This is a genomic window from Planomonospora corallina (genome assembly GCF_042650625.1).
GTDB lineage: Bacteria > Actinomycetota > Actinomycetes > Streptosporangiales > Streptosporangiaceae > Planomonospora_B > Planomonospora_B corallina.
The window spans coordinates 15,517-73,187 of record NZ_JBHSBM010000024.1 but is presented as its reverse complement, the minus strand read 5'-3'; the positions used below and the strand labels follow the sequence as shown (position 1 = coordinate 73,187).

The 57,671-nt window shown below is 73.9% G+C and carries 41 protein-coding genes and 1 pseudogene (1 of these 42 running past the window's edge); 26 read left to right on the top strand and 16 right to left on the bottom strand.

Features of this window, described 5'->3' with window-relative positions:
* Both ccrA and ACFOWE_RS21315 read right to left on the bottom strand, forming a co-directional pair.
* Positions 1-319: the beginning of a crotonyl-CoA carboxylase/reductase gene (gene ccrA / locus ACFOWE_RS21320; RefSeq protein ID WP_377290486.1), read on the bottom strand. 992 nt of this gene lie to the left of the window's left edge; 319 of the gene's 1,311 nt are visible here — the first part of the coding sequence; it begins with the start codon at positions 317-319; its stop codon lies off the left edge, out of view.
* Complete coding sequence (locus ACFOWE_RS21315) at positions 316-6,927, bottom strand: SDR family NAD(P)-dependent oxidoreductase (RefSeq protein WP_377290484.1); 6,612 nt, start codon at positions 6,925-6,927, stop codon at positions 316-318. The genes ccrA and ACFOWE_RS21315 overlap by 4 nt, the downstream gene beginning before the upstream one ends.
* Before the next feature lie 266 nt (positions 6,928-7,193).
* On the opposite strand from ACFOWE_RS21315, the gene ACFOWE_RS21310 reads away from it, so the two are divergent.
* The 3 genes from ACFOWE_RS21310 to ACFOWE_RS21300 all read left to right on the top strand — a co-directional run bounded on the left by ACFOWE_RS21310 (position 7,194) and on the right by ACFOWE_RS21300 (position 11,373).
* On the top strand, positions 7,194-8,588 hold the full coding sequence (locus ACFOWE_RS21310) for an alpha/beta hydrolase (RefSeq protein ID WP_377290482.1): 1,395 nt from the start codon (positions 7,194-7,196) through the stop codon (positions 8,586-8,588).
* A gap of 199 nt (positions 8,589-8,787) precedes the next feature.
* Complete coding sequence (locus tag ACFOWE_RS21305; protein ID WP_377290480.1) at positions 8,788-9,987, top strand: alpha/beta hydrolase; 1,200 nt, start codon at positions 8,788-8,790, stop codon at positions 9,985-9,987.
* A gap of 309 nt (positions 9,988-10,296) precedes the next feature.
* Complete coding sequence (locus tag ACFOWE_RS21300) at positions 10,297-11,373, top strand: hypothetical protein (protein WP_377290478.1); 1,077 nt, start codon at positions 10,297-10,299, stop codon at positions 11,371-11,373.
* Between the two features lie 40 nt (positions 11,374-11,413).
* Here ACFOWE_RS21300 and glpK read toward each other — a convergent pair whose 3' ends face one another.
* Both glpK and ACFOWE_RS21290 read right to left on the bottom strand, forming a co-directional pair.
* Positions 11,414-12,937: a glycerol kinase GlpK gene (gene glpK / locus ACFOWE_RS21295; RefSeq protein ID WP_377290476.1), complete on the bottom strand. Its 1,524-nt coding sequence runs from the start codon at positions 12,935-12,937 to the stop codon at positions 11,414-11,416.
* Between the two features lie 553 nt (positions 12,938-13,490).
* A complete protein-coding gene (locus ACFOWE_RS21290) occupies positions 13,491-14,861 on the bottom strand; it encodes a hypothetical protein (RefSeq protein ID WP_377290474.1) in 1,371 nt (456 codons plus the stop codon).
* Between the two features lie 354 nt (positions 14,862-15,215).
* Here ACFOWE_RS21290 and ACFOWE_RS21285 point away from each other — a divergent pair, with 354 nt between their 5' ends.
* Together ACFOWE_RS21285 and ACFOWE_RS21280 are read left to right on the top strand one after the other, a co-directional pair.
* Positions 15,216-15,827 carry a hypothetical protein gene (locus ACFOWE_RS21285; protein ID WP_377290473.1) on the top strand — a complete coding sequence of 204 codons (612 nt, stop codon included), beginning with the start codon at positions 15,216-15,218 and terminating at the stop codon, positions 15,825-15,827.
* The gene (locus ACFOWE_RS21280; protein ID WP_377290471.1) at positions 15,827-16,048 is read left to right on the top strand and encodes a helix-turn-helix domain-containing protein; all 222 of its coding nucleotides are present in this window, start codon (positions 15,827-15,829) and stop codon (positions 16,046-16,048) included. Before ACFOWE_RS21285 ends, ACFOWE_RS21280 begins: the two co-directional genes overlap by 1 nt.
* A 144-nt stretch (positions 16,049-16,192) precedes the next feature.
* Here ACFOWE_RS21280 and ACFOWE_RS21275 read toward each other — a convergent pair whose 3' ends face one another.
* From ACFOWE_RS21275 to ACFOWE_RS21260, 4 genes are read right to left on the bottom strand one after another with little or no spacing between them, the layout of a single operon-like run.
* Positions 16,193-17,452: a glycosyltransferase gene (locus ACFOWE_RS21275; protein WP_377290469.1), complete on the bottom strand. Its 1,260-nt coding sequence runs from the start codon at positions 17,450-17,452 to the stop codon at positions 16,193-16,195.
* A gap of 49 nt (positions 17,453-17,501) precedes the next feature.
* Positions 17,502-18,977, bottom strand: a complete 1,476-nt coding sequence (locus ACFOWE_RS21270; protein WP_377290467.1) for an MFS transporter — start codon at positions 18,975-18,977, stop codon at positions 17,502-17,504.
* Entirely contained in the window at positions 18,974-22,654 is a 3,681-nt protein-coding gene (locus tag ACFOWE_RS21265; protein ID WP_377290465.1) for an MMPL family transporter, read from the bottom strand. Before ACFOWE_RS21265 ends, ACFOWE_RS21270 begins: the two co-directional genes overlap by 4 nt.
* The gene (locus ACFOWE_RS21260; protein WP_377290463.1) at positions 22,654-24,441 is read right to left on the bottom strand and encodes a fatty acyl-AMP ligase; all 1,788 of its coding nucleotides are present in this window, start codon (positions 24,439-24,441) and stop codon (positions 22,654-22,656) included. Before ACFOWE_RS21260 ends, ACFOWE_RS21265 begins: the two co-directional genes overlap by 1 nt.
* A gap of 207 nt (positions 24,442-24,648) precedes the next feature.
* On the opposite strand from ACFOWE_RS21260, the gene ACFOWE_RS21255 reads away from it, so the two are divergent.
* Positions 24,649-25,278 carry an IclR family transcriptional regulator gene (locus ACFOWE_RS21255; RefSeq protein ID WP_377290461.1) on the top strand — a complete coding sequence of 210 codons (630 nt, stop codon included), beginning with the start codon at positions 24,649-24,651 and terminating at the stop codon, positions 25,276-25,278.
* A 350-nt stretch (positions 25,279-25,628) separates the two neighbouring features.
* On the top strand, positions 25,629-26,942 hold the full coding sequence (locus ACFOWE_RS21250) for a protein kinase domain-containing protein (protein ID WP_377290459.1): 1,314 nt from the start codon (positions 25,629-25,631) through the stop codon (positions 26,940-26,942).
* Positions 26,943-27,121: 179 nt separating this feature from the next.
* On the opposite strand, the gene ACFOWE_RS21245 is transcribed toward ACFOWE_RS21250, so the two are convergent.
* Entirely contained in the window at positions 27,122-28,027 is a 906-nt protein-coding gene (locus tag ACFOWE_RS21245) for a ribosomal RNA small subunit methyltransferase A (protein ID WP_377290764.1), read from the bottom strand.
* A gap of 437 nt (positions 28,028-28,464) precedes the next feature.
* Between ACFOWE_RS21245 and ACFOWE_RS21240 the strand changes: the two genes are divergently transcribed.
* Both ACFOWE_RS21240 and ACFOWE_RS21235 read left to right on the top strand, forming a co-directional pair.
* On the top strand, positions 28,465-29,709 hold the full coding sequence (locus tag ACFOWE_RS21240; protein ID WP_377290457.1) for an ATP-binding protein: 1,245 nt from the start codon (positions 28,465-28,467) through the stop codon (positions 29,707-29,709).
* Between the two features lie 191 nt (positions 29,710-29,900).
* A complete protein-coding gene (locus ACFOWE_RS21235; protein ID WP_377290455.1) occupies positions 29,901-30,623 on the top strand; it encodes a hypothetical protein in 723 nt (240 codons plus the stop codon).
* Positions 30,624-30,667: 44 nt separating this feature from the next.
* Here the strand turns inward: ACFOWE_RS21235 and ACFOWE_RS21230 are convergent, their stop codons facing one another.
* Positions 30,668-32,314, bottom strand: coding sequence for a diguanylate cyclase (locus tag ACFOWE_RS21230; protein ID WP_377290453.1), 1,647 nt, complete (start codon positions 32,312-32,314; stop codon positions 30,668-30,670).
* A 396-nt stretch (positions 32,315-32,710) separates the two neighbouring features.
* Here ACFOWE_RS21230 and ACFOWE_RS21225 point away from each other — a divergent pair, with 396 nt between their 5' ends.
* From ACFOWE_RS21225 to ACFOWE_RS21195, 7 genes are all read left to right on the top strand, one after another.
* Entirely contained in the window at positions 32,711-33,880 is a 1,170-nt protein-coding gene (locus tag ACFOWE_RS21225) for a homogentisate 1,2-dioxygenase (protein ID WP_377290762.1), read from the top strand.
* Positions 33,877-34,665 (top strand): hypothetical protein, encoded by a 789-nt coding sequence (locus tag ACFOWE_RS21220; RefSeq protein WP_377290451.1) that lies wholly within the window; start codon positions 33,877-33,879, stop codon positions 34,663-34,665. Before ACFOWE_RS21225 ends, ACFOWE_RS21220 begins: the two co-directional genes overlap by 4 nt.
* Positions 34,662-35,819, top strand: coding sequence for a fumarylacetoacetase (gene fahA / locus ACFOWE_RS21215; RefSeq protein WP_377290449.1), 1,158 nt, complete (start codon positions 34,662-34,664; stop codon positions 35,817-35,819). Before ACFOWE_RS21220 ends, fahA begins: the two co-directional genes overlap by 4 nt.
* A gap of 119 nt (positions 35,820-35,938) precedes the next feature.
* Positions 35,939-37,168 carry a L,D-transpeptidase gene (locus ACFOWE_RS21210; protein ID WP_377290447.1) on the top strand — a complete coding sequence of 410 codons (1,230 nt, stop codon included), beginning with the start codon at positions 35,939-35,941 and terminating at the stop codon, positions 37,166-37,168.
* A 164-nt stretch (positions 37,169-37,332) separates the two neighbouring features.
* Positions 37,333-37,767, top strand: a complete 435-nt coding sequence (locus ACFOWE_RS21205; RefSeq protein WP_377290445.1) for an NfeD family protein — start codon at positions 37,333-37,335, stop codon at positions 37,765-37,767.
* A 6-nt stretch (positions 37,768-37,773) separates the two neighbouring features.
* Positions 37,774-38,874: an SPFH domain-containing protein gene (locus tag ACFOWE_RS21200; protein WP_377290443.1), complete on the top strand. Its 1,101-nt coding sequence runs from the start codon at positions 37,774-37,776 to the stop codon at positions 38,872-38,874.
* A gap of 469 nt (positions 38,875-39,343) precedes the next feature.
* Positions 39,344-40,948, top strand: coding sequence for a cellulase family glycosylhydrolase (locus ACFOWE_RS21195; RefSeq protein ID WP_377290441.1), 1,605 nt, complete (start codon positions 39,344-39,346; stop codon positions 40,946-40,948).
* Between the two features lie 137 nt (positions 40,949-41,085).
* On the opposite strand, the gene ACFOWE_RS21190 is transcribed toward ACFOWE_RS21195, so the two are convergent.
* On the bottom strand, positions 41,086-41,829 hold the full coding sequence (locus ACFOWE_RS21190) for a TetR/AcrR family transcriptional regulator (protein WP_377290439.1): 744 nt from the start codon (positions 41,827-41,829) through the stop codon (positions 41,086-41,088).
* A gap of 176 nt (positions 41,830-42,005) precedes the next feature.
* Between ACFOWE_RS21190 and ACFOWE_RS21185 the strand changes: the two genes are divergently transcribed.
* From ACFOWE_RS21185 to ACFOWE_RS21170, 4 genes are all read left to right on the top strand, one after another.
* Positions 42,006-42,950 (top strand): ATP-binding cassette domain-containing protein, encoded by a 945-nt coding sequence (locus tag ACFOWE_RS21185; RefSeq protein WP_377290437.1) that lies wholly within the window; start codon positions 42,006-42,008, stop codon positions 42,948-42,950.
* Positions 42,947-43,780, top strand: a complete 834-nt coding sequence (locus ACFOWE_RS21180; protein WP_377290435.1) for an ABC transporter permease — start codon at positions 42,947-42,949, stop codon at positions 43,778-43,780. The genes ACFOWE_RS21185 and ACFOWE_RS21180 overlap by 4 nt, the downstream gene beginning before the upstream one ends.
* 240 nt (positions 43,781-44,020) lie before the next feature.
* Positions 44,021-45,058, top strand: a complete 1,038-nt coding sequence (gene tdh, locus ACFOWE_RS21175) for an L-threonine 3-dehydrogenase (protein WP_377290433.1) — start codon at positions 44,021-44,023, stop codon at positions 45,056-45,058.
* The gene (locus ACFOWE_RS21170) at positions 45,058-46,290 is read left to right on the top strand and encodes a glycine C-acetyltransferase (protein ID WP_377290760.1); all 1,233 of its coding nucleotides are present in this window, start codon (positions 45,058-45,060) and stop codon (positions 46,288-46,290) included. The genes tdh and ACFOWE_RS21170 overlap by 1 nt, the downstream gene beginning before the upstream one ends.
* A gap of 50 nt (positions 46,291-46,340) precedes the next feature.
* On the opposite strand, the gene ACFOWE_RS21165 is transcribed toward ACFOWE_RS21170, so the two are convergent.
* Both ACFOWE_RS21165 and ACFOWE_RS21160 read right to left on the bottom strand, forming a co-directional pair.
* The gene (locus ACFOWE_RS21165; protein WP_377290431.1) at positions 46,341-46,994 is read right to left on the bottom strand and encodes a CatB-related O-acetyltransferase; all 654 of its coding nucleotides are present in this window, start codon (positions 46,992-46,994) and stop codon (positions 46,341-46,343) included.
* 111 nt (positions 46,995-47,105) lie between these two features.
* Positions 47,106-48,068 (bottom strand): sigma-70 family RNA polymerase sigma factor, encoded by a 963-nt coding sequence (locus tag ACFOWE_RS21160; RefSeq protein WP_377290429.1) that lies wholly within the window; start codon positions 48,066-48,068, stop codon positions 47,106-47,108.
* A gap of 117 nt (positions 48,069-48,185) precedes the next feature.
* Here ACFOWE_RS21160 and ACFOWE_RS21155 point away from each other — a divergent pair, with 117 nt between their 5' ends.
* On the top strand, positions 48,186-48,830 hold the full coding sequence (locus ACFOWE_RS21155; protein WP_377290427.1) for a TetR/AcrR family transcriptional regulator: 645 nt from the start codon (positions 48,186-48,188) through the stop codon (positions 48,828-48,830).
* A 28-nt stretch (positions 48,831-48,858) separates the two neighbouring features.
* Here the strand turns inward: ACFOWE_RS21155 and ACFOWE_RS21150 are convergent, their stop codons facing one another.
* Entirely contained in the window at positions 48,859-49,626 is a 768-nt protein-coding gene (locus ACFOWE_RS21150) for a response regulator transcription factor (RefSeq protein WP_377290425.1), read from the bottom strand.
* Between the two features lie 91 nt (positions 49,627-49,717).
* Positions 49,718-51,481 carry a sensor histidine kinase gene (locus tag ACFOWE_RS21145; protein ID WP_377290423.1) on the bottom strand — a complete coding sequence of 588 codons (1,764 nt, stop codon included), beginning with the start codon at positions 51,479-51,481 and terminating at the stop codon, positions 49,718-49,720.
* Positions 51,482-51,667: 186 nt separating this feature from the next.
* On the opposite strand from ACFOWE_RS21145, the gene ACFOWE_RS21140 reads away from it, so the two are divergent.
* The 5 genes from ACFOWE_RS21140 (at position 51,668) to ACFOWE_RS21120 (ending at position 56,946) form a co-directional block, all read left to right on the top strand.
* Positions 51,668-53,050, top strand: a complete 1,383-nt coding sequence (locus ACFOWE_RS21140) for a serine hydrolase (RefSeq protein ID WP_377290421.1) — start codon at positions 51,668-51,670, stop codon at positions 53,048-53,050.
* Positions 53,051-53,247: 197 nt separating this feature from the next.
* Positions 53,248-54,258 (top strand): LysR family transcriptional regulator, encoded by a 1,011-nt coding sequence (locus ACFOWE_RS21135; RefSeq protein ID WP_377290419.1) that lies wholly within the window; start codon positions 53,248-53,250, stop codon positions 54,256-54,258.
* 300 nt (positions 54,259-54,558) lie between these two features.
* Complete coding sequence (locus ACFOWE_RS21130) at positions 54,559-55,092, top strand: sugar O-acetyltransferase (protein WP_377290758.1); 534 nt, start codon at positions 54,559-54,561, stop codon at positions 55,090-55,092.
* A 73-nt stretch (positions 55,093-55,165) separates the two neighbouring features.
* A complete protein-coding gene (locus ACFOWE_RS21125) occupies positions 55,166-55,663 on the top strand; it encodes a SigE family RNA polymerase sigma factor (protein WP_377290418.1) in 498 nt (165 codons plus the stop codon).
* On the top strand, positions 55,663-56,946 hold the full coding sequence (locus ACFOWE_RS21120; RefSeq protein WP_377290416.1) for a hypothetical protein: 1,284 nt from the start codon (positions 55,663-55,665) through the stop codon (positions 56,944-56,946). Before ACFOWE_RS21125 ends, ACFOWE_RS21120 begins: the two co-directional genes overlap by 1 nt.
* Positions 56,947-57,177: 231 nt before the next feature.
* Here ACFOWE_RS21120 and ACFOWE_RS21115 read toward each other — a convergent pair.
* Positions 57,178-57,671: pseudogene (locus ACFOWE_RS21115) on the bottom strand (ABC transporter); the annotation flags it as partial.

The following is a 57,671-nucleotide window of genomic DNA, read 5'->3' as shown; positions in this document are numbered from 1 at the left end:
GGTCGAGGCGGCCGAACCGCTTCAGGAACGCGAAGGTGGGGATCGGCTCGAACATGGCCGTCCACACGGTGTTGAAGTTGATGGCGCTCGCCATGACGGCGATCAGCACCTCGTCGGGGGCGAGCTCCGGCATCGGCACCTCGCCGACGTGGATGGACTGCGTGATGTCCTTGTCCACGCCGTCGGTGCCGTGCGGGGCCGGGCCGAACATGCCGACCTGGTCCTTGCGGGTGTGCGCGGCGCGGAAGGTGGTGGGCACCTCCAGGCGGGCGAGCTCTTCCGGATCGGCACCGTCGACGACGGCCTGTGCGAGGGTCATAGCTGACCTCCAAGGTGAGCGGCGATGACTTCGACGTGGGGCGGGTCGAGCAGGTTGAGGTGGTGCGACCCGGGGACGGTGACGATCTCCAGTCCCGGGCTGTGCGGGCCGAAGCCCCGGGTGGGGTCGTCGGCGTGGGCGTAGCGGACGTCCTCGACCGCCCACGGGGTCGGCTCGGTCGAGCGGTAGAGCACCACCCGGCCGGTGAAGGTCCCCGCCCGGTAGCCCTCGATGGCCCGCGTGTCGGCGTGCGAGGTGATCTGGTGGCGCAGGATCGCCTCGCCCAGCAGGTCCAGCACCCCCGAGGCGGCGACGCGCTCCTCGGTGAGGGCGAGCTGCCCGGCCTCGTCCAGCTCCGCGAGCTCGTCGTAGCCGAGCTCGACCGCGACGCCGTACGTCTCGCGCAGGTAGTCCGCGAAGTCGGCGTACCGGCGGGCGGTGATCCTCAGGCGCTCCTCCCGCGCCGTCTCGTCCGGCAGGCCGGAGTCGATCATCGCCACCAGCTCGACGTCCTCCGCGCCGAGCCGCCGGGCGATCTCGAAGGCGAGGATGCCGCCGAACGACCAGCCGCCCAGCCGGTACGGCCCCTCCGGCTGCACCTTCCTGATCTCCTCCACGTAGCGGGCGGCCCGTTCCTCCACCCCGTGGCCGGCACCGCCCGCCCCTCCCGGCCCGGCCTGCTCCTCCAGCCGTTCCAGGCCGAACACCACCCGGCCCGCGCCGAGCAGCTCCGCCAGCTGCGCGTAGACCCCCGTGGTCCCGCCGGCCGGGTGCGCCAGGAAGAGCGGCCGCTCCGGCGGCCCCTCCGCCCCGGTCGTTCCAGCCGTCCCGGTCTCTCCCGTCGTTCCGGCCGTTCCGGTCCGTCCGGCCGTCCCGGCCCTCCGGGCCAGGTACGCCCGGGCCGCCGGGGTCAGCGGGCGGACCACACCGGCGGCGGCCTCCTCCTCGTCCGCCCGCCGCACCAGGTCGGCCAGGGCCGCGCCGGTCGGCGCGCCGTCCCGCGCGGCGCTCCGCGCCAGGCCGAGCTCGGCGAGCACGGCGGGCAGGGCCTCGGCGGGCACCTCCTCGTCCACCCCGGGCTCGCGGCCCAGGATCCGCGCCAGGACGGCCACCACCCGGCGCTCCGCCGCGTCCCTGGGCCCGACCGGACGCGTCCGGGCCACGGCCGCCCGCTCGGCGGCGCCGCTGACGCCCAGCTCGGCGGCGACGGCCGCGGCGAGGTCGCCGAGCGTCGCCCCCTTCAGCAGCAGCGCCGCCGGGACCGCCACCCCGAAGTCGTGCTCGATCACCCCGCGCACCCGGGTGGCCGCGAGCGAGTCGAGTCCCGCCTCGGTCAGCACCGTGCCCTCCTGGAGCCAGTCCGGCTCGAAGCCCAGCACGACGGCCGTGCGCTCGGCGACCCGGGCGGTGACCACCGCCAGCGCCTCGGCCGGGTCCAGCCCGCCCAGCGCCTCCGCGCCCGGCCACCCCCCGCTCCCGGGAGCCGCCTGCGCGCCGGCCGCCTCGGCCAGCTCGGCGAAGTACGGCATGCGCACGATGCCGGGGAAGGCGGCGACCGCCTCGGCCGCGTTCAGCCGGACCACTCCGGCGGCGGGCACGTCGCGGCGGATCAGGGCCTCCAGCGCCTCCACGCCCTCGCCCGGGGTGATCGGCGCCACGGCGGGCAGTGCCGCCCTGCCCGCCCCGCCGGCCTCGGTCCAGGTGCCCCAGTTGATGGTCGTGCCGGGCAGCCCCTGCGCCCTGCGCAGGTCGCAGAGCGCGTCCAGCCAGGCGTTGGCCGCGGCGTAGGCGGCCTGGCCCGGTGAGCCGAGCAGCGCGGCGGCGGAGGAGAACGCCACCCACCAGTCCAGGTCGCCTCCCCTGGTCGCCTCGTGCAGCGCCAGTCCGCCGTGGACCTTCGCCGACCAGACCCGGTGCAGGTCCCCGGCCCCGACGTCGGTGACCAGGCGGTCGTCCAGCACGCCCGCGGCGTGCACCACGCCGCGCAGCCGCAGACCGCCCGCGACGGCCGCCTCCACCAGCCGCCGCGCCGTCCCGGGCTCGGCCAGGTCGCCGGTGACCACCCGGACGTCCGCGCCGAGGTCGCGCAGCTCCTCGATGACCTCGTCCCCCTCCGGGGTCGGTCCCGAGCGTCCGCCGAGCACGATCCGCCCGGCTCCGCGCTCGGCCAGCCAGCGGGCCACGACCAGGCCCAGCCCGCCGTACCCGCCGGTGATCAGATAGCTTCCGCCGCGCCGGACGGCCGGGGCGCCGACGCCGGGAAGGGGGAGGTCGCCGAGCGGCAGGGCGGCCAGGCGGGCGGCCAGGCGGACGCCGTCCCGCCAGGCGACCTCGTCGTCGAGTGAGCCGCCCGGAGAGCCCACGGGTGAACCGCCCGGGGAACCCACAGGGGAGCCGGAGGCGCCGGCCGGGGTCCCGGTCAGCTCCGTCAGGAGCGCGCCGGGGCCGTCGGCGTCGACGAGGCAGGCGCGCAGGTCGGGGTGCTCGAAGGCCAGCACCCGGACCAGGCCGCGCAGCGCGGCGGCTCCGGGGTCCGGCCGCTCTCCGGGGAGTACGGCCTGCGCCCGCTCGGTGGCCAGGCGCAGCCGCGTCCCGGTCCCGGTGAGGTCGCGGACGAGCCGGGTGACGGCGAGGATCACCGACTCGGCCCCGGCCGGGTCCAACCCGGCCGGGACCAGCACCACGGTCTCGTCGGGGGCCGGCCCGGCGGGGAGGGGCGCGGGACGCGGGGCAGGGACGGGACCGGTCCGGGGCAGGGCGGCGCGCTGCACGGCCTGCCCGGCGGCGGTCAGGGCCTCGGCCAGCCGCTCGGCCCGGCCGTCCCCCTCGCCCGCCACGAGCAGCCAGGACCGGGCCGGGCCGCCGACCGGCGCACTGTGGGAGGAGGCGGAGCCGCCGACCGGCGCACTGTGGGAGGAGGCGGAGCCGCCGACCGGCGCACTGTGGGAGGAGGCGGAGCCGCCGACCGGCGCACTGTGGGAGGAGGCGGAGCCGGTGACCACGGCATGGACGGCCGCGCCCGCGCCCGCGACCGCGACCGGGTGCGGGTACGGGGCAAGCGGGCTCTCCGCCCAGACCCGGCCCACCAGCTTGGCGGTGAGCGGGACCGGCACGGCGGTCGCCGGGATCCTCCGGGTCCGCACCCGCTCGGGCGTGCCGTCCGAGCCGAGGAACCCGATCGAGACCGGCACCGGCACCGGCTCGGTCACCGCCTGCCACCCGTCCGTTCGTCCATCCGTTCGCCCGTCCGGCTGTTCATCCGTTCGCCCGTCCGGCCGGGCCGCCGGGCCTCCGGGCAGCCGCGCGGCCAGCTCCGCCGGGCTCGGGACCGCCGCGGCCGGAGGCGCGTCGGTGACGACCGTCGCGGTGCCGTACCGGATCCAGGTCCCCGCGGCGTCCCTGGCGTCGATCTCCACCTCGCCGGACGGCGTGACGGTGGTGACGACCGTGGCGGGCAGCGGGAGCAGGCCCTCCAGGGTGATGTCGGCCAGTTCGGCCCGGCCCCACGCCTCGAACGCCGCCGCCTGAGCGAGGGCCGCCACCGCCGCCAGCGGCAGCACCGGCAGGCCGTACGGCTTCCAGCAGGCGGGGTCCAGCCGCCAGGGCGCGTCGGACAGGTCCTCCGCGACCGTGGTCCACACGTGCCCGGCGGGGCTCTCGACGTGCGTGCCGAGCAGCGGGTGGGAACCGGTCGGCAGGACGGCGCGCCGGGTGGCGGGGACCCAGTGGCGCCGGTGCCGCCACCTCGGCAGGGGCAGGTCGGCGAGCGTCCCGTACGGGGCGAGGTCCGCCGAGGGGAGCGCGACGGCGACGGCCGCCAGCTGGGCGGCGAACTCCTCGTCGTGGCCCCGGCGGAGCGAGTGCGTGACCGCCGTGCCCGCCGGGAGGGTGTCGCGCAGCGCCGCAGCCAGGACCGGGTGGGGGCCGACCTCGGTGAAGACGGTGTGGCCGTCCTCGGCCGCGGCCTGGAGCGCGGTCATCAGCCGGACCGGGCGGCGGACCCCGGCGGCCCAGTAGGCGGGTTCGAAGGTCGGGACCTCACGGGGGTCGTCGAACACGGTCGAGTAGAACTCGATCTCCGGCTTGCCGCCCTCGATCCCGTCGAGTTCCGCGCGCAGCTTCGGCAGGAGCGGCTTGACCTGGGGCGAGTGCCCGGCGCCCTCGGCGGTCAGCACCCGGGAGAGCAGGCCGCGCGCCTCCACCTCCGCGGCGAAGGCCGCGACCCGGTCCGGGTCGCCGGTGACGACGCACTGCCGGGGCGAGGAGTGCACGGCGACGTGCAGGTCGGCCGGGACCTCCTCGGCCGCCACCTCCAGCACGGCCATGGCACCGCCGCCGCCGAGCGTGCCGAGCAGCCGGGCCCGGCGGCAGATCACCTTGACCGCGTCCGCCAGGCCGAGCCCGCCCGCGACCACCGCGGCGGCGACCTCGCCCATCGAGTGCCCGATCACGGCGGCGGGCCGCACGCCGTGGGAGGTCCAGAGCCGGGCCAGCGCCACCTGGAGCGCGAAGATCAGCGGCTGGGCCGTGGCCACGCCCCCGGGCTCGCCGCCCCCGGTGACGATCTCCCGCAGCGGGATGCCCGCCTCGGCGCGGAAGAGGGCGTCCAGCTCGTCGATCGCGTGGGCGAAGACGGGCTCGTGCGCGTACAGCCGGGCGCCCATCCCGGCCCACTGCGAGCCGTAGCCGCCGAACACCCAGACCGGGCCCCGTCCGCCGGCCGCCGTGCCCGTCGCCACGGCGGCGGCGGGCGTGCCCGCCGGGGCGACGGGCACGGCGGTGGGCCTGCCCTCCTGTACGGCGCGCAGCCCGGCGACCAGCCCGGCGGAGTCCCGCGCCACCACGGCGGCGCCGACCCGGCCCCGGCCCGCGCGCCGGGCGAGTGTGCGGGCGACGTCGTCCAGGTCCCACGGGCCGTCCGCGATCCGGTCCGCGAGCAGCCCGGCGTACTCGCGCACCCGGTCGGCCGTGAGGTCCGTGAGCAGGAAGAGCCGGTCGCCGCGCTCGCCGCGGTCGGCGGGTTCTCCGGCGGCGAGGGCGGTCGCGGGGGCGGGAGCCGCGTCGAGGACGACGTGGGCGTTGGTGCCGCCGAAGCCGAAGGACGAGACGCCCGCACGGGGGCGCCCGCCCGGCCGGTCCGGCGTGTCCGGCGCGCCCGGCCAGGGGGTGGGAGCGGTGACGACCTCCAGGCGCTCCCAGGGGATGTGCGGATTCGGCTTCTCGAAGTGCGCGCTGGGCGGGATCACGCCGTGGTGCAGGGCGAGGACGGTCTTGATCAGGCCGGTGACCCCGGCCGCGGCCTCCAGGTGGCCGAGGTTGCTCTTGGCCGAGCCGAGCAGGACCCGGTGCCCCTCGGGCAGGGCCGCGTCGATCGCCCGCGCCTCGATCGGGTCGCCGAGGAAGGTCCCGGTGCCGTGCGCCTCGATGTAGTCCGGCGGCTCCAGCCCCGCGTAGGCGGCGCGCAGCAGTTCCTCCTGCGCCTCGGGGTTGGGCGCGACCAGGCCGTTGGAGCGGCCGTCCTGGTTCACCGCGGTGGCGCGGACGACGGCGAGCACCCGGTCGCCGTCGCGCAGCGCGTCGGACAGCCGCTTGAGCACCACCACGCCGCAGCCCTCGGCGCGGACCATGCCGTCGGCCGAGGCGTCGAACGCCTTGCACCGGCCGTCGGGCGCGGTCCCGCCGCCCTGGTCGAAGGCCATCGTGACGACCGGCGAGAGCAGCAGGTTCACCCCGGCCGCCAGCGCCAGGTCACTCTCCCCCGCCCGCAGGCTCCGCACCGCCAGGTCCGTCGCCACCAGCGACGACGAGCAGGCCGTGTCCACCGCGAGGCTGGGCCCGCGCAGGTCGAGCACGTAGGAGAGCCGGTTCGCGGCGATGCTGAAGGCCGCCCCGGTCGCCGTCCAGGCGTCCACCGTCGAGGCGTCGGCGGTGGTCAGGTGGGCGTACTCGTTCCCGGAGATGCCGACGAACGCCCCGGTGCGGCTGCCGCGCAGCGAGCGCGGCGCGATCCCGGCGTGCTCCAGCGCCTCCCAGGCCGTCTCCAGCAGCATCCGCTGCTGCGGGTCCATCTTCTCGGCCTCGCCGGGGACGATCCCGAAGAAGTCGGCGTCGAAGGCGGCCACGTCGTCGAGGAAGCCGCCGTGCCGGGTGGTGGCGGCCAGCGCCTCGGCGGTGCGCGCCGAGCCGTCGTCGAAGGCCTCCCACCGGCCCTCGGGGACCTCGCCGACCGCGTCGCCGCCCGCCATGAGCAGCCGCCAGAGGTCCTCGGGCCCGTGGACGGAGCCGGGCAGGCGGCAGCCGACGCCGATCACCGCGACCGGCTCGTCCGCGGCGTGCCGTACGGCCTGCGGGTCGGCCTGCCGTACGGGCCGCGCGGCCAGGCCCCGGGCGAGGCGGTTGATCGTGGGGTACTCCCAGACCAGCGTCGGCCCGAGCTCCCGGCCGAGCAGCGCCTCCAGCTCTCCCGCGACCGCCACCGCGTCACGCGACGAGAGCCCGAACTCCTCCAGGGGACGGTCGGGGTCGACGTGGGCGAGGGGTATGCGGCAGCGGACGGAGAGGCGTTCGGAGAGAAAACGGCGGATGTCGTCTTCACCGAGCAGGTCCACGGGGCGACTCCCAACGACGGCCGAGGTGATCGGCCAACTTACCCACGGGGGCCGGTACGGGGCAGTCCTGGCGGACCACAATCCACCAGGACGTTTTGTCATAGGCGTGACAACGGGTGCGTACGGCGAGTCGGACGCGGACGGGTTTGTCTCCGGAGCGCAAGCGGGGCCGGCATTTCGTTGCGGACGTCCATATCAGCCTCCCGCAGCCCGGCCTAAGGTCGCCTGCCACGGCTCTCACAGCCACGGGACGGTGGAGGATGGACATGCGCCCTGCCCGACGCGGAATCCCGGCCCTGCCGGGCTCACTGCCGGGCTCGCTGCCGAGCCCACCGGCGGGCTCGCTGCCGGGCGCGTCGGCGGGCTCACTGCCGGGCGCGTCGGCGGGCTCACTGCCGGGCGCGTCGGCGGGCTCACTGCCGGGCGCGTCGGCGGGCTCACTGCCGGGCTCGCTGCCGGGCTCACTGCCGGGCTCGCTGCCGGGCTCACTGGCGGTCGTGCTGGCGGTCGTGCTGGCGGCCTCGCTGCTCCTCGGCCTGCCGGTGGGAGCGCCTCCGGTCGCGCACGCCGAGGCCGCTCCGGCCGTGAAGCCGAGCGCCTCCCCCGAGCCGGGCCCGTCCGCGAGCCCCAGCGCCTCCCCGAGCGCCTCCCCCGCGAGGAGGAAGAAGGCGGCCAGGAGCCCGGCGGGTCCCTGGCCCGCCGCGCTGCCCGGCAGGGCGCGCGTGGTGAAGGAGCGCTGGTTCAACCTGCGCATGGTCGACCTCACGGTCTCGTCCCCGGCGGTGAACGCCCAGATCCCGGTCCGGCTGCTGGTCCCCAAGGGCTGGTCGAAGAAGGCGAAGCGCACCTGGCCGGTGCTCTACCTGCTCCACGGCGGCGCGGACGACTACACCTCCTGGACCCGGATGACCGACGTCGCGAAGATCACCGAGGATCTGGACGCGATCGTCGTGATGCCCGAGGCGGGGCGGGCGGGGAACTACAGCGACTGGTACAACGGCGGCAGGGGCGGCCCGCCCCGGTGGGAGACCTTCCACCTGAAGGAGCTCCGCCGCCTGCTGGAGACCGGCTACCGGGCCGGGAGCCGCCGGGCCGTCGCGGGCCTGTCCATGGGCGCCTACGGCGCGATGAAGTACACCGCGAAGAACCGCGGCATGTTCCGCTTCGTCGGCGCCTACAGCGGCCTCATGTCCACCCGGCTGCCGGGCATCCCGGAGCTCGTCATGAACGCCCAGGCCGCCGAGGGCAAGGACCCGAAGGCCCTGTGGGGCGACCCGGTCAGGAACCGGAAGGTCTGGAAGGCCAACGACCCCGCCACGTACGTCAGGAACCTGCGCGGCGTGAGCATCTACATCTCCAGCGGCATGACCAGCCTCCCCGGCGAGCTCGACGCGCCGGGCACCCCCTGGTCGCCGGCGCACCTGAGCGAGCCCGTCTCGGCCTACACCACCAAGGACCTGGTCACCAGGCTCCGCCTGCTCGGCATCAAGCCGGTGGTCCACCTCTACCAGGACGGCACCCACAGCTGGCCGTACTGGAAGCGGGAGTTCCGGCGCTCCTACCCGATGATCCTGGCCGCGCTCGGCCTGTCCTCGGGCGAGCCGGTCCTGTCCGACGAGTCCTCCGGCGGCGGCGAGGAGCTCCTCACGGGCGATCTCTGAGAACGGCCCCGGGTGCGCGCCGGAGCGCATCCGCCGCACGAATCAGGCGGATTCGATGGATTCGCCCGCGCGGATTTGTCCGTGAGGCAAAACGTTCACCGCCGTTTCGTGGCCGATGTGCATGGCGGGCACTCGATGATCGCGTCTAGGGTCGCCTGCCACGGCCCCCGGCCCCGGGGCCATATGGAAGGAATGACCCATGCGATCTGCCCGACACGGACTCCTGGCGCTCGCCGCCGCGGCGGCCGTGACCCTGCCGACGGCGGCGTACGCGGCGCCCCTCCAGGCCTCGGCCCCGGCGGGCCAGGCCACCCGGTACACGCTGGACCCGGGCACGAGCCCGTCCGGCCCCTGGCCCGCCGCGCTGCCCGGTGGCCCGCAGGTCGTCCAGGAGAACTGGCTCGATCCGCGCACGGTCGACCTCACGGTCTCGTCCCCGGCGGTGAACGCCCAGCTCCCGGTCCGGCTGCTGCTGCCCAAGGGATGGTCGAAGCAGGCGAACCGCACCTGGCCGGTGCTCTACCTGTTCCACGGCGGTGCGGACAACTACACCTCCTGGACCCGGCAGACCGGCATCGAGGAGATGACCGCGAACGTCGACGCGATCGTCGTGATGCCCGAGGCCGGCGCCACCGGGAACTACAGCGACTGGTACAACGGCGGCAAGGGCGGCCCGCCCGCCTGGGAGACCTTCCACACCAAGGAGCTGATCGGCCTCCTGGAGTCGGGCTACAAGGCCGGGTCCCGGCGGGCCGTCAGCGGCATCTCCATGGGCGCCCACGGCGCGATGAAGTACGCCGCCAAGAACCCGGGCATGTTCCGCTTCGTCGGCGCGCACAGCGGCATCCTGTCCACCCGGCTGCCGGGCGTGCCCTCCGCCATCATGCGCGCCCAGGAGAAGGGCAGCCAGGACCCGAAGGCGCTCTGGGGCGACCCGATCAGGAACCGGGACGTCTGGAAGGCCAACGACCCCACCGCGTACGCCAAGAACCTGCAGGGCGTGACCATCTACATCTCCGGCAGCAGGACCGGCCTCAAGGGCGAGTTCGACGCTCCCGACGCCGAGTGGCACCCGGCCCACCTGGGCGAGCCGCTCTCGACCTACACGGCCCGGCACCTGATCACCAAGCTCCGCGCGTACGGCGTCAAGCCGACGGTGAACTTCTACAAGAGAGGCACGCACAGCTGGCCGTACTGGGAGCGCGAGTTCAAGACGTCCTTCCCGACGATCCTGAAGTCCCTCGGCCTGGACCAGAACGGCGGCTCACCCGGCACGCCCACGCCCACACCCACTCCCACGCCCACCGTCACTCCCGCTCCCACCGGCAGCCCCGCTCCGACCAAGCCCCCCGCCCCCGGCAACCCCGTGGTCCCCCCGGAGCTGTGGAAGCTCCGCTGACGTCGCCGAAGCGGCCGAGGTCCCGGCCGCACCGGCCGCATCGGCCGCACCGGCACGGGACCCGGACGGAGCCGGCCGGGAAGGGGCGCCCGGGTGCCGTCCTGAGGGCGTCGAGCAGTGCCCCGGCGTCCGTATCCTGGGGATTCACCGCGCTGTGACGCTGTTCGTCCACGTCCGCGGCAGGGGCCCCGACCGTGGAGGCCCCGGTCCACCCGGGCTCGTCCGAGCCGGCTCCGGCGCGTCCCCTCACGGGCTCTACGGCCGGCGCCCTCGCCGGATCGAACCCCCTCATGATCAGGAGCGGTTCACATGAGGAGAGTGCCGGCGCTGCTGGTCTGGGCGATGGTGACCGTCGTCGCGGCACTGGGCGTCCTGCCCGGCCTGGGCTCGGCCGGGTCGGGGAACGACCGGTGGCCGCTGGCCCACCGCGCGGCCTCCCTGGAGTTCCACGCCACCGTCGTCCCGCTCGGCGAGCGGGACGCGTGGGCGTTCGGCACACGGCGGTTCGGCTACTGGCAGCTCGGCCCTACCTCCTACCGCTGGGACGGCGAGCGGTGGCGCGACGGCGGGCTCCCGGCGGGGATCGGCGACTCCCTCGTGTCCGCCGGCGGCTCGTCGCCGGAGAACGTGTGGGCCGTGACGAGCGGTGACGACTCCGACGTGGTGACGCTCCGCTGGGACGGCCGGGAGTGGACGGTGGTGGAGCGCATCCCGGCCCTGTCCGCCTGGCAGCTGACGGTCGTGGACGACGACGACGTCTGGCTGTTCGGCATGGAGAGCTGGCACCACACCCGGGCGGGCTGGGCCAGGGCCGAGGTCCCGATGACCGTCACCCACGCCTCGGCCCGCTCCGCCACCGACATCTGGGCCGTCGGGTCGGCCGGGCAGGACAGCGACCGGCCGCTGATCGGCCACTACGACGGCAGGAGCTGGGAGACCACCCCCCTCGGCGACGTGCTGCCGGTCGAGCCCTCGGCCCACTACGCGCTCAACGGCGTGACCGCCGACGCCTCCGGCGTCCGGATCACCGCCAGCGTCTCCCGCGACACGACGCAGACCACCACGCCGCTGCTGCTCAGCCGTACCGGGGGACGCTGGCAGGCCGAGGAGGTGACCGCGGGCACCGGAACCTGGTCCGAGAACGTCGGCCCCGTCCCCGACGGCCGGGGCGGCCACTGGTTCCTCGCCTTCACCGACGACAACGCCTACGCCTCCGTCCTGGCGCACCGCTCCGCCACCGGAGCCTGGACGGTCAGCCCGGTCGCCGCCGCCCCGGACGGCGCCCATCTCTCCACCCTGGCCGCGTTCCCGGGCACCACCCGGTTCCTGTCCACCGGCCGCGTCGGCGACGCCCGCGGCGTCTTCTTCCACCAGGTGGGCCCGTAGGGCGCGGGCACGCCGCCGGGCGCGCCCCGCGTCCGCGCCGTCACTGCTCGTCGACGTCGACCCAGTCGAGGGTGCGGGTGACGGCCTTCTTCCAGCCGGCGTAGCCTCGGGAGCGCCGCTCGCCGGACCACTGCGGCTCCCAGCGGCGGTCCTGAAGCCAGTTGCTGCGCAGTTCGTCGGTGGACGACCAGAAGCCGACGGCCAGCCCGGCGGCGTAGGCGGCGCCGAGCGCCGTGGTCTCGGCCACCACCGGCTTGGAGACCGGCACGCCGAGGATGTCGGCCTGCAGCTGCATGCACAGGTCGTTGGCGGTCACCCCGCCGTCCACCCGGAGCACGTCGAGCACGACGCCGGAGTCCTGCTGCATCGCCTCGACCACGTCCCGCGTCTGGTAGCAGATCGACTCCAGCGTGGCCCGGGCCAGGTGCGCGTTGGTGTTGTAGCGGGACAGGCCGACGATGGCGCCGCGCGCGTCGGAGCGCCAGTACGGGGCGAACAGGCCGGAGAACGCGGGCACGAAATAGACGCCGCCGTTGTCGTCCACCTGCCGGGCCAGCGCCTCGCTCTGCGCCGCGCCCGAGATGATCCCGAGCTGGTCGCGCAGCCACTGCACGGCCGAGCCGGTGACGGCGATCGAGCCCTCCAGCGCGTACACCGGCTTGTCGTCGCCGAACTGGTAGCAGACGGTGGTCAGCAGGCCGTGCTCGGAGCGGACCGGCTCCTGGCCGGTGTTGAGCAGCAGGAAGTTGCCGGTGCCGTAGGTGTTCTTGGCCTCGCCGGGGGTGAAGCAGACCTGGCCGACGGTCGCGGCCTGCTGGTCGCCGAGGTCACCGGAGAGGGGCACCTCGCCGCCGAGCGGTCCGTCGGCGCGGGTCACGCCGTACAGGCCGGGGCAGGACGAGGGCATGATCCGCGGCAGCATCGCGCGGGGTACACCGAAGAACGACAGCAGCTCGTCGTCCCAGTCCAGCGTCTCCAGGTCCATGAGCATGGTGCGGCTGGCGTTGGTGACGTCGGTGACGTGCACGCCGCCGTGCGGGCCGCCGGTGAGGTTCCACAGCAGCCAGGTGTCGGTGGTGCCGAACAGGGCGTCCCCGGCCTCGGCCGCCGCGCGCACGCCGTCGACGTTCTCCAGGATCCACTGGATCTTCCCGCCGGAGAAGTAGGTCGCCGGGGGCAGTCCCGCCTTCCTCCGGATGACCTCGCCCCGGCCGTCGCGGTCCAGCGCGGCGGCGATCCGGTCGGTCCGGGTGTCCTGCCAGACGATCGCGTTGCCGTACGGCCGGCCGGTCCGGCGGTTCCACACCAGCGTGGTCTCGCGCTGGTTGGTGATGCCCAGCGCGGCCAGGTCGGAGGCGACCAGGTTCGCCCGGTTCAGCGTGGTCTCGATGACCGACCGGGTCCGCTCCCAGATCTCGGTGGGGTTGTGCTCCACCCAGCCCGCCCGCGGGAGGATCTGCTCGTGCTCCAGCTGGTGCCGGGCGATCTCGTTCCCGCCGTGATCGAAGATCATGAAGCGGGTGCTCGTCGTCCCCTGGTCGACGGCGCCGACGAAATCGGGCATGGATCGCACTCCTTGGCGGGTCGGGTCTCGGACGGCTCGCACGCGCCCTCCTGCGGCGCGCACGGCCTGGGATCATCTTCCGGCGGAGGGAACCCGCCGACAAGGACCCGCCAGGCCCGCGCCGGTCGGCGGAACGCGGCGGGGCGCGGTTCCCGCCCTCCGGCGGGCGGCCATCTCCCACGCCGCGTTCAACAGCTCCGCGACGGTGGTCGCCCTCGTCGGTGACGCGCAGGCGTCTTACAACCCGGCGATCGCCGGTATCACCGGCGTGGTCGGCTGGCTGGTCCTCACCGGCGCGGCGGCGGTGCTCCTGCGCCGGTGGCCGGTGGCCGGCGCCACCAAGACGGACCTCGGCGCCCCCGACCCGCTGCGGTTCCAGACGCCGCCCGCGCCGCTCTCCGCGACGGGGTGGGCCCGGTCGCGAGGAGCGGCGCGGGCGGCTCGCGCTTCCGCGCCGATCAGAGCGCGGCCCCGGGAACGGGCGTGCTCAGGACGTGCTGAGGGCGCGCTCAGGGCACGCTCAGGGCACGCTCAGGGCGTGGTCAGGGCGTGGTCAGGGCGTGGTCAGGTAGACCTGGCCGAAGACTCCGGTGATCCTCCTCAGGTCGGCGGCCGGGTCCGTCTCGGGCGTCGCCGGGTCGTAGACCGCGGCCATCCGGCGCTGGAGCGGGCCGAGCCTCTCCAGCGTGTCCCAGGCGGTCAGCCGCTTGACTCCGCCCTGGCCGTCCTGCAGCCGCGTCCAGAGGTTGACCTGCTGGGCGGCGCCGTCCTTCAGCGGTGCGGAGACCCGCTCGGCGACCTCCTCGGCGGTGACGTCACCCACCAGCCCGGTCTCCTCGGCGGCGATCCGGGTCAGCACGTCCCAGGCGCGGGCGCGGACCTGGATCGACTGGTTGCGCTGGGCGGCCCCCGCGTCGATCCCCCAGGCCGTGTAGCCGCCGCGCAGCAGGCCGCCGTCCAGGGTGAGCTGGTCGAGACCGGCGGCGGTCAGGTAGGCCTCGATCCGCTCGGGAGCGAGCAGCGGGTACCGCTTGGCCATCTCCGTCTTGCACGCCTCCACGGCGCCGCAGGCGAACTCCGGCACGACCGTGTGCACGCCGAGCTGCTTGCCGGGAGCCGCCCGGCGCAACGCGGCGGAGGCGGCGGTGACGAAGGCCGAGACCTCCTCGTGGGTGGCGAACGCCGTGTCGTAGCCGAGCCGGGCGGAGAAGCGGATCCCGGCGACCTCCGGCCGCGCGGCCAGCGCGCCGATCCGCTTGACCGCGGCGGTGAACGCCGCCTCGCCCGCCTTCCAGTCGTCGGCCAGCTCGGTGTCGAGCCAGACGCGCAGGCCGGCGCCCTTCGCCGCGGTGACGGCCTGGCCCACGGGGGTCCGCGCGGCCGCCGCGACCTCCTCCGCGGTCACCGGCCCGGTCACGGCCGCGGCGGCCGGCGTGGGCTGCGCGGCCGGGGTGGGCGGGGTGGCCGCCGCCGGCCGCGTGCCGCTGCCCGTCTCGGGGCCGTTCGTACCGTTCCCGCCCTCGTGGTGCCCGCCGACCGCGCACTCCTGGCCGGCCTCGCACTCAGGCGCGCCGCCGTCCTCGGCGCCCTCCGGGAGCGGGGAGTTCTCGTCGCCGTCGGCTCCGCCGTCCTGCGGTTCCGGGCAGGAGGTGCCGGGCGCCGAGCAGTCGATGAACAGCCCGGGGTACGGCTCCGCCGCCCTGAGGTTGGCGCTGTCGTCCGCCCCCCAGAACCGGGCGATGTCCACCGCCTCCTCGGGGGTGGCGAGCCAGAAGCACTGGACGTAGGCCGGGGCGTCCGCCGCGAACTCCTCCCGGCAGCTACGGGGCTCGTCCTGCGCGTGGGCCGCCGCCGCGGGGGCCACGGCACCGATCAGCGCGAGCATCGAACCGGCGGCCACGGCCCGCCGCAGAGTGAGTCGCATGTCGTGGAACTCCCCGGGATAGCCGGACAGAACGATCTCTTCGCACCCTACCTAGATCGATCCTGACCAAACAGATGTTGTCAGGAAACCGTGACAACACACCCGTATCCGTCTGGCCTCCACCGTCTCCGCCCGATCCCCGACCATCGATCCCCGGGCTTCACGTGCCCCCTGCCCGCCCATCGATCCCCGCGCTTCGCCCGGACCCGCGCGTCCCCGGACCCCTCGGCCTCCTGCTCTCCACCCGCCCCTGACCTTCGCCTCCGCTCCGGCACAGGTGGCGGACCGGGGCTTCCCCCTTCCGTTCTTATCGTTTACCGTTTTATCGATAGTCGATATAGAGGAGAGACCGTCATGGCGAAACCTCCCTCGAGCATCCAGACCCTGGAAGGCATCATGTGGCTGGGTGCGGCCGCCTCCGTGCTCGGCCTCGCGCTGGGCCTCCACCGTGTCTTCAGCAGTCCCGGCATCGACTCCCGCCACGTCGGCGTCGGCTACCAGGCCGTCTCCGGGGCCGGGCAGGGGCAGTCCGTGCCGACCGGCCCGCCCGGCACGCCCCACCTGCTCCCCTCCTCCTTCGACCGCACCCTGGTCATCAGCGATCCCGACCTGTCGCAGCGCTTCCTGCTCGCGCTGCCCGACTTGCTGCTCACGGTGGCGCTGGGCGCCATCGCCGTGCTCCTGCTGCTCATGCTCCGCAGCTTCCGGGAGGGCGAGCCCTTCGCCCCGCCGAACGCGTGGAGGCTCGCGGCGGTCGGCATCGCGCTCCTCGGGATCGCCTGCATCCCCCACGTGGAGGCGATCTCCCTGAAGGCGCTGGTCTCCGGAAGCCCGCTGGAGGACATGGGCGTCCACAGCGGCGAGGACTTCGACTGGGCTCTCGTCACCGGATTCGCCGTCCTCGCCCTGGCCGAGTTCTTCCGCCAGGGCAGCAGACTGCGCGCGGACACCGAAGGGCTGGTCTGATGCCGCCCGAGGAGGAGCACCGCATCACCGTCCACCTCGACAAGCTGCTGGCCGACCGCGGGATGACCCTGACCGAGCTGGCCGAACGGGTGGGCGTGACGGTGGTGAACCTGTCGGTCCTGAAGAACGGCCGGGCCCGGGCCATCCGTTTCTCCACGCTCAGCGCGATCTGCCGCGAACTCGGCTGCCGGCCCGGTGACCTGCTGGACTACGAGCTTTGAAGACCACCCGGAGCCTGGCGGCGCGCGGAGCACCGATCGCCTCCGGGTCCGTCCAAACTCCGGGGCCCTCCGAACTCCTGAGCCGCTCAGGCCCGGCCCCGGGACCGCTCAAGGTGACCCGCTCAGGTCCGGCGCCGGAACCGCTCAGGCCCCCAGGATGTCGCAGGTCCGGGCCACCCCGTCCTCCGCGCGCAACCGCTCCCCCAGCCGGGCCGCGGCCTTGCGCATCCCCGCGTCCCGCAGTGCCGCCGCCACCCGCCCGGCCAGCGCGCCCACGGTGAGCCGCCGCACCGGCAGCGGCGCGGGCCCGGCCCCCAGCAGCGCCACCCGGGCGCCCCAGAACGGCTGGTCGGAGAAGAACGGGCAGACCACCGAGGGCACCCCGGCCCGCAGCCCGGCCGCGGTCGTCCCGGCGCCCCCGTGGTGCACCACGGCCGCCATCCGGGGGAACAGCCACCCGTGGTCCGCCTCGCCGACCACGAACATGTCATCCGCCCCGCCGGCCGTACGCGCGCCATCCGCCCCGCCGGCCGTGTGCCCGCCGTACGGCAGGCCCTGGAGCACCCCGCGCGCCCCGGCCGCCCGCAGCGCCGCCACCACCGTCTCCGCCGTCGCGGCCGGGTCGGCGGGGGCCATGCTGCCGAAGCCCACGTACACCGGAGGCGGCCCCGCCTCCAGGAACGCCTCCAGCCCGGGCGGCGGGCTCCAGTCGCGCTCGGCGAACCAGTAACCGGTCAGGTGGACGTTGGCGGGCCAGTCGGCCGGGCGGTCGACGACCGCGCAGCTCACCCCGCACAGCACCGGCACCCGGTCGGTCCTCGCCCGCCGGAACGGGTCGCCCCGCATCGGTTCGAGCCCGAGGACCCTCCCGCGCAACCGGTCGACCATCCGGCCGAGCAGCACCCTGCTCAGCCCCTCGACGAGCGCGTAACTGGCCCGGTTGCCCCAGGGGCCCAGCGTGCGGAGCGGGACCAGCGGATTCGGGAAGTGCCGGGTCGGCTCACCCGGCTGGAAGTGCAGCAGCGCGTACGGCATGCCGTACCGCTCGGACAGGTGCTGCCCGAACCAGCCGAGCGCCGGGGCGAGCACCAGGTCGGCGTGGGCGCAGGCGGCGTCCACCTCGGCGGCGAGCCGCTCGGCGAGCGGTTCCACGACCCGGCGGAAGCCACGGACGAACCCGGCGGGCCCGCTCCGCAGCCACGCCTGCCCCTCCTCGGACTCCACGATCCGCTGCGGGTCCACGCTGAGCGGGCTCATGCCCAGCCCGGCCTCCCCGACCAGAGCGCCGTACCGCCCGGCCGCGACCACCGTCACCCGGTGCCCGCGCGCGGCCAGCCCCGCCCCGAGCGCCACGCACGGCTGGGTGTCGCCCCGCGAGCCGAACGCCAGGATCGCGACCCTCACCCGGGCCTCCGTTCCGTGCGGGAGCGGGCCGGCCCCGGCGGGCGGGGCGTCACCGGAGCGTCACCAGGCTGACGGCGGCACCGGCGGCGACGAGCGCGGCGGCGACGAGCAGGCCGACCGAGTAGCCCGCGGTGAAGCTCGCCGCGCCGTTGACGATCACGCCGATGACCGCGATGCCGAACAGCCCCGACATCTCCCGGGCGACGCTGAACACGCCGCCCGCGACACCCGCCCGCTCCTTGGGCACGGCCCCCAGCACGGCCGAGCCGAGCGGCATGGTCAGCGCCGAGCCGATCCCGATCACGCACACGGCGGGCAGCAGCTCGGCCCAGCCGTCCCCCGGCCGCAGGAACGCCACCGCGACCATGCCGCCCGCCACCAGGACCAGTCCCAGCGCGACCGTGCGGGCCGCACCGATCCGGCGCTCGACGGACGGCACCAGCGGCGTGACCACGGCGACGAGCAGCGCCAGCGGAACGAAGGCGAGTCCCGAGGCGGTGGGGCTGAAGCCCAGCGCCCCCTGCAGGAACAGCGCGGTGAAGAAGAACACCCCGTTGACGCCGAGTCCCCAGAGCACCTGGGCGATCACCCCGCCGGTGAAGGCCCGCTCCCGGAACAGCGCCAGGTCGACCATCGGGTCCCGGCCCAGCCGCTCCACGGTGGCGAAGACCACGGCCGCGACCGCGCTCACCGCGAGGGACGCCACGATCACCGGTGAGGTCCAGCCCAGCTCGGCGGCGAAGGTGAGGCCGAACGTGCCCGCCGAGAGCACGACGACCGAGGCCGCGACCCCCGGCACGTCCACCCGGGCGGCGGCCCCGTCGCGCGACTCCGGTACGGCGAGCGCCGCGAGCGCGACGCAGAGGACGCCGAGGGGCACGTTGATCAGGAAGATCCAGTTCCAGTCCGCGTACTCGGTGAGGAGACCGCCGACGACCGGGCCGAGCGCGAGCGCGCCCGCGCCCGAGGCCATCCAGACGGCGACGCCCGCCGAACGCTCCCGGCCTCCGCCCGCGACCGCGACCACGGCCAGCATCGCGGGCAGGACCAGCGCGGCACCGCAGCCCTGGACGAGACGGGCCGCGACGAGCACGCCGGCCGAGGTGGCCATCCCCGCGGCGAGGGAGGCCGCGGTGAAGATCGCGAGCCCGATGACGAGGATCCGGCGGCGGCCGTAGACGTCGGCCAGCCGGCCGCCCGCGAGCATCAGCCCGGAGAAGGTGAGGACGTAGCCGGTGACGACCCATTCGAGCGTCGCCAGGGAGGCGTTCAGCTCGACCTGGAGGGTGGGCAGGGCGACCGTGACGACCGTGTTGTCCAGTGTCGTCACGAATCCCGCGAGGCCGATGACCAAGAGCAGCAGCCCGTACCGGCCGCTCCCGGCGGGTCCGGCGCTCCCGGCGCTCCCGGCGGGTCCAGGGCTCTCGGCGGGAGGCACGGTCCCGGCGGGTCCGGGAGGACCGGCGGGAGGCACGGTCCCTGCCGTTGCGGCGAGCCCGGCGGGATGCGGGACGGGCTCGCTCATTCGTCCACCTCCACCCATGTCCAGCCCGACCCGTCCGGATCAGGCCGCACCACCCGTGTCACCCGCCGCCCCATGGGCATCCAGCCGCTCCGTTCCCTTGTCCACGTCTGCTCCTCCTGTGGCGCCCGCCGTCCGGACGCGGCCCGGTGCACGGTCTCGGGAACAGACTCGGCAACGGACTCGGGAACAGGCCACGCCCCGTTTCCCGGCCCGGACGTTGGCGCTGACGGCGTCCCGTTCCCCGGCCCGGACGTTGGCGCTGACGGCGTCCCGTTCCCCGGCCCGGACGTTGGCACCGGCGGCGTCCCGTTCCCCGGCCCGGACCGTGGCACCGGCGGCGGCCCGTACGGCGTCGGCGGTGGTCCGGACGGCGCGGGCCGCGGTGCGGGGGCCTCCGTCCCGCCGCCCGGTTCCGGTACGGGCCGCGGGCGGCCGGTGATCGGCACGATCGGCCTGCTGTCCTGCCGCCGCACCGGTGGTTCCAGCCGGTCGATGAGGTGAGGGCTGATGGCCGGAGCGCTCCGTGCGGGAGGCGCCGGCTCCGGGCGGACGGGGGATCCGGACTCCGGGCGGACGGGGGGCCCGGACTCCGGACGGGTGGAAGGCGCCGGCCCCGTAGGAGGCGTCGGCTCCGGCATCGCGGAGGGAACCGGCGGCCGCCCTCCCGGGCCGGTGGGAGGCGTCGGCCGTGCCTGCGGGCCGGGTCGCGGCGGCACGAACGGCGTGACGGTCTCCGGCACCGGCCGGGAAGCCGGAGGGCGCCCCGGGGAGTGCGAGATGGGTCCCGCCATGGGTCCCACCGCGTCCTCGACGGTCAGGAGCGGCTGCGGCGGCGAGGGGGCCGTCCCCTCGTCCGCCCAGTGCCAGCCGGGGCCGTCCGGGTTGGGCTTGACGACCTTCCTCTGCCATTCCACCGGCGTCCCCTCCCCCGGTCGCACCGGGGCGCCCTCCCGCGCCGCGGAAGCGGGTGCGGATGCGGATGCAGGTGTGGACACGGGCGCGGATGCGGATGCAGGTGTGGACACGGGCGCGGATGCGGATGCGGATGTGGACACGGGCGCGGGCGTGATCCGGGACGGCCCGGGCCCGGCCGCGGACCCCGCACGGGACGCGGCGGCGGGCTCGGCCCGGAACCCTGCCACGGGCTCGACGACCGGGGCCCCTGTGACGGGAGATCCTGTGACGGGCGGCCTGGCGACGGGAGCCTCCGCGGGGGGCTCCGTGACCGCCGGGGGCTCGCGCACCGCCTGGAGGGTCACCGGGGGCGCGGTCCGGCGGCCCGGCGGCGGGGCGATCGCCCGGCGCCAGGCCGGCACCTCCCGGTGCCGGGCGGCCAGGGCCCGGCGGGGGACCGCGGCCGGTCCGGTGGCCGGCCCGTCCTCGCGCTCCACCGTCACGTAGGTGGGCATCGGCCTGTACGCACCGTGCGCGCCGTACGCATCGGCCGTGTCGTGCTCGCGGAACTCGATCCGCCGGTGCAGTCCCCGCAGGAAACCAGGGATCCACCAGTTCGCGTCGCCCATCAGCCGCATCGTCGCGGGCACCAGCAGCGCCCGCACCAGGGTCGCGTCCACCACGATGGCCACGAACATGCCGACGCCGAGCATCTTCACGAGCGTGATGCCCGCGGTGGAGAAGGCCCCGATGACCACGAGCAGCAGCAGCGCGGCGCTGGTGATCAGCCCGCCGGTCTTCTCCAGGCCGACCGCCACGGCCCTGGAGTTGTCCCCGGTCCGCAGCCACTCCGCCCGCACCCGGCTGAGCAGGAACAGCTCGTAGTCCATCGAGAGCCCGAACACCACCGCCAGGATCAGCACGGTGATCGTCGCCTCGATGGTCCCGGTCGGGGTGAAGCCGAGGACGTCCGCCAGGTGCCCGTCCTGGAAGGCCCAGACGATCACGCCGAAGGACGCGCCGAGCGACATGACGTTCATCAGGATCGCCTTGACCGGCAGCAGCACCGACCCGAACGCGGCGAACAGCAGCAGGCCCGTCATCAGGCAGACGACGAGCGCGGTCCACGGCAGCGTCTCCGCCAGGCTGGCCTGGAGGTCGAGCTGGGCGGCCGTGGCCCCGCCGACGACCACGTCCCGGAAGTCCGGTTCGGGGGCCATGGCCCGGATCCGCTCCACCAGGGCGCGGGCCTCGTCCGACATGGGGTCCCCGTCGTGGCGGACCGCCAGCCGTACCGCGCCGCCGGCCTGGGAGACGCCCGTGACGTCGACCCCGGTGACGTGGTCGAGCTCCGCGAGCCGGTCGGCGAAGACCTTCACGTCCAGCGGGCCGACCTCGGTGACCGGGATGGGCCCGGAGTTGCCCACCCCGACCGGGCCGGGACGGCCGCCCACCTCCGAGGGGAGCGCCCCGGGCACGGCCGCCGTCATGGGCCCGACCAGGTCGCGCTCGACGAGCACGGTGACCTCGATGGGCGACATGGCGTTGCGGGCGAAGTCCCGGTCGATCCGCTCGGCGACCTGGCGGCTCTCGAACTGCGCGGGCAGCACCCGGTGGTCCACGCTGCCGAAGCGCACGTGCAGGAACGGCGCGGCCAGCGCGAACAGCACCACGCCGACCCCGACCAGGTAGAGGACGGGGCGCCGCATCACGCTGGAGGCGAGCGTGTGCCAGGTCCCGCCGTGCCGGCCGCCGAAGCGCGGCATCACGTTGAGCGCGTCGACCTTCCGCCCGAGCACGGCCAGGAGCGCGGGCAGCACCACCAGCGCGGCCGCCATCGCGACGAGCACCACCGCCGCCGCGCCCAGCCCGATCGAGCGCAGGAACATCTGCGGGAACAGCAGCAGCCCGCACAGGGCGGTGGCCACGGTCAGGCCGGAGAAGGCGACGGTCCGCCCGGCCGTCGCGAGGGTCCGCACCACGGCCGCGTCCACGGCCGCCCCCCGGTGGATCTCCTCCCGGAAGGCGCTGAGCACGAAGAGCGAGTAGTCGATGGCCAGGCCGAGGCCGAGCATCGTGACGACGTTCAGCGAGAAGACCGAGACGTCGGTGACCTCGGTGAGCAGCCGGAGCAGCGCGAGCGCGCCGATCACGGAGAGCACGCCGACGACGAGCGGGAGCCCGGCGGCCACCAGGCTGCCGAAGACCAGGACGAGCAGGACGAGCAGGACCGGCATGGAGATCAGTTCGGCCTGCTGCAGGTCGGCGGCGGTCTGCGTGTTGAGGTCCACCAGGAGCGGGACCGCGCCGCCGATGCGGACGGCGTAGCCGGCGGGGGCCTGCCTGAGCTCTCCCCTGATCTCCGTGTAGCGGCGCTGCTTGTCCTGTTCGTCGCCGCGCAGGCTCACCATCGCGTAGGTGGAGTGCCCGTCGGTGGAGACGAGTTCCTTGGCGCCGGTCTCCCAGTAGGTGGTCACCTCGGCGACGTGCTCGGCGGGCAGCGCGTCCAGCGCGGCCCGCACGTCCCGCTCGAACCGGTCGTCGGCCGCCTCGAGCCGCGGGTTCGTGTAGAGGATGACCACGTCGGGCGCGCTGCCGCCGAACCACTCCTGGCTCCAGCGGGCGGCCGCGGTCGACTCCGCGTCCGGGTCCTCGAACCCGCCGTCCACCATCCGGCCGAACAGGCTCAGCCCGAAGAGCCCGGCCAGGACCGCGAAGACCACGGCGAGCGCCAGGATGGACCAGCGCCCGCGGTAGACGATCCGCCCCAGCGACTCGAACATCAGGCGCCGGCGTCCCCGGAGCTGGACCCGGCGCCGGTGAAGGCGCCCTCCAGGTAGGCCCGGGCGCAGGCGCGGCGGGCGATCTTCCCGCTCGACGTGCGCGGCACGGCTCCCGCCTCCACCAGCACGAACTCGTGCAGTCGCAGCTCGTGGTGGCGCGCGACCGCGGCCCGGGCGTTCGCGGCGATCTCCGCCGGGTCCCGCCCCTCCGCCCTGCGCGACCGCTCGGCGACCACCACCAGCCGCTCGGTCTCCTCGCCCGGCACCGCGAACGCCGCCACGCGGTCCCGGCGCACGGCGGGGTCGGCCTCCTGGACGGTGGCCTCCACATCCTGTGGATAGTGGTTGCGCCCGTCGACGATGATCAGGTCCTTGATCCGCCCGGTGACGTAGAGCTCGCCCTCGTGGATCACGCCCAGGTCGCCGGTGCGCAGCCAGGTCCCGTCCTCGCCCGCCAGCACGCCGCCGAAGACCTCGGCGCTGTGCTCCTCGTTCCGCCAGTAGGCCCGCGCCACGTTCGGCCCCTGGATCCAGATCTCGCCGACCTCGCCGTCGGGCCTGGCCGTGCCGTCCTCGCCGACGATCCTGACGCGCTGCCCGGTCGGCACCCCGCAGGAGACCAGCTCGCCGGCCCCGCCCGGCCCGCCGGCCACCGCGCCGCCGTCCCGGTCCTCGGCCGCCGCGCCGTCCTGGCCCCCGTACGGCGCGGCGACCGGGACCGCCCGGCCGCCGGCCAGCGCCTGGCGGTCGAACGCCGTCGTGCGCGCGGGCAGGTCCCTGTCCATCGCGGTGACGAAGACCGTCGCCTCCGCCAGGCCGTACCCCGGGGTGTGCGCCTCCGGCCGGAGCCCGCAGGAGGCGAACGCCTGCGAGAAGTGGTCGATCGTGCTCGCCCGGAGCGGTTCGGCCCCGTTGAGCATGACCGAGACCCCGGACAGGTCGAGGGTGGCCTTCTCCTCCTCGGTGACGCGGCTCGCGGTGTACTCGTAGGCGAAGTTGGGGCCGCCGGTGAACACGTCGTCGAACTCGCTGAGCATGCGCAGCCACCGGACCGGATGCATGACGAACGCCACCGGGTCCATGAAGACCGCCTGGTTGCCGCCGACGATCGGCGCGGCGAGGGTCGCGATCAGGCCCATGTCGTGGAAGAGCGGCAGCCAGAGCGCCGCCGTCGAGGTCCGGGGCGTGGCGCGGAAGGCCGTCCAGAGCTGCTCGGCGTTGGCGGTGACGTTGCCGTGGGTGATCTCGACACCGGCGGGGGCGCGGGTGGAGCCCGAGGTGTACTGCAGGTAGGCCAGGTCGCCGCTCTGGATCGGCTCCGGCTCCCACTCGTCGGCGAGCAGGTCGGAGACCGTGTCCACGGTGACGATCCGCTTGGGGCGGGGCGCGGAGCCGGCGTCGATGAACGTCCGGACGGAGTCCAGCGCGGGCGTCGTGGTGAGCACGCAGACCGGGTCGGCGTCGGCGTAGGCGCGGACCAGCCGGTCGGCGTGGCCGGGCAGGTCGGGGGCGAACAGCGGCACCGCGATCACCCGGGCGTACAGCGCCCCGAGCATCGCGACCACGTACTCCAGCCCCTGCGGCGCCAGGATCGCCGCCCGTTCCCCGGGCTGCGCGATCTCGCGCAGCCGTACGGCCAGCGCTCTGGCCTTCAGGTCCACCCCGGACCAGGAGAGCGTGTGCCGGATCCCGTCGTGGTCGGCCGAGTAGTCCAGGAAGGTGTACGCCGGGGCGTCCGGGATCTCACTCGCCCACCGTGCGACACGGGCGATCAGCGGCTCACTCATCGAAGGTCCCCTCGCCGAAGTGCAGGGATCTGCAAGCTACGGCAGACATCGCGCGCAATTCTTGCCAAACCACCGCACATTCCAGGGCCCCGCTTGTTACCGGCATGACAACCGGACATCCCCGCCCCGGCGGCGGACCCGCCGTAGGGATCAAGGCCCGCCCACCCCGATAATCGAGGACATGTCTCCTATCCGGCGGGCGGGCTGATGGCCGAGTCCTCGCAGACCCTGGAACGCGGCCTGCGCCTGCTCCGCCTGCTCGCCGGCGAGCTGAGGGGGCGCACCCCGACCGAGATCGCGGCCGAGCTGGAGCTGAGCCGCCCCGCGGTCTACCGCCTGCTGACCAGCCTGCAGCGGGAGGGCTTCGTCCGCCGCGACGGCGACGGCCGCGTCCACCTGGGCTTCGGCGTGCTCGTCCTGGCGCGGGCCGTGCAGCCGCTGCTGCGCGAGGGCGCCCTGCCCACGCTGCGCAGGCTCGCCGAGGAGGTCGGCGCCACCGCCCACCTCACCGTGGCCGAGGGCGACGACGCCCTGGCGGTCGCGGTGGTCGAGCCGTCCTGGACGGACATGCACGTCGCCTACCGGGAGGGCTCCCGGCACCCCCTCGACCGGGGCGCGGCGGGCCGGGCCATCCTGGCGCTGCGCCGGGGCGAGACCGGCTACGTCGCCTCCGAGGGCCAGCTCCAGGAGGGCGCGCACGGGATCGCCGCCCCCGTCCCCGGCCTGCCCTGGCTGGAGGCCTCCGTGGGCGTGATCGCCTTCACCCCGTTCGACCCCGGGGCGGTCGGCCCCCGCGTCGTCACCGCCGCCACCGCCCTGGCACGTTCCCTGGTCTGATCCCGCTTCGCGCGGCCGTTCACGTCCCGGGCTCCGCGACCGGGAAGCGGGCCCGGTCCGTCCCCCGCGGACCTCAGCCGAGCGGTTCGACGAACTCCAGGCGGTTGCCGTGGCAGTCCTCGCTGTGGAATCGGCGCACGCCGGGGACGTCGTCGGCGAAGACGACCGGATGGTCAGCGTCGGTCAGGTGTCGGTCCCAGCCGTCGAGATCTCGAACGAGTAGAGGTCACAGCAGCGGATATCCGGATTGATGGCAATAACGGGAGTCTCCGCCGCTCGATATGACAAGCTGATCGGGTTTTCCCGCCGGTGTCCGATGCCGGCCGAACCCATGAAGGGCGGGCAGAGCAGTGGCCGACCCCATCCAACTGGGTGAGGCGGATCCCGAGCGCATAGGCGTCTACCGGCTGACCGGCGTACTGGGCACCGGCGGCCAGGGCACCGTCTATCTGGGCTACGACCCTTCCGGACGGAAAGTGGCGGTCAAGCTCCTCCATACCCATCTGGCCACCGATTCCGACGTCCGTAAGCGGTTCGACCGCGAGATCGAAGCCGCACTTCGGGTAGCACCCTTCTGTACCGCCCGAATGTTGGATGCCGGTCTCAGCGGTGGCCGACCCTACCTGGTCAGCGAGCACGTGCCCGGCCCATCACTGAAAACTCTGATCACCTCGGAGGGGCCCCTCACCGGGGATGAGCTGAAGCAGTTGTCGATCACCACGTTGAACGCGCTGCGAGCGATCCACGCCGTCGGGATCGTGCACTGCGACTTCAAACCCGCCAATGTGATCATGGGTCCGAAAAGGCCGGTGGTCATCGACTTCGGCATCGCCCGGCTCCTGGAGGCCACCTCGGGCACCTCGGCACTGATCGGAACGCCCGGCTACATGGCGCCCGAACGGATCAACAATGTCCCGGCTGGTCCAGCCTCCGACCTCTTCGCCTGGGCCGCCACCGTGGCTTACACGTCCACCGGCCGTGAGCCCTTCGCCCGAGCGCACCCCGCGGCGGTGATGCATGCGGTCCTCACCGGAGAGCCGGATATGGAAGGCGTCCCCGAGTCTCTGCGCGACCTGCTGACCGCGTGCCTGGCCAAGGACCCACAGCAGCGGCCAACGGTCGAGCAGGTGCTGGCGGCCCTGACCGGCCCCACTTCCACCACCGGCGCTCAGTCGTCCCCCCGGCCGTTCGAACACGACGACTCACAGCAGGACAGACACCATACTTCGCCGTCCGCCGCGCTGTCGGCATTCACGTCCGATGCGCTCACCCCCCCGCCGGTCCCCGACTCCCGCTTAAGGTTCGGACCAGGCGAGGCGGCAGGGAAGCGCTCGTCACGGCGGAAGCGGAGAGGACACAGCGTGTCGATCGCCGCGGCGGCGGTCGTGGTCGCCGTGGCCGCCTGGGCCGGCTGGCCCGGAGACGACCGGCCCGGAACGACACCACAGCCGAGCGACGCCAGCGATGTGCGGCCGACAGACAGCGACGAGGTGAATGCCCTATCAGAGAATCTGCTATCCGACCACACCGCCCAGGTCACCGCAGTGACGGTAGGACAGGTAGACGACCGGCCCGTAGCCGTCACCGGCAGCCTCGACGGCACAGTGCAGCTATGGGATCCGGCGGCTTCCTCGACAGTCCAACTAAAACCCAATGATCATTGAAGGTGGCCGTTCCGCTGGAGGACGACAGCTTCCCGGAGCGAGTGGGGGCGGCCTCACTCACCTCCTCGTCCCCACCTCCCCGGAAGCCGATCCTCCCGTGGCTCCGGCAGGCCGAGTCACCCGGTCCCGTCCGAACCCGACCTCGGCCGGGGCCGTGTGGTGCGGCCCCGGCCGTACGGTCACCCGTGCAGGTGCTCGTAGAGGACCCGCCAGCGGTCGGGGTGGACGTGGGCGACGACCGCGTCCGGATCGACGTCCGCGGTGGCGAAGGCCGCCTCGACCCGGTCCGCCGAGTACCTCAGCCGCAGGGTGGCGTACAGGGAGCCGCCCAGCCCGGTGAAGCCGTACTCGACGAAGTCCCGGTAACCGGGCAGGTCGGCTCCGGTCTCCCAGGGCTCGGCCCGCCCGGACAGCGCCACGCCGGGCACGGCCTTCCCAGGAAGCGCCTCGCCGGGCACGACCCGCCCGGACACCGCCTCGCCGGGCACGGCCCGCCCGGACACCGCCGTACGGCGCTCGATCCGCAGGATCGCGGAGTCGACCGCCGGGACGGGCCGGAACGCCTCGCGGCCGATGCGGCCGACCAGTTCCCAGCGGTACCAGGGCCAGGTCAGCACGGTCAGCATGCTCCAGCGGCCGAAGTCGCCGGTGCGCTTGCGCGCGTACTCCAGCTGGGTCACCAGGGTGGCCGAGGTGAGCGCGGGCGCCCGCAGGCACCAGTCGACGATCTTCGAGGTGATCGCGTACGGGATGTTCCCGGCCACCGCGAACGGCTCGCGCGGCGCGCGGGCGGCCAGGAAGTCCCCTCGGACGACGCGGACGCGCCCGTCGCCCGAGGTCCGGGCGGCCAGTTTCCCGGCGAGCAGCGGGTCGATCTCGTAGCCGACGACCTGGCCGCAGGTGCCGGCGAGCGCCCGGGTCAGCACGCCCTCCCCGGCGCCCGGCTCCAGGACCAGGTCATGACTGCCGGTGGCCGCCACGACCAGGGCGACGGCCTCGGGGTCGGCCAGGAAGTTCTGCGACAGGACGCGCCGGTCCCGGTCGCGGGCCGTACGGCCACCGGTACGGCCGCCGCCGTTACGGATCTTGCGCTGGGTGTGCGAGTGGTTTCCGTGTGCGAAGGACTGCGCCACAGTGATGCCCTTTCGGGGTCCGAGAGGAATGAGGTCTCGGCAGGCCCCGGGGCGCGCGCAGGAAGAAGCGGTCCGCCTCCCTACCGGCCCGGAGCCGGGCTGCGGCGGATGCGGACGGAGAAGATCGGCCCATGGCACGAAGTCGACATGCGGCCCACGCTAGGCATCGGTCCCACCCGCGCACAAACGGTTTTCCGTCCCTCGCCGCCTACGGCAGGAGACGTCCTCCTCCGGCGCGCCCCGACGGCGGAACGACCGTGCGCCCTTCGGCAGATCGCCCACCGACACCCCGGCAGATCGCCCGCAGATCTACGGAAGATCGGAAATCGATCATCGGCAGATTGCACATACAAGATCCGGCAGATTGCAGGTCTACATAGGATGGAGTGATGCGTAAAGCCGTCGACTACCGTCCCCGGAAAGCCTTCGACCTCGTCTCGGAGGCGCTCCTCGACACCCGTGTCGTCGTCGTCAACGGCGCCCGGCAGGTGGGGAAGAGCACGCTCGCGGAACGCGTCATCCGCGAGCATCCCAACGGCATCGCGAAGTTCCTGGACCACCCCCTGACACGCAGCTCCGCTGAAGATGATCCGATCCGGTTCATCGACCACGACGGGCTGATGCTCATCGACGAGGTTCAGCGCGTGCCCGACCTCTGGCTCGCCATCAAGCACCTGGTCGATCGGGATCCCCGCCCCGGGCGGTTCCTACTGACGGGATCCGCGCGGCTGCTCAGCCTGAGCAGCCTGCCGGACAGCCTCCCGGGAAGATCCGAGACGATCGAGCTCTGGCCGCTCTCCCAGGGGGAGATCGACGGCGAGCCGGACGGTTTCATCGACGCGGCGTTCACGCACGGCGCCGACATCCGCGCCGAACCACGCGATCTGCGCCGGAAGGACTATCTCGAACGGGTGATCCGGGGCGGCTTCCCCGAAGCGGTCACGCGGGAGACGTCCCGGCGTCGCCAGCGGTTCTTCCAGAGCTATGTCGACGACCTCGTCTCACGTGACGTCAAACAGGTGGCCGATATCCAGAAGGCCGCCGATATGCGGCGTTTGATCTCCCTGCTCGCCGCGCAGAACGGAGGGCTGCTCAACGTCAGCAGGATCGCCGGTGAGCTCGGTGTCTCCCGTCCGACCGTCCAGCGGTACGTGGAGATCCTGGAGACGGTCTACCTGCTCCGCCTCGTCCCCGCGTGGTCGGCCAACACCACCACCCGCGCGGTGGCGACGCCGAAGGTGACCTTCGTGGACACCGGGCTCGCCGCTCATCTCGCCGGGCCGCTGACCGACGTCTCCATCGGCGGGCTGATGGAGAACTTCGTCCTGGGTGAGATCACCCGACAGCTTTCCTGGTCCGACGCCTACGCGCGGATCCACCACTACCGCGACCGCGACCAGCACGAGGTCGACGGCGTCATCGAGGACAACGCCGGCCGGATCATCGGCATCGAGGTGAAGGCGGCGGAGACCGTGCGGTCCCATGATTTCAAGGGGTTGCGCCTGCTCCGGGACCGCCTCGGGTCGCGTTTCCTCGCGGGCTTCGTCCTGTACTGCGGCTCGCAGTCACTACCCTTCGGGGACGATCTCGCCTGTCTCCCCATCTCCGCCCTGTGGACCACGCCCCGCCCATAGCCTGTGGACCACGCCCCGCCCAGCTCGGCGAGCAGGGCCCGACCGCAACCGAGAAGCGGCCGTCGGACAACGTTCCTCAGTTGCTCTCAGCATCTGGCCGTGGACCCCGTACCCGGTGAGATCCGTCACGCGTACCGGAATCCGGATGATCGGAGCGACCTCGGCGAGCGCTGACCAAGTAGAAAGGGAGCATGACGCCGGAACGGGCGCGCACGCCGTGGCGGGCCGCGGGGCTCGCCGTGCGGGTCGTGCTGCTCGCGCTCCTGCTCTGGGGCGCGCTGGTCGCCGCGCTGAGCGCGTCCCCGGTGGAGCGCACCCTGGAGGAGTTCCGCGCCGCGGCCGGGGCCGGGTGGGTCACCCACGTCGCCTACCGGGAGCAGGACGGTGACGTCTTCCATCTGACGTGGGCGGAGGGGCCGCTGGCCTGGCGCGAGGTCCAGGGCCTGCCGGTGGGCGACGGCCCGGCGGTCTACCCGGTCGCGCAGCTCCGGCGCGATCTCGGCGAGGCCTGGCCCGTGCTCGTCGAGCCGGAGCGGGACCCGGACGGCAACCGCGTCTTCCCCGACTGGCCGTTCGACGTCCCCGAGGACAGTGCCGGCCGGTGGGTCGGCGCGGCGTGGGTGACCGCCTTCCTCGTCATGCTCGGCTCGACGCCCCGGCTGGGCAACCGGTGGGCGTGGTTCTGGCTGTTCACCGTCGGGCAGGTCGGCGCGCTCCTGTTCCTGCTGCTCGAACCCAGGCCGATCTGGTACGGCCCGGAGCGGGAGCCCACGGAGCCCACGGAGCCCACGGAGCCCACGCCGCGCAACCGGTGGGACGGCGGGACGGGCTGCCTGCTCTCGATCGGCCTCGCCCTCGCCGCCGTGGCCGCCTCGGTCACCCTCGGCCACCTGGCGGGCCTCCTCCTCGGCTGACGGCCGACCGGACGCTCAGGCCGCCGCACCTGTGGCGGCGATGCTCAGGCCGCCGCGCCTGCGGCGGGCCCCGCGGACGGCCCGGTGACGGGCCGCTCGGCGGGCGTCGCCATCGCCCGCTCGACCCGGTCGCGGCCGAGCCGCTTGGCCTCGTACAGCGCCGCGTCGGCCATCCGGAGCAGGTCCTCGGTGGTCCCGCCGGGGACGAGTTCGGCGACCCCGGCGCTGAAGGTGACCGCCAGCGGCCGGCCGGCCACGTCGATCACGCTCCGGCCCGACTGCTCGCGCAGCTCCTCGGCCCGCCGCCAGGCGGACTCCTCCGTCGCGCCCGGCATCAGCAGCACGAACTCCTCCCCGCCGTAGCGGGCGACCGTGTCGCCCTGCCGCACGGAGCCGGTGAGCAGCCGGGCGAGGTGGACGAGCACGGTGTCGCCGCCGCCGTGCCCGCAGGTGTCGTTGATCCGCTTGAAGTGGTCGACGTCGATGATCATCAAGCTGAGCGGCGTGCCCTCCGCCGCGGACCGGGCCGCCTCGCGCTCCAGCACCTCCGCCAGGTGGCGGCGGTTGTACAGCCCGGTCAGCGCGTCCCGGACCGCCTGCTCGGCCAGGTCCGCGCGGAGCGCCTCGATCGTGTCCAGCTGCTCGCGCAGCCGCCGGGCGGACTCCTCCGCCTCGCGCCGCCGCCGGTTGATCTCGGTGACGTTGCGGGCGACCAACGCCCAGCCGACGCACTCGCCGTGGCCGTCCCGGAGCGGGCTGATCCGGATCTGCACCTCGATGCCCAGGCCCAGCAGGTCCGTCACGGACTGCTCGGTGGCGGCGTCCTCCCGCAGATCCAGCTCGATGCCGTACTGGAACGCCTGCCCGAACACGTCCTCCGGGAGGCCGGGCATGATGCGGCGCATCTTGGCCTCGGCGGCCGGGTTGAAGTCGAGGATCCTCTGGTCCCGGTCGATCACGACGACCGCGTCGGTGATCGCGTTGAACACCTGCCGGTGCGGCACCTGGATCTGCCGCTGCGGCAGCGACCGCACCAGCAGCCCGTAGGCGATGAGCACCGTGACGCCGAGCCCGAGCGCTGTCAGCTCCATCGTGCGGACGGGCATCGACAGGCCCACGACGTTGGCCGCGATGGGCGGCGCGAAGGCGACCATCGTCCAGCGGTACAGCTCCCGCTGCCCGCGTGGCGCCAGCCGCCACGCCCGGACCACCAGCGCGGCGCTGACCGCGAGCAGGAGGTAGACGTAGGCGGCGCAGGCCCAGAAGAGCGGGCCCGGGACGAGGGCGGGCACGCCCTCCGCTCCCGGTGCGAGGCCGGTGTAGAGGAGGTGGTGCCGGGGGTTGCTCACCGCCAGGACGAGCTCCGCCGCGGGCTGGACCGCCAGCAGCAGCGCCGTCCGGCGGGAGAGCCGCCAGGAGCGGTCCGCCACGGTCATGCACAGGCAGAAGACGCCGGCCACCACGGTGGCCGACACCAGGTGCTCCGCGGACGCGACCGGCCACACGACGGACGGGCGGGGCACCAGGAGGTGGACCAGGCTGAGGAGGGACATCACGGCGACGCCCGCCGCCATGAAGGCGTTCACACCGGAGAGCGGGCTCCGCAGCCTCCCCCACCGCTGGACGGCCGCGAGCACGCCGGAGACGGCGCCCGAGAGCGCGAACGCCGCGACGAGCACAGCCGTCACCATGCCCTCACCGCCCTCACCGCTCTCATCGCCCTTGTCACCCTGATCGCCCTCATCGCCCTCATCGCCCTCATCGCCCTGATCGCCCTGATCGCCCTCACCACCGCCGCCGTGCCGTCACCATGCCGCCGCCGTGCCGCCGCCATGCCGCCGCCATGCCGCCGTCTCGCTTCCCTCTGGTGTCCTCCCGTCCCCATCGGCGGGCCCGCCGCCGAGCTGAGCCGTCCTTCCAGGAAGAGTCACCGGAAGGCGTTCCGGGGAAGACCTGGGACGGGGTCCCGGCGCGGGCGGAAACTGGGTGAGCACCGCGGTGACGTTTGACATCCCCGGCACGGTGACGGAAGGTTGTTCGTATAGAGGACACATCCGTCCGATAATCGGACAAACTTGGAGAAGCGCATGCCGTACTACCGCGTCGTGGGGGAGGTACCCCGCAAACGGCACGTCCAGTTCCGGCGGCCCGACGGCGGGCTGTACGCCGAGGAGTTGATGGGCGAGGAGGGGTTCTCCAGTGACTCCTCGCTCCTCTACCACCGCCACCTCCCCACGGCGATCATCAAGGCCGAGGCCGTCGAGCCGGTCGACGCGGCGGTCCTGGCGCCCAACCTGCCGCTGTCCCCCCGCCACTTCCGCACCCAGGACCTGCCGGACGGCGGCGACCTGGTCACCGGGCGCGCCCTGCTGGCGGGCAACGCCGACGTCCGCCTGTCCTACGCCGCGACCGAGGCGCCCAGCGGCCTGTACCGCAACTCCATGGGCGACGAGTGCGTCTACATCGCCAGCGGCCGGGTCGTCTTCGAGTCGACCTACGGCACGCTGGAGGCCGGCGAGGGCGACTACGTGGTCGTGCCGACCGGCACCATCCACCGCTGGGTGCCCCGGGGCCGGGTGACGGCGCTGGCGATCGAGGCCGCCGGGCACATCCGCCCGCCCAAGCGCTACCTGTCGAAGTACGGCCAGTTCCTGGAGCACGCGCCCTACTGCGAGCGGGACCTGCGCGCCCCCTCCGAGCCCCTGATCGAGGAGGGCGAGGAGGTGCCGGTGCTGGTCCGCACGCGCGGCGGGCTGACCCGGCTGGTCTACCGGAACCACCCCTTCGACGTGGTCGGCTGGGACGGCTGCCTGTACCCCTACGCCTTCAACATCAACGACTTCGAGCCGATCGTGAAGGGCATCCACGCCCCGCCCCCGGTCCACCAGACCTTCGAGGGCCCGAACTTCGTGATCTGCTCCTTCTGCCCCCGGCCGCTGGACTTCCACCCGGAGGCCGTGCCCATCCCGTACAACCACCACAACGTCGACTCCGACGAGCTGATGTTCTACGCCGGCGGCGACTACACCGCCCGCCGCGGCTCCGGCATCGACGTCGGCTCGATCTCACTCCACCCGGCCGGGTTCACCCACGGCCCGCAGCCCGGCGCCGTCGAGGCCGTGCTGGAGGCCGTACGGCAGGGGCACACCCGCACCAGCGAGCTGGCCGTCATGGTCGACACCTTCCGCCCGCTCGACCTGGGACCCGCCGCCCTGTCGGTCGAGGACCCCGCCTACGCCTGGACGTGGTCGCGATGAGGCTCTTCCACGATCTCGTCGACGACGCCGGCCTCTTCCCGCCCACCGCGCTGCCGATGGACGAGGCCCTGGCCCGGCACCGGGCCGACCTGGAGCGGGGCGAGCCGGTGCTCACCCACCGCTTCCTCTGCCCGGCCAGCCGGCTGCCGGTGCTCCGCGTCCACCTCGAGGAGGCGGGCCTCCCGCTCCGCCTCGGGCTGATCCTCGACACCGAGGAGCTGCCGTCCCTCGACGGCCTGGACGTCGAACTGGTCGAGATGTCCAGCGCGCCGTTCGAGACCGCCGGAGGGCGCGTCGAGCTGCCCGAGGAACCGCCGCTGGAGATCAAGGCCCGCCAGTTCGTCGAGGTGACGGCGGCCCAGCTCCCCGTCCACCTGCCCGAGGGCGTCGGGCTGAAGATCAGGTGCGGCGGGAGCGAGCCGGAGTCCTTCCCCAGCGCCCACGACCTGGGCGCGTTCATCTCCTTCTGCGTCCGCCAGGGCGTGCCGTTCAAGGCCACGGCCGGGCTGCACCACGCGGTCCGGCACTTCGACCCGGCGCTCGGCGTCGACCGGCACGGCTTCGTCAACCTCGTCCTCGCCGTCTGCGCGGCGGTCGAGGGGCGCGACCCGGCCGCGGTGCTGAAGCTGACCGACGTGGGCGAGCTGGTACGGCAGGCGCGCGCCGTGTCCGGGGAGACGGCCCGGCGCGCCCGGGAGCTGCTGGTCTCCTACGGCTCGTGCAACACCGCCACCCCCGTCGAGGACCTGCGGGCCCTCGGCCTGACCGACGAGGAGAACGTGTGACACCGGCGAGCGCCTGGGGCCTCGACCACCTGCCCTACGGGGTCTTCTCCCGGACCGACCGGATCGGCGACGGGCCCGCCCGTGTCGGCGTCCGGTACGGCGACCACGTGCTCGACCTCGCCGAGGCGCTGCACGACGAGGTGTTCGCCACCGGCTCGCTCAACGCCTTCCTGGCCCGGGGCGCGACCGCCTGGCGCGCCACCCGGGAGCTGATCCGCAACAAGCTGAGCACCGACCCGGTCGCCGTCGAGCCCTGCCTGATCCCGCTCGACCACGTCACGCTGCACCTGCCGTTCGAGGTGGCCGACTACGTCGACTTCTACTGCTCGCTGGAGCACGCCTCCAACCTCGGCCGGATGTTCCGGCCCGACGAGGAGCCGCTGAAGCCGAACTGGCGGCACCTGCCGGTCGGCTACCACGGCCGGGCCGGGACCGTCGTCGCCTCCGGCACCCCGGTCGTGCGCCCGTCCGGGCAGCGCGGCGCCGGGGTCTTCGGCCCGTCGGCGCGGCTGGACATCGAGGCGGAGCTCGGTTTCGTCGTCGGCGCGCCGACCGCGCCGGGCGAGCGGCCGGGCGCCTTCGCCGACCACGTCTTCGGGGTGACGCTCGTCAACGACTGGAGCGCGCGCGACATCCAGGCGTGGGAGTACGTGCCGCTCGGCCCCTTTCTCGGTAAATCCTTCGCCACCTCGATCTCACCGTGGATCACCCCGCTGGAGGCCCTGGCCGGGGCCCGCGTGCCGGGCCGGGCGCAGGATCCCGAGCCGCTGGACTACCTGCGCCGCGACGGCGACTGGGGGCTCGACCTGACCCTGGAGATCCGGCTCAACGGCGAGGTGGTCTCCCGCCCGCCGTACCGGGAGATGTACTGGACGCCCGACCAGATGCTCGCCCACATGACCGTCAACGGCGCTTCCTTAAGGGTCGGCGACCTGTTCGCCAGCGGTACGGTCTCCGGCCCGGAGGCCGGGCAGCGGGGCTCGCTGATCGAGCTGACCTGGAACGGCGCCGAGCCGATCAAGCTCTCCGACGGGTCGGTCCGCGCCTTCCTGGAGGACGGTGACACCGTGACGATCGCGGCGACCGCGCCGGGCCCGGAGGGGGGTGTCATCACCCTCGGCGAGGTGTCGGGAACCATCCTGCCCGCCCGGTAGATCCGTGTTGTGACTGAGCGTGCTTGGAACGCTGCATAGCGCTACTCTTTGCAGCCGACCACTCACGACCTCTAAGGCAGGGACCGATGCGGCGCGCCTCGGGACTTCTCCCGACCCTCTTGTTCGTCCTCCTCGCGGTGGGATGCACCTGGTTCACGACCGGTGACGACACCCCCGCGGGGAAGGCGGCGGCGCCCGTCATCACGATCGACCCGCAGCCGGGCTCCCGCCAGGCCCCGACCGGCCGGGGCCTGGTGGTGCGCACCGCCGGGGGCGCGCTGACCGGGGTCGCCGCCTACGCGGACGGCGACCCCGTGCCCGGCCGCTTCGAGGCCGGCCGGACCGTCTGGCGCTCCGACCACGCCCTCGTCCCCGGCCGGGACTACGCGGTGAGCGTCACCGCGACGGGTCCCGGCGGCGCCAGGACGAGCACCACCGGCGTCTTCCGCACGTTCACGCCGGAGAAGACCTTCAAGATCACCTCTGTCACCCCGTCCCCCGGCGAGACGGTCGGCGTCGGCATGCCGATCATCGTCGACTTCGACACCCCGGTGCGGGACAAGGCCTCGGTCGAGCGGGCCCTGGCGGTCCGCACGGACGTCCCGGTCGAGGGCGCCTGGCACTGGGCGGGCGACACCCGGGTGATCTACCGGCCCCGCCACTACTGGCCGTCCGGGCTGAAGGTCGACTTCGCCGCCCACCTGGCCGGGGTCCGCGCCGCCAAGGACGTCTACGGCACCGCCGGGCACGGCGTGCGGTTCACCGTCGGGCGCAGTCAGACCAGCGTCATCAACACCCGGACCCACAAGATGGTGGTCGAGCGCGACGGGAAGGTCGTCCAGCGCATGGCCATCAGCGCAGGCATGGCGACGACCAGGGAGTACACCACGACCAGCGGCGTCCACCTGACCATGGACAAGGCCAACCCGGTCCGCATGATCTCCCCGAACCGCCGCAAGGGCGACCCGGGTTACTACGACGTCATGATCGACCACGCCGTGCGCATCTCGAACAGCGGCGAGTACGTCCACGCCAAGGACAACGTCTGGGCCCAGGGCCGGGTCAACGTCAGCCACGGCTGCGTCAACGCCCGCCCCGACCAGGCGAAGTGGTTCTACGACACCTCCCTGCGCGGCGACCCGGTGCTCATCCGCGGCACCGACCGGGAGCTGGAGTGGGACAACGGCTGGGGCTACTGGCAGCTCTCCTGGCCCGAGTGGCTCGCCGGCAGCGCCCTGCACGGCGACCTCACCCGGGACCTGGCCCACGACCCGGCCGACGACCTCGCCCACGACCCGGCCCGCGACACCGGGAGCGGCTCGGGCAGCACCCTCCGCCGCAGCCTCTGACCCGTGCCCGGCGGCGGTCCCCGGCCCGTTCCAGGCCGCGGCCTCCGGCCCGCGCCGGGCGGCCCCGCCGTACCGGCTCCTGACATCCGCGACGGTCCCGGCATACGGTGGAAGCGGGAACTCGCCGGGCGTCGGAGTCGTTAACGGGGCAGGAGGGCCGGTACATGGAGGACTGGGTCATCTGGTTGGTTCTCGCGGTGGTGCTGGGTGTCGCCGAGATCTTCACTCTGACCACCGCTCTCGGCCTGCTCGGCGGAGCGGCGCTGGTCACCGCCCTAGCCGCGCTGCTCGGCCTCCCGGTCCCGCTCCAACTGATCGTCTTCGCCGGCGCCCTCGGCGCCGGCGTGGCCGTGGTCCGGCCCATCGCCAAGCGGCACCTCATGCCGCCCCCGCCCAGTCAGCAGTTCGGCGTGCAGGCCCTCATCGGGAAGACCGCCTACGTGACGAGCGAGGTCACCGGCCGGGACGGCCGGATCCGGATCGGCGGCGAGGAGTGGTCGGCCCGGGCCTACGACGAGACGCTGGTGATCCCGGCCGGGGCGGCCGTCGACGTCATGGAGATCGAGGGCGCGACCGCGCTCGTCTACCCGAGGGAGTGACCCCATATGGATCCAGCACTGGTCGTCGGCGTGCTCGTCGTCCTGTTCGCGGTGTTCACCGTCCTGAAGTCGGTGCGGATCGTGCCGCAGGCCCGGGCCCGCAACGTCGAGCGGCTCGGCCGCTACCACCGGACGCTGCAGCCCGGCCTGAACTTCGTGATCCCGTACATCGACCGGGTCTACCCCGTGCTCGACCTGCGCGAGCAGGTCGTCTCGTTCCGCCCGCAGCCGGTGATCACCGAGGACAACCTCGTCGTCGAGATCGACACGGTCCTGTACTTCCAGATCACCGACCCGCGCGCGGCGGCCTACGAGATCGCCAACTACATCCAGGCGATCGAGCAGCTCACCGTCACCACGCTGCGCAACGTCATCGGCTCGATGGACCTGGAGAAGACCCTCACCTCCCGCGACACGATCAACAGCCAGCTCCGCGGCGTGCTGGACGAGGCCACCGGCAAGTGGGGCATCCGGGTCAACCGGGTCGAGATCAAGGCCATCGACCCGCCGCAGACCATCAAGGACGCGATGGAGAAGCAGATGCGCGCCGAGCGGGACAAGCGCGCCGCCATCCTCACCGCCGAGGGCCAGCGCCAGTCGCAGATCCTCACCGCCGAGGGCGACAAGCAGAGCGCCATCCTGCGGGCCGAGGGCGAGCGGAGCGCCGCGATCCTCAAGGCGCAGGGCCAGTCCCAGGCCATCGACGAGGTCTTCCAGGCCGTGCACCGCAACGACCCCGACCCCAAGCTCCTGGCCTACCAGTACCTGCAGGTGCTGCCGGAGCTGGCCAAGGGCGAGGGCAACACCTTCTGGGTCATCCCCGGTGAGGTCACCTCCGCGCTGCAGAACGTCTCGCGGGCCTTCACCGAGTCGCTGCCCCGCTCCGCCGCCACCCGCGAGGTCCCCCGGCACGACCGGGAGGCGGAGCAGGAGGCCGCCCAGGCTCAGCGGGCCGCCGCCGAGGCGGTCGCGGAGGCCGCCGACGCCGACCCCACCAGCGGTGGTCCCCGGCAGCTCGGCCCCGGCCCGGTCACGCCGGACGCGCTGGCCCACCTGACCGAGGAGCACGCGCCCCAGCAGGAGCAGACCCGCCGCCCCGGCTCCTGAGCCTCCTCAGGCTCCCGGCCTTCCCTGTTCCTCCCATCCCGACCCTTCCCCGCCCACCTGTCCGCCGTACGGCCCCGCGCCCGGCCGTACGGCGGTTCCGTGTGGTTCCGCTCCGCCCGCCGTACGGGGCCGGCCGTCCGCTCCCGCCGGAGCCCGTCCGCCGGGCCGCCGGGGCGCGTCCGGAATGAAAGTTTCATGCGCCCGTTACGGCCGAGCGCCGTACCCGAGGACGGCGAATGACCAGGGAGGAGAGGGGATCCGGCGGATTCCCGGCCCGCACGGCACCGAACAGCCACAACAGTCCGATATGTCACATGGTGCGCGACCTGCTAGAAATCCCCCGGGTTCCGTGATCCCGGCAGGTCGCCGGCGGCCGGGGCCCGTCCTTTGTCCCCTGAGGAGCCGAGTGCCGACGACCATGCGCGGCCCCTCCTCACCCGGGCTGAACAGAACACGAAAGGCCATCGTCGTGAAACCTCTCGCGCGTCCGCGCCGCGGATTCCTGAGGATCGGCGCCACCGTCGCGCTCGCGCTCGGCTCGCTGGCCGCCGTCCCGGCCGGTGGCGCCATGGCCACCGCCGCGGGCTGCGCGGTCACCTACACCACCAGCAGCTGGCCGGGCGGCTTCAGCGCCAACATCACCGTCAAGAACCTCGGCGGCGCCATCGACGGCTGGAAGCTGGGCTTCTCCTTCCCGAGCTCCGGCCAGAAGGTCGGCAACGGCTGGTCGGCGGTCTACGACCAGAAGGGCACCGCCGTCACCGCGAGCAACGTGGGCTACAACAAGTCGCTGGCCAGCGGCGGCGAGGCGCACATCGGGTTCATCGGGAGCACGACCGGCGGCAACCCGATCCCGGCGACGTTCACCCTCAACGGCGTCACCTGCAACGACACCGCCACCAGGCCGCCCGCGCCGCCGACCGTCACGCCGACGCCCACCCCCACCCGCACGGCCACCGCCGCGCCGACGCCGACCCGCACGGCCACCGCGGCGCCCACGCCGACCGCCACCCGCACGGCCTCCCCGGCGCCGACGCCCACGGCGACCCGCACGGCGACGCCCACGCCCACGCCGACCGCCACCCGCACGGCCTCCCCGGCCCCCACGGCGACCCCGACGAAGGCCCCGGCCACCGGCACGCCCGTCGGGATCAACGGCAAGCTGCACGTCTGCGGCGTCCACCTCTGCAACCAGTACAACCGCCCCGTCCAGCTGCGCGGCATGAGCACCCACGGCATCCAGTGGTTCCCCAAGTGCTACATCGACGCCTCGCTGGACGCGCTCGCCAACGACTGGAAGTCCGACCTCTTCCGGGTCTCCATGTACGTGCAGGAGGGCGGGTACGAGACCAACCCGGCCGCCTTCACCGAGCAGGTGAACAAGTACGTCGACATGGCCACCGCGCGCGGCATGTACGCGATCATCGACTTCCACACGCTGACGCCGGGCGACCCCAACTACAACCTGGCCCGGGCCAAGACCTTCTTCGCCTCGGTCGCCGCCCGCAACGCGGGCAAGGACAATGTCATCTACGAGATCGCCAACGAGCCCAACGGGGTGAGCTGGGCCTCGATCAAGAGCTACGCCGAGCAGGTCATCCCGGTGATCCGCGCGGCGGACCCGGACGCGGTCGTCATCGTCGGCACCCGGGCGTGGTCGTCGCTGGGCGTCTCGGAGGGCTCCAACGAGACCGAGATCGTCAACAACCCGGTCAACGCCAAGAACATCATGTACGCCTTCCACTTCTACGCCGCCTCGCACAAGGACAACTACCGGGCCGTGGTGAGCCGGGCCGCGGCGAAGCTCCCGCTCTTCGTCTCGGAGTTCGGCACGGTGACGGCCAGCGGCAACGGCGAGGTCGACCTCGCCAGCACCGCCGCGTGGATCGACATGCTGGACCAGCTGAAGATCGGCTACGCCAACTGGACCTACTCCGACGCCCCCGAGAGCAGCGCCGCCTTCAAGCCGGGCACCTGCTCGGCCGGCGCCTTCGCGGGCACCGGGTCGCTCAACCCGTCGGGCGTCTACATCCGCGACCGCATCCGCACCGCGGACGACTTCCCCACGAGCTGACCCCCGCACCGGCCGCGCTCCTTCCCCGCCGGCCGGTCCGGCCCACCGGGCCGATCCCACGAGAAGGCCCCTCCCGCTCCCAGGAGGGGCCTTCTCCCCATTCCGCCCGGCCCTTCTCCCCGTCCCGGGCGGACCTTCTACGCGCGCCGGGCGATCATCGCCTCGATCCCGTCGAGCAGCAGGTCGAGGCCGAAGCGGAAGTCGGCGTCCTCCGTCCAGCCCTCGGCTCCGCCGAAGACACCGGAGCGCACCGCCGCCGACAGCGCGGGGTACTCCTCCGGGTCGAGGACCTCGGCGAGCACCTCGCCGTAGTCGGCGGCGCCCGTGATCCCGGCCTCGTCGAGATGCCGGTTCCCGCTGCTCATCCCGTACACGAGCGCGGTGTCGGACAGCGCGTAGCCGTTGAGGGCGGTCGCCGCGTTGAGCCGCTCCCCCTCGTCCAGTCCCGTGTCCGCGAGCGCGGCCATCCCCCGGTCCAGCCAGCGCATGCTCCGCGGGCCCATCGGGGGGGAGGTCCGCGCGAGGGCGAGCATCCACGGATGGGCCAGCAGGAAGTCGCGGTTGGCCCGCGTCCAGACGGTCAGGTAGTCCCGCCAGGACAGCCCGCCCCGCTCGGGGGGGTCGGGGACGGCGTGGTCCGCCATGGCGATCAGCAGCTCGTCCTTGCTCCCGACGTACCGGTACAGCGCCATCGTCGTCACGCCCACCCGTGCGGCGACGCCGCTCATCGAGACGCCCGCCAGCCCTTCGGCGTCGGCTATCTCGACGCCCGCGGCGGCGATCGTCGCCAGGTCCAGGCGCGGCTTCGGACCCCGGTTCGACACCGGCTCGCGTCCCCACATCCGTGCCAGGACGGGGGGCAGCGTCCGCTCCCGCACCATCGGCCCCCTTCCTCCAGGTCCCCGATGGACCTTCCTTCGCCATCCGGTCGAACCAGGATGCCCCATTCTCCGGTCACCTCGTGCCGATCACCGGCGCCGGAACAAAAACTGTGTACGCGATATAGATTTATCTGTATATTGCTTATACAGTACCTCGCACACAGAAGGGAGGACTCATGAGAGACGTCGCGATCCAGGCGCGCGGCCTGCGCAAGTCGTTCGGCGCCACACAGGTGCTCGACGGAGTGGACCTCACCGTCCCGGCCGGGTCCCTGCTGGCCCTGCTCGGGCCGAACGGCTCGGGCAAGACGACGACGGTCCGGATCCTGACCACGCTGCTCGCCCCGGACGGCGGCACCGCCGCGGTGGGCGGCCACGACATCGTGCGCGAGGGCGCCGCGGTGCGCCGGAGCATCGGCCTGACCACCCAGCACGCCACCGTGGACGACCTGCTCACCGGGAAGGAGAACCTGGAGATGTTCGCCGGCCTGTACCACCTGGGCCGGCGCGAGGCCCGGCGCAGGGCGGCCGAGCTCCTCGACCGCTTCGACCTCACCGCCGCCGCGGACCGCCTGGCCGGGACCTACTCCGGCGGGATGCGCCGCCGGCTCGACCTCGCCGCGAGCATGGTGGCCGCCCCCCGGATCCTCTTCCTCGACGAGCCCACCACCGGCCTCGACCCGCGCAGCCGGGCGGAGCTGTGGGCGGTGATCCGCGAGCTGCTCGCCTCGGGCACCACCATCCTGCTGACCACCCAGTACCTGGAGGAGGCCGACCGGCTCGCCGACCGCATCGCGGTGATCCACGGTGGCCGGATCGTCGCCGACGACACCCCGGCCGCGCTCAAGCGCCAGGTGGGCAGCGAGCGGCTGACGCTGCGCCTGGCCCGGCCCGAGGACGTGTCCCGCGCCGGCGCCGCCCTGTCGGCGGGCGCGGAGGACGGGACCGGGACCCGCCTCGACGCGGACGCGCGCGAGGTCGTCCTCGCCGTCCACGACCCCGACCACCTGCGCCGCACGCTGGACCTGCTGCACCGGGAGGGCATCGCCGTCGAGCAGGTCGGCCTGCGCACCCCCACCCTGGACGACGTCTTCTTCGAGCTCACGGAGGCAGCGGCATGAGCAGCGGCACGAGCACCGCCACCACGGCGCCCACCGGCGCGGACCCCGTGCCGGACCCCCCGCGCGGCACGGCCGCGAGCGACCTGCGCCGCCTCGTCGTCCGGGCGCTCCGCCACGAGCTGCGCACCCCCGACGCCCTCATCGTGAACATCGCCCTGCCGGTGATCATCATGATCCTGTTCGTCTACGTCTTCGGCGGGGCGATCACCACCGGGTCCAGCGGACTGGACTACATCGACTTCGTCGTCCCGGCCGTGCTGCTCATGGCCGGCGGGTACGGCGCCGCGCTGACCGCCGTGAACATCGCGGAGGACATGACCAAGGGCATGATCGACCGCTTCCGGACCCTGCCGATCAGCGGCTGGACGGTGCCCGCGAGCCATGTCGCCGCCTCGCTGCTCCGCAACGTGCTGGCCACCGTGATAGCCCTGGCCGTGGCGGTCGCCCTGGGGTTCCGGCCCCGGGCCACCGCCGCCGAGTGGGCGCCGGCGCTGGCCCTCGTCGTCGGGTACGTGCTGGCGGTCTCGGCGCTCGCGGCCACCTGGGGGCTGCTCGTCCGCTCCTCGCAGGCCGCCGGCGTGTTCAGCTTCATCGCGATCTTCTTCCCGTACCTCTCGGACGGCGTCGTCCCGGCGGAGACCATGCCGGGCCCGCTCCGGAGCTTCGCCGAGCACCAGCCGGTCACCCCGGTCGTGGAGGCGCTGCGCGCGCTCCTGCTCGACCGGCCCATGGGCGACGCCGGGTGGACCGCCGCCGCCTGGCTCGCCGCCGGGGTGGCGGTCGGCATCCCGGCCGCCGCCGTGCTGTTCCGGAGCCGGACCTCCGCGTAGACCCCGGCATCGGACCTGCGCCGCAGGCCCCGGCACCGGACCTGCGCGTAGACCCCGGCGTGGACCCCGGCCGTACGGCGCCGCCGATCCCCCTGGCCCGATCCCCCGGCCCGCCCGCCGTACGGCACGGCCGCTCCGGCGTGAAGCCAGGCTGTTGCCCGGGTTAAGAAAAGCGCGATGGACACCGGCGGAGTCGGCCCGGCACAGTGCGTAAGGTCGGAAGACGAGGGGGGACCTGAGATGAAAGCGCTGGTCAAGGAGCGGGCCGAGCCTGGCCTGTGGTTGGTGGACGTGCCGGAGCCCGAGGTCGGGCCGGGCGAGGTGCTGATCCGGGTGCTGCGCACCGGGATCTGCGGCACGGACCTGCACATCCGGAGCTTCGACGCCTGGGCGCGGCAGACGCTGCGCACGCCGCTCGTCGTCGGGCACGAGTTCTGCGGCGAGGTCGTCGAGATCGGGCCGGGCCCCGAGGGCGCCACGGACATCGCGGTCGGCGACCTGGTCAGCGGCGAGGGCCACATCGTCTGCGGCAAGTGCCGCAACTGCATGGCCGGACGGCGGCACCTGTGCCGCAACACCGTCGGGCTCGGGGTGAACCGCGACGGCGCCTTCGCCGAGTACGTGGTGCTGCCCGCCTCGAACGTGTGGGTGCACCGCACCCCGGTGGACCCCGACATCGCGGCGATCTTCGACCCGTTCGGCAACGCCGTGCACACCGCCCTGTCGTTCCCGCTGGTCGGCGAGGACGTGCTGATCACCGGCGCGGGGCCCATCGGGCTGATGGCGGCGGCGGTCGCCACGCACGTCGGCGCGCGCAACGTCGTCATCACCGACCTGAGCCCCGAGCGGCTGGCCATCGCCGACAAGCTCGGCGTCACCCTGGCGCTGAACGTCGGCGAGCACCCCATCTCCGACGGCATGGCGCGGCTGGGCATGCGCGAGGGCTTCGACGTGGGCCTGGAGATGTCGGGGAACCCCCGGGCGCTCCGCGACATGATCGCCACCATGACGCACGGCGGGAAGATCGCCATGCTGGGCCTGCCCGCCGAGGAGTTCGCGGTCGACTTCGCGACGATCGTGACCTCGATGCTCACCATCAAGGGCATCTACGGCCGGGAGATGTTCGAGACGTGGTACAACATGTCGGTCCTGCTGGAGAAGGGCCTCGATCTCTCCCCCGTCATCACCGACCGCTTCTCCTACCGCGACTTCGACGCCGCCTTCGACACCGCGGCCAGCGGAAGGACCGGAAAGATCATCATGGATTGGACCGCCTGATGTTCGACGACGTCCGCGACGACCTGCGCGCGACCCTCGACGAGATCGTCTCCGCCGGGCTGCTCAAGCCCGAGCGGATCATCACCACCCCGCAGCGCGCCGGCATCGCCGTGGCGACCGGCGGCGCCGTGCCCGGGGCCACCGCGGCGGGCGCCGCCGTACCGGGCGGCGGGGGCGGGACCCGCGAGGTGCTGAACTTCTGCGCCAACAACTACCTGGGCCTGGCCGACCACCCCGAGGTGATCGCCGCGGCCAAGGAGGCGCTGGACCGCTGGGGCTTCGGCATGGCCTCGGTCCGGTTCATCTGCGGCACCCAGGAGGTCCACAAGGAGCTGGAGGCGCGCCTCTCGGCGTTCCTCGGCCAGGAGGACACCGTCCTGTACAGCTCCTGCTTCGACGCCAACGGCGGCGTCTTCGAGACGCTGCTCGACGACCGCGACGCGGTGATCTCCGACGCCCTCAACCACGCGAGCATCATCGACGGCATCCGGCTGTGCAAGGCCCGCCGCCTGCGCTACGCCAACCGCGACATGGCCGAGCTGGAGGCCCGGCTCAAGGAGGCGTCCGACGCCCGCCGGAAGCTGATCGTCACCGACGGCGTGTTCTCCATGGACGGCTACGTCGCGCCGCTGGACGAGATCTGCGACCTGGCCGACCGGTACGGCGCGATGGTCATGGTCGACGACTCGCACGCGGTGGGCTTCGTCGGCGCGACCGGCGCGGGCACCCCCGAGCTGTTCGGCGTGCGCGACCGGGTCGACATCATCACCGGCACGCTCGGCAAGGCCCTCGGCGGGGCGAGCGGCGGCTACACGGCGGCCCGGGCGGAGATCTGCGCGCTGCTGCGCCAGCGTTCACGCCCCTACCTGTTCTCCAACTCGCTCTCCCCGGTGATCGCCGCCGCCTCGCTCCGGGTGCTGGACCTGGTGGCCGACCACAGCGAGGCCCGCGACCGGCTGCGCGCCAACACCGAGCGGTTCCGCACCCGCATGACCGCCGAGGGCTTCAGCATCCTGCCCGGCGACCACCCGATCGTCCCGGTGATGATCGGCGACGCGGCCGAGGCGGCGGCGATGGCGGAGCGCCTGCTCGACCAGGGGATCTACGTGATCGGCTTCTCCTACCCGGTGGTCCCGCACGGCCAGGCCCGCATCCGCGTCCAGCTCTCGGCCGCCCACTCCACCGAGGACGTCGACCGCGCGGTGGCGGCGTTCGTCACCGCCCGCGGCTGAGCCTCCGGTCCCGCGCCCGCGCCGGCTCCAGAGAGCAGTCGCGGGCGCCCCTACGGGAGCTCCCTGTCCGCGATGGCCTCGATCTCGGCAGGGGTGCCGGCCATGATGACGCGGACGTGCTCGGTCACCAGCTCGACCGGCCAGTCCCACCAGGCCGCGCGCTGCAGCCTGGCCACGTCGTCCGGCTCGAAGCGGGCGCGGATGGGCCGGGCCGGGTTGCCGCCCACGATCGTGTACGGCGGGACGTCGGCGGTGACCACGGCGCCCGCCGCGATGATCGCGCCGTCGCCGATCCGCACGCCGGGCATGACCGTGGCCCCGTAGCCGAACCACACGTCGTTGCCCACCACCGTGTCGCCGCGGCTGGGCATGCCGGTGACCAGGTCGAGCGTGGCCTCGGTCCAGCTCCCGCCGAACATCGTGAACGGGAAGGTCGACACGCCCATGGTGGGGTGCTCGGCCCCCGCCATGAGGAAGCGGGTGCCGGAGGCGATCGCGCAGTACTTGCCGATGACCAGCTTCTCCGGGCCGTAGCCGTACAGCACGTTGCGCGTCTCGAACTCGGTCGCGTGCTCGGGGTCGTCGTAGTAGGTGAACTCGCCCACCTCGATGCGCGGGTCGCGGACCAGCGGCCTGAGCAGCACCACGCGCGGGTGCTCGGCCAGCGGGTGCACCGTGGCGGGGTCGGGGATCGTGGACTGCATGTGGGCTCCTCTTCTTCGGGTGGACGGTCCAGAGGGCGGCCGGGGAACCGGGCCGCCCGGTGCTCAGGCCGCCGGAGACTCGGACCGGCGGAAACTCAGGCCGGCGGAGACTCAGGCCAGCAGGTCGGCGAGGGCGCGGGCGCGGGAGGGCCGCCGGAGCTTGCGCATCCCGGCGGCCTCGATCTGGCGGATGCGCTCGCGCGTCACACCGAACCGCCTGCCCACCTCCTCGAGGGTCTTGGCCTCGCCGTCGTCCAGACCGAAGCGGAGCGAGATCACATCCGCCTCCCGCCCGGTCAGGGTCTCCAGCACCGCGTCCAGCTGCCCCCGCAGCATCGACGAGGCGACGGCGTCGGCCGGATCCTCCGCGCCGTCCTCGATGAGGTCGCCCAGCTCGGCGTCGCCGTCGTCGCCGATCCGGGTGTGCAGCGAAACCGGCTCGCGGTCGTGCCCGAGCAGCCGCTCGACCTTCTCGGGGGTCAGGCCGAGTTCGGCCGCAACCTCCTGCGGGCCGGCCTCGCGGCCCAGCTCCTGCGAGATCGCGCGCCGGGCGCGGACGACCCGGTTGAGGTCCTCGACCACGTGCGCCGGGAGGCGGATCGTCCGGCTCTGGTCGGCCAGCCCGCGGCCGATCGCCTGCTTGATCCACCAGGTGGCGTAGGTGGAGAACTTCAGCCCGCGCCGGTGGTCGAACTTCTCCACCGCGCGCATCATGCCGATGGTGCCCTCCTGGACCAGGTCCAGGAGCGGCAGTCCGCCGGCGGCGGCGTAGCGCCTGGCGATCGAGACGACCAGCCGCAGGTTGGCCTCGACCATGTGGTCCCTGGCGCGGCGGCCGTCGGCGACCAGCCTCTCCAGCTCGCGCCGCTCGGCGGGGTCCGCCCCGCCGCCCTCGGCCGCGAGACGCTCCCGGGCGAGCCTCCCGGCCTCGATGCGCTCGCCCAGCGCCACCTCCTGCTCGGCGGTGAGCAGCGGGGTGCGCCCGATCTGCCGGAGGTAGTCCTTCACCGGGTCGATGTCGACGGCTCCCTTCGTGGGGCGGGCAGGGCGGGGGGCGAGGGCGGTAGCGGTCAAAGGCACGTCCTTTCCGACGGTCACGCGAGCCGGGATCGGCTGGCAAGACCTAAACTTAGGTCGGACATAGATTTATGTCAAGGATTAATTTATGTCGATCCGATGTATGGTGGACGCATGAGCACGCAGAAGACGAGCCTCCGAGAGCTGAAGAAGCGCCAGACCAGGGAGAACATCTCCCACCAGGCCACCCGGCTGTTCCTGGAGCGCGGCTTCGACAAGGTGACGATCGCCGAGGTGGCGGAGGCCGCGCAGGTGGCCAAGATGACGGTGACGAACTACTTCCCGCGCAAGGAGGACCTGGTCTTCGACCTGGGCGGCGAGTTCGTGCAGTCCCTGGCCCGGACCGTCCGCGGCAGGGCGCCCGGCGAGTCCGCCCTGGCCGCGCTCCGCCGCGCCTACCTGGCCGCGGTCGCCGCGCACGACCCGGTCATCGGCTTCTCCGGTCCCGCGTTCGCCCGGATGATCGACGACAGCCCCGCCCTGACGGCCCGGCTGCGGGAGTTCCACGACGAGCGGGAAAGAGCCCTGGCCGAGGCGCTCGCCGAGGAGACCGGCGCCGGGCCGGACGACGTCCTGCCCCGGGTGGCCGCCGCCCAGCTCGGCGGCGTCCACCGGCTGCTCTTCGACGAGACGCTCCGCCGTACCATCGCGGGGCAGGGGAACGAGGAGATCGCGGCGGCCCTCACCGGCCACATCGGCGCGGCCTTCGACCTCCTCGAGCCCTCCCTCGGCGGCTACGCCGTCCGCCCCGCAGGCTGACCGGCGAGACGGCGGCGGGGACGGGCGGTTACGCGCCGAGATAGGCCAGGACCGCCGCCACCCGCCGATGGGTGTCGGGGCTGCTCTCCAGCCCCAGCTTCATGAAGATCGAGTTGACGTTCTTCTCGACGGCCGAGACCGACAGGTGGAGCGCCCGGGCGATGCCGCCGTTGGACCTGCCGTGGGCCATCTCGCGCAGCACGTCGCGCTCGCGCGGGGTCAGATCCTCCCCCCGGCCGTCCCGTACGGCGCGGCGGGCCAGCAGGCCCTCCACGACCTTGGGGTCGATGACCGAGCCGCCGCAGGCCACCGCCCGCACCGCGCCGAGCAGCTCCTCCAGGTCGCCGACGCGGTCCTTCAGCAGGTAGGCGAAGCCCTCGGTGCCGTGCTTGAACAGCTCGAAGGCGTAGAGCGCGTCGGCGAACTGGGAGAGCACCACGACGCCGACCCCCGGGTGCTCGCCGCGGATCCGGTGCGCCGCGTCGATGCCCTCGAAGCCCGCCCGGAAGGGACCGCCCGGCATGCGGATGTCGGTGATCACCACATCCGGCCGGAGCCTGCGCACGGCGTCCAGCAGTTCGTCGGCGCTGCCCACGGTCCCGGCGACGACGGCCTCGCCGGACGTCTCCAGCAGCCGCCGGACGCCCTCGCGGACCAGGTAGTGGTCGTCGGCGACGACGACACGAGGCGCCTCAGGCGACGGGGCCCGCCCCGGCTCGGGCCCCGACGGCGGCGACGGTTCCAGCGACGGTGACGGCTCCAGCGACGGTGACGGCTCCGGTGACGGCGCCCGCACCGGCGCAGGCTCCGGTGACGGCGACGCTCCCCGAGCGCTCGCCGGTGACGACGCGACCGTCCCGGCCTGCGGGACCGGCGGAATCTGCGGATCACTCATGGACCGGCACCCACGCTCTCACTCTCGTCCCCTCTCCCGCCGCGCTCACCACGTCCAGCCCGCCGCCGAGCGCGGCCAGCCGGTCGGCGAGGGCCACCAGGCCCCGCCGGGCGACGGCCTTCGGGTCGAACCCCGTGCCGTCGTCGACGACCGCGACCTGCAGCCGTCCGCCGGAGAGCGTCAGCCGTACGTCCACGGCGGTGGCGCGGGCATGCTTGAGCGCGTTGGCGAGCGCCTCGCTCGCGGTGAAGTACACCGCCCCTTCGATCTCGTCGGAGAAGCGTCTCACACGCAGCTCCGGCTCGACGCTGAGCGCCGAGGCCACCGGGAGGCGTGAGCAGCGCTCCTCCAGTGCCTCGGCCAGTCCCCCCTGGCTGAGCACCGACGGGTGGATGCCCGCCGCCAGCTCCCGCAGGTCGGCCAGTGTCTGCCGGGCCTGGTCGCGCAGGAGCGCCAGCGTCTCGGAGTCGGCCCCGGTCGCCCTGGCCAGCTCCAGCCCCGCGATGAGCGCGACGATCTCCTGCTGCACGCCGTCGTGGATGTTGCGCTCGATCCGCCGCCGCTCGGCCTCCTGCGCGTTGACCAGCCGGGCGGCCAGCCCCGCGCTCTGGATGGCCAGCCCGACCGGTACGGCCAGCGCGCGCAGCAGCCGCCGGTCCTCGCCGTTGAAGCCGCCCTCCCGGGGACCGCACGCGATGAGCCCCTGCCCCGCGGGGACGGTCAGCTCCGGCTCGCCCTCCTCCGCACCGGCCACGACCCGGGTGCCGTCGGCGAGCGTGACGGCCGCCCACCGGGCGTCCAGCGCCGCCCGTACGGCCTCCGCCAGCCGGCCGAGCTGCTCGCCCGGCTCCGCCTCCTCCAGCTCGGGTGCCAGCTCCGACAGCAGCTCGTCCACCGTGGGCCGCAGGTCGAAGACGAGGAAGAACCGCGACCCCCGCAGCCCCACCCGGATGTCGAGCAGGTTGTGCCGGAACACGGTCACCCCGATCACGGCGGGCAGCGCGCCCAGCACGGGGGTGAGGCCGACCCAGATCGCCGCCGACTCCGTGACGATGAAGAACGTGGCGAGCACGAACCCGCCGAGGGTGACGGCGAGCCCTGCGGCCATCCAGCGGAGCCGGCGGCGCTCGGCGCCGGAGCTCCGGCGGATGCGGGCCAGGAGGGAGACCAGCACCGCCAGCGCCGTGCCGAGGACGGTCAGCTGTCCCAGCCCGCCCAGGCCGGCCACGACCAGCTCCCCCGGCCCGGTGACGCCGAGCGGGTTGCCGACCGGGGAGATGGCGTAGACCTGGTCCGGGGCCAGCAGTATGCCCAGCCAGTGCACGGCGATGGCCGCCCCGCCGATCACCGCCCCTGCCCGCCAGCGCCGCGAGGGGAGCCGTCCGTCCGGGAAGAGCAGCGGGACGAACACCCAGGAGAGTCCGTAGAAGGGGACGAAGAGGGAGGCGAGCAGGGCGGCGAGCACGAGCAGCCCTCTGGGCGCGTCCGCCCCCGCGGAGACCAGGAGGCCGACGCCGAGGGCGCCCAGGCCCAGGCAGTCCGCGGTGGCCAGGAGCAGCCAGCCGTACGGGTTGCGGGGCCGCCGGCGGGCGATGAGCCAGCCCAGCGCGGGCAGGAGCAGCGTCAGCAGGACGAACGCCCACTGGCCGGCCGGCATCGGGAAACCCGTCTCCAGCACCGCGCCGGCGCCGGCGCCGAGGATCGCCGTCACCGCCATGGAGGCGGCGAGGAGACGGATCGAGGTCGGGGAGAGCACGGAACGCAGTGTGATCCCTCCGGCGGACCGGCGTCCATGAGGTTGACCGCACATCCGCGGGGGACGGCCGCACCCCGGAAGGCGGCGGCCCGCCGGATACCCCGCCCGCCGCGCCCTTCCTAGCGTGTTGATCACGGCCACCACCGCGACGGTGGTGGCGGACCGCAGCTCGTGAAGGAGACATCCGTGCGCTTCCGGCCCCGAACGACCCGTGCCCTCGCCCTGGCCGCCCTCGCGGTGGCCGCTCCCCTGACCCTCGGCGGCACGCTCCCCGCCGCCGCGGACACCGTACGGCAGGCCACCGCGGCGCCCGTGCGGCAGGCCGTCGCCGATGCCGCCCCCGAGATCCCCGACAGCCCGGCCGGGCGGCAGCTCCGCTGGGCGCTGGAGGCCGCGGGACGGGCGCCGCTCGCCGCGAGCGAGCTCGAGCAGCACTTCAACGCCGCTTTCCTGAAGGAGGTGACCGTCGACGGCCTCAACGGGTTCCTCAAGGGCATGGCCGGCGTCCGGCTCGACGCGCTGACCACGGCCACGCCGACCGCCCTGACCGGCACGGCGATCGTCGGCGGGCAGAAGTTCGAGCTCCGGATCGGCGTGGACGCCGAAGGAAAGATCCATCTCCTGGGCGCGGCGCCCCTGATCCCGCCCGCTCCGACCGGCTGGGCCGAACTCGACGCCCGGCTCCGCGAGGTGGCGCCCCGGACCGGCTTCCTCGCCTCCGAGATCGACGGGCGGGGCCGCTGCAGGACCGTCCACGGCGTCGGCGCGGACACCGCCCGGCCGCTGGGGTCGATCTTCAAGCTCTACGTGCTGGGCGCGGTGGTGGACCGCGTCCACTCGGGCAGGCTGAGCTGGGACACCGAGCTCACCGTCACGCCCGACGTGAAGGTCCCCGCCGAGGACGGCCTGGGCACCCGGCCGGACAACAGCCGCGTCACGGTCCACGAGGCGGCCAAGCTGATGATCTCCATCAGCGACAACACCGCCACCGACCTGCTCATCAAGACGGTCGGGCGCAGGGCGGTGGAGAAGAAGGTCCGCCAGTGGTCGGACCACGCGGCGCGGAACATCCCCTTCCTCACCACCCGTGAGTGGTTCCTGCTGAAGGCCGTCGACTACCCCCGGCACGCCCGTGCCTACCTGGCGCGCGGCGCCGAGGGCCGCCGCGCCTACCTGAGGGACGTCGTCGCCGGGCTCCCGCTCTCGGCCGCCGAGTACCAGGACTGGCGGAACCCTCGGAAGATCGACGACCTCGAGTGGTTCGCCTCCCCCCGTGACGTCTGCCGCGCCTACGCCGGCCTGCTCAAGCGGAACAGCCCGCGGCTGCACGAGGTGCTCTCCGCCAACGACGCCGGGCTCGGCCTCGACCCCGGCGCGTGGCCGGCCGTCTGGTACAAGGGCGGCTCCGAGCCCGGGGTCCTCGCCATGGCGCACCTCGGTCGCACCCCGAAGGGGCGGACGTACGTCGTCACCACGCTGGCGAGCGACACCCGCGCGCCCCTCGACGAGGGCAACGCCGCCGCCGAGATGCTCTCCCTCGCCAGGGGCGCGTTCGGCCTGGTCCGGTGAGCGGTCCAGCCGCCCCCTGAACGGCCCGCCCCCGGGCGGCCGTCCGGGGGCGGGCCGTCCAGGGGGCGGACCGTCCACGGAGCGGACGCCGGTGTCCGCAGGCAGGTGTCCGCAGGCAGGTGTCCGCAGGCAGGTGCGCGTCCCCGGCCGGTGTCCGCCGGGTACGCGCACCGCGTGCGCTGCCCGACAATGATGGGGTGATTGACACCCGGCGGCTGCGGACCCTGCGCGCGGTGGCCGACCACCGGACGGTCACCGCCGCCGCGGCGGCACTGCACCTGACGCCCTCCGCGGTCTCCCAGCAGCTGGCCGCGCTGGAGCACGAGGTGGGCCACCGGCTGCTGGAGCGCGACGCCCGGGGCGTGCGGCTCACCGCCGTCGGCCGCATCCTGCTCGATCACGCCAACGAGGTCCTCGCCCGGCTGGAGCGGGCCGAGGCCGACATCGCCGACTACACCGCCGGCACGGCGGGCGAGGTGACGGTCGCCTCCTTCGCCACCGCGATCGGCCTCGTGGTGGCCCCGGCGGTCGGCACGCTCCGGGACAAGGAGCCGGGCATCCAGATCCGGGTCCTGGACGCCGAGGGCGACCAGAGCCTCACCATGCTGCTGGACGGAGCGGTGGACGTCGCCGTCTCCGTCGAGTACCGCGGCGCCCCGGGTGAGGACGACCGGCGCCTGTCCCGCATCCCGCTCTACTCCGAGCCGTTCGACGTCGTCCTCCCCCGCGACCACCCCCTCTCCTCCTCCACCGGAGCCGCCGGAGCCGCCGGAGCCGCCGGAGACCCGCTCCCGGGGCCGGACGCCGCGGGCGCGGAGCCGGCGGACACGTCCCGGCCACCGGGCACGGTCACCGTCGCGGACCTGGCGGGTGAGACCTGGATCGGCCCCTACCCGGGCAACCCCTGCCACGACGTGATCACCCTGGCGTGCGAGCACGCCGGGTTCACCCCCGCGTTCGCGCACTCCTCCGACGACTTCCGCGCGGTGGTCGCCCTGGCCGGCGCGGGAGCGGGCGTGGCGATGGTGCCGCGCCTGGCGCTGCGCGGCGCGGACCTGTCCGGCGTGGTGATCCGCCCGGTCGCGGGCCCGCAGCGCCGGGTCTTCGCCGCCGTACGGCGCGGCGCCGAGCGCCACCCCCTGCTGGTCCCCCTGCTCGACACCCTCCGGCACACCGCCGCGGCCCTGCGCCAGGTCCCCTCCCCCTGACCCGCCGGGCTCCCGCCCGCCCCTCCGCTCCTCCGGCTCCCGTACCGTTCCCGGTCCCCGTACCGTTCCCGGTCCCCGTACCGTTCCCGGTCCCCGTACCGTTCCCGGTCGCCGTGCCGTGACAGAGTCCCGTGCCCTGACGAGCGGCACGCCGTACGTCCAGCACGGGCGCGGGCCGGAGTGCCGGGCACGGCGGAGGGTACGCCGGACGGTGGCCGCCACCGCGCACCGCCTGCCGTACGGCTCGGGCCGCCGGACCCGGGCAGAAGGGACGTGACCGTGGGAGAGCAGAAGGAGCGCATGCTCGCAGGGGAGCTCTACATCGCCGACGACCCGGAACTCGCCGCGGACCTGCTGCGCGCCGAGCGGCTGGCCGAGCGGTACAACGCCACCCGCGCCGGCGACCAGGAGACCCGCGCCGCCCTGCTGCGGGAGCTGCTCGGCGGCGTCGGAGAGGGCGTCGTCGTCCGGCCGCCGCTGTACGTCGACTACGGCCACCAGATCACCATCGGCCCCGGCGCGTTCGTCAACTACGGCGCCGTCATGCTGGACGTCGCCCGCATCGACATCGGCGCCGACGTGCAGATCGGCCCCAACGTGCAGCTGCTCACCCCCACCCACCCGGTCGAGCCCGAGCCGCGCCGGGCCAAGTGGGAGTCCGCCAGGCCGATCACCATCGGGGACAACGTCTGGCTGGGTGGTGGCGCCATCATCTGCCCCGGGGTGACGATCGGGGAGAACACCGTCGTGGGGGCGGGCGCCGTGGTCACCCGCGACCTGCCGGCGAACGTCGTCGCCGTCGGCAACCCGGCCCGCGCGGTCCGCACCCTCTGAAGGAGCCGCGGGATTCAACACTTCCGCCCCTTGGTCCGTCTGAGGTGTGACGGTCTCAGGAAGGTGGAGGCAATTGGACGACGACTCCCGCTTCGCGGACTTCGTCGCCGAGCGGGCCGACGCGCTGCTGCGCTACGGCTACGTGCTCAGCGGCAATCCCCACGACGCGGCCGACCTCACCCAGGAGGCACTGATCCGCCTCCACCGCGCCTGGCCCCGGGTGCGCCGCAAGCACGACCCGGAGAGCTACGCCCGCACGACCATGGCACGACTGCACGTCACCGTCTGGCGGCTGCGGCGCCGCGAACGCCTCGACTGGGCACCGCCGGAGAGCACGCACGAGGACGCCCTGCCCTCCGGCGTCGAGCAGGAGCTCTGGCAGGCGCTCGCCACCCTGCCGCGCAAGCAGCGGACCGTACTCGTCCTGCGGTACTACGAGCAGCTGACGGACGCGGAGATCGCCGGGATCCTCGGCGTCTCCAGGGGGACCGTCCGCAGCCACGCCTCGCTCGGCCTGAACAGGCTCCGCTCCGCCGTACCGCACCCGACAGCCGCCGACAGGAGCCTGTGATGCACGAGCCCGCGACGCACGACGCCCTGGAAGACGACCTCCGCGCGACCCTCGGCCACGCCGCCGGGCAGGCGCCGCGCGCACCGAGCTCCTTCTCCTCGCACGTCGTGGCCCGCTCCCGGCGGCGCAGGGCGCGTGCCCAGGCGCTGGTGGCGGCCGCCGCCGTCGTCCTGGTCTCGGGCGGGGTCGGGGCGGCGGTGCGCGGCGCCGGGAACGATCCCGCGCCGCCGGTCCTGGGCCCGTCCACGGTGCCGAGCGCCGAGACGACGGCCGGAGCGCCGTCCGGGGCGCCGGTCCCCTCCGGGACGCCGGCCCTCACCCGGCCCGAGCCGGTGGAGAAGGTCTGGCCGCAGGCCGTCTGGAAGATCCCGGCCAAGCTGCCCGGCGGGCGCAGGTTCCAGCCCCGGCTCTTCATCGACGAGCGCACGCTGCTGCTGGAGACGTGGGAGAGCTTTGAGAAGGCCGACGCGCTCTACGCCTACGACCTGGAGAGCGGCCGGACCCGCAAGATCGTGGACATCCGCACGCCGAAGGGGGTGTTCGCCTCCGGTTACGCGGTGGGCGAGGGGCGGATCGTCTGGCAGACGATCGACGACGAGGACGGCGACGAGACCACGGCCTCCGTGGCCACGACGTTCTGGTCGGTCCCGGTCGAGGGCGGGACGCCCACGGCCATCGCCACGGACCGCCGGATCCGGGGAGGCGGCGACCGGCTCACCGTGACCGGCGGCAGGCTGGCCTTCTCCCTCAGCGAGGGCGGCGTCTTCACGGTCCCCCTCGGGGGCGGGACCGTCGAACCGGTGCCGGGAGCCGAGCGGCACCACATCCTGCGCTGGCCCTGGGTCGGCACACCCGGTGAGTACACGCCGGACGGGGAGCCGAGTTTCGAGGAGCTGCTCAACGTCGAGACCGGCGAGGTGAGCAGGGCGACGGTTCACCCGGGCGAGCGGCACGTGAGATGCGGCGTGACGGTGTGCACCGGCTACCGGGGCGACAACACGCCGTTCCACCGGTCGCGCGACGGGTCGCGGGAGCGCGACCTCCCCCGCGGGGCGTCCGCGGAACCGGCCCTCGACCGCTTCTACGCCGTGCATCTGCCCGTGACGCACGGTGGTCAGTACGTCTACGACCAGGTCACCGGAGAATCCGGCGAGCTGGGACTGCGCCCCGACGCCGAGGGCGGGTCGATCACCATGCGTTCCGGAACACGTGACGAGCGCATGGTGGCGTACCCGCTCAACGGGAAGTACGTGATCATCGATCTGGAGCGGATCGGCGGGTGAGCTCCCCCTGCGGCTCCCGGCGGGCACCGCCTCCGCCCGGCCGGCCGGGCCGGTACCCGGGTCGGCACCCGGGCCGCCCGGCCACGGTGCCCGCACGGACGTCCACGCGGGATGCCCGCACGCGCGTCCATGCGGGGTGCCCGCACGAGGTGCCTGCGCGGGGTGCCTGCGCGGGGTGCCTGCGCGGATTCCCGCAGGGACGGGGTGCCCGCGCGGGTCTCCGCACGGTTCCTACGTGCCGGCCCGGACCCTGGCCAGCGCCTCGGTGAAGCGGCGGTGGCGGGCCAGCTCCTCCGCCACCGGCTCCAGCACCAGCTCCCGGCCGACCCGTTCCACGCTCGCACGCAGCGCCCTGGCCGCCTTCCGGGCCCGGCGGCGCCCGCCGAGCCAGGCGGCGGCCCGGGAGAGCAGGGCGAGCACGACGCCGAGCAGCAGCCCGCCGAGCAGGAGCAGCGTCGGCCACGGCAGCTCGCCGGCGGTCGGCACGGGCGGCCCGGGCAGGTGCAGGTAGTCCAGGACGGCCAGGCCCAGCAGCCAGAGCGCGCCCGCCACCGCCGTCGCGAGCACCAGCCACTGCGCCGCTCCCGCCACCCGCCACCACAGCGGCCTGCGGGAGGCGCCGAGCGAGGTGGTCGCCACCGCCCGGTCGAGCGCGTCCTCCAGATCGCCCGCGTGCGAGCGGGCCGCGCGCCGTACGGCCGCCGCCCACGGCTCGGGCAGTCCGG

Coding starts and splice junctions, on each gene's coding strand:
- ACFOWE_RS21310 (WP_377290482.1), top strand. CDS start 7,194: ATGCGCCCTGCCCGACGCGGAATCCCGGCCCTGCCGGGCTCACTGCCG.
- ACFOWE_RS21305 (WP_377290480.1), top strand. CDS start 8,788: ATGCGATCTGCCCGACACGGACTCCTGGCGCTCGCCGCCGCGGCGGCC.
- ACFOWE_RS21300 (WP_377290478.1), top strand. CDS start 10,297: ATGAGGAGAGTGCCGGCGCTGCTGGTCTGGGCGATGGTGACCGTCGTC.
- glpK (WP_377290476.1), bottom strand. CDS start 12,937: ATGCCCGATTTCGTCGGCGCCGTCGACCAGGGGACGACGAGCACCCGC.
- ACFOWE_RS21290 (WP_377290474.1), bottom strand. CDS start 14,861: ATGCGACTCACTCTGCGGCGGGCCGTGGCCGCCGGTTCGATGCTCGCG.
- ACFOWE_RS21285 (WP_377290473.1), top strand. CDS start 15,216: ATGGCGAAACCTCCCTCGAGCATCCAGACCCTGGAAGGCATCATGTGG.
- ACFOWE_RS21280 (WP_377290471.1), top strand. CDS start 15,827: ATGCCGCCCGAGGAGGAGCACCGCATCACCGTCCACCTCGACAAGCTG.
- ACFOWE_RS21270 (WP_377290467.1), bottom strand. CDS start 18,977: ATGAGCGAGCCCGTCCCGCATCCCGCCGGGCTCGCCGCAACGGCAGGG.
- ACFOWE_RS21265 (WP_377290465.1), bottom strand. CDS start 22,654: ATGTTCGAGTCGCTGGGGCGGATCGTCTACCGCGGGCGCTGGTCCATC.
- ACFOWE_RS21260 (WP_377290463.1), bottom strand. CDS start 24,441: ATGAGTGAGCCGCTGATCGCCCGTGTCGCACGGTGGGCGAGTGAGATC.
- ACFOWE_RS21255 (WP_377290461.1), top strand. CDS start 24,649: ATGGCCGAGTCCTCGCAGACCCTGGAACGCGGCCTGCGCCTGCTCCGC.
- ACFOWE_RS21240 (WP_377290457.1), top strand. CDS start 28,465: ATGCGTAAAGCCGTCGACTACCGTCCCCGGAAAGCCTTCGACCTCGTC.
- ACFOWE_RS21235 (WP_377290455.1), top strand. CDS start 29,901: ATGACGCCGGAACGGGCGCGCACGCCGTGGCGGGCCGCGGGGCTCGCC.
- ACFOWE_RS21230 (WP_377290453.1), bottom strand. CDS start 32,314: ATGGTGACGGCTGTGCTCGTCGCGGCGTTCGCGCTCTCGGGCGCCGTC.
- ACFOWE_RS21225 (WP_377290762.1), top strand. CDS start 32,711: ATGCCGTACTACCGCGTCGTGGGGGAGGTACCCCGCAAACGGCACGTC.
- ACFOWE_RS21220 (WP_377290451.1), top strand. CDS start 33,877: ATGAGGCTCTTCCACGATCTCGTCGACGACGCCGGCCTCTTCCCGCCC.
- ACFOWE_RS21205 (WP_377290445.1), top strand. CDS start 37,333: ATGGAGGACTGGGTCATCTGGTTGGTTCTCGCGGTGGTGCTGGGTGTC.
- ACFOWE_RS21200 (WP_377290443.1), top strand. CDS start 37,774: ATGGATCCAGCACTGGTCGTCGGCGTGCTCGTCGTCCTGTTCGCGGTG.
- ACFOWE_RS21190 (WP_377290439.1), bottom strand. CDS start 41,829: ATGGTGCGGGAGCGGACGCTGCCCCCCGTCCTGGCACGGATGTGGGGA.
- ACFOWE_RS21185 (WP_377290437.1), top strand. CDS start 42,006: ATGAGAGACGTCGCGATCCAGGCGCGCGGCCTGCGCAAGTCGTTCGGC.
- ACFOWE_RS21180 (WP_377290435.1), top strand. CDS start 42,947: ATGAGCAGCGGCACGAGCACCGCCACCACGGCGCCCACCGGCGCGGAC.
- tdh (WP_377290433.1), top strand. CDS start 44,021: ATGAAAGCGCTGGTCAAGGAGCGGGCCGAGCCTGGCCTGTGGTTGGTG.
- ACFOWE_RS21170 (WP_377290760.1), top strand. CDS start 45,058: ATGTTCGACGACGTCCGCGACGACCTGCGCGCGACCCTCGACGAGATC.
- ACFOWE_RS21165 (WP_377290431.1), bottom strand. CDS start 46,994: ATGCAGTCCACGATCCCCGACCCCGCCACGGTGCACCCGCTGGCCGAG.
- ACFOWE_RS21155 (WP_377290427.1), top strand. CDS start 48,186: ATGAGCACGCAGAAGACGAGCCTCCGAGAGCTGAAGAAGCGCCAGACC.
- ACFOWE_RS21130 (WP_377290758.1), top strand. CDS start 54,559: ATGCTCGCAGGGGAGCTCTACATCGCCGACGACCCGGAACTCGCCGCG.
- ACFOWE_RS21120 (WP_377290416.1), top strand. CDS start 55,663: ATGCACGAGCCCGCGACGCACGACGCCCTGGAAGACGACCTCCGCGCG.